Below are 51683 nucleotides of genomic sequence, written 5' to 3' on the forward strand. Positions count from 1 at the left end.
GCCCGCCAGCGCACCTCGGAGTCTTGGTGTTTGAGGGCTTTGAGCAGCGCGGGGACGGCTGTTTTCGGGTTAATTTTGCCCAAAGCCCAAACAGCCCAGACGCGCACCCCGGAGGCTTTGTGGTTGAGGGCTTTGAGCAGTGCGGAGGCTGCTGGTTTTGAGTTGATTTCTCCTAAAGCCCAAGCCGCCCAAGCTTGCACTTGGGAATCTTCGGATTCGAGCGATCGGGCTAATTCAATTACTGCTGCTTCGGAGCCGATTTTCCCGATCGCCCGAATGCCATGAAGGCGCACTGCACTTTCTTTGTGGTTCAATGTTGCCACCAGCATCGGAATTGCCCGATCCGAACTTGTTAGGGCCAGCAGTTTAATTTTGAGCAGCGGCGAAGTTGGGATTTTTTGGATTAATTTTATTGTGGATGTTTGAAATTCTGGCTTTACCGTTCCTGCTAGCTTCGAGCCGAGTTTTAAATTTACTTTTAGGGCTAATTTTACTGCCCGCAAAGCCAGACTTTGCTCTTCTACTTGGGGCAATATTGTCGCCAAGGTGCGCATCCCTTCTTTTTGTTTCAAATATTTTTGATTGAATTGAGCATCGCTGAGATCGGGTAGCTGTTGGATGAGGGTTGCTGCGGCGTTCATTGATTTACCTAATATTTTAGCGAGCGCTTGAGATTGCTATTTTAAATTGTGTGTATAAAAAATAATATAGCGTCTACAAAACGCTACTTCTCAAAAAAGCTTGCACCACTTCTAAAATATGTCTTATGCCACTATTTTTGCAACTGCCCAATTATTAATTATCGGGTTTTTTTGGGCGATCGGCTTGACAATTAGTAGCGCTTGCTGCTTGGCCTCGCTGGGTTGTTAGATAGCCTAACTCTGCTATATCATTTTATAGCTCGTTGGCTTGAAATAGCGATCGGCGCGGTTGACCGCAGCCAACCGGAAACAGCTTGATTCCGGGACAATTCCTCAACGAGCATAGGGCCCTTTTTTCAAAACCTCAGCCAAAGCGTTATCGTTATCTCGCAAACCTTCGTAAAAAAACATCACTTCTCCTTGAATGCCGCGAGAGCGGTTGTAAGCAATTACTTGCAACAACAGCTCGGGAGTTATGCTATATTTGCTGCCTCGATTCGTCAACAAAATCCCGGGCGACACGCACTTTACTTGCTGCCCGCTAAGCTGTCTCTCGATCAGTTTATCTACCAATTGTTTGTAAGCGTTAAAATCGCGGCGATAAAACTGCGGGTGAAGCAAATCGACCAAGTTTTGGTCAACCCAAGCTTTAGAATCTTGCAAATATTCTTCCAGTCCCCACTCATAAGGACTCGGCGACATCGACAGCAACAAATCAGGATTAATAGCTTTTACTTCTCGGTGTAAACGAGCCACAAACTTAGTAATAATATCAGCGCGCCATTGCAGCCAATGTTTGTCTTTACAATTCGACGGCGCTGCTTTACCGCACTCTTCTCGATAGCGTTTAACCGTTTTTTCGTCGTAACCGCCTTCTACGGGAAACGCAATGCGATCGTCTCCTTGAACGCCGTTTACCGGATAATTCTTAGCAACTTCCAGCATCAACCCCAGCACAAAGTTTTGCACTTCCGGGTCAAGAGAATTCATCCAGTCAAAGTTATTTTTCTTAAGTAAATTGCCGCTGGAATCACGGGCGGCCCACTCTGGTTTTTTCGCCAGCAAATGACCGCCCTTGCGATTGTAAGAACTCACAAATCCGTATTCAAAACAAGGAATTACTTTTAAACCAACTCTTTTTGCCTCAACGCATATTTCTGCTAAGGGGTCGCGACCTTGATAGCGCGAGTCAATTTCCACCCCAAAGTTTTCTCGCATAATTTGAGAAGGATAAGCCGTATAACCCTGGCTCCAAATTATAGGAAAAACGGTATTAAATCCCGTATCGGCGAGAAAGTCCATTGCCTCAGCAGTTCGCTCTTTTGATGTGAGAACTTTGCAGTCAGTGGTGGGTATCCAAACGCCGCGAATTCCACCAGGATTGTTAGTCGCAAACGAACTTGGCAGCGTTGCTGGATTTGGTGCAGAAAATCCAGTCGTCGCCAACCGCTGTTGGATCGAAGAAGCAAAACTGCGAATTGCTAATTGGAAAGGTGTAAAAAATGGCATTTATTTATTCTATTTTTGTTGTAAGGTGCGCGGTGCGCACGCTACGTTATTAATTTGTAGCACCCGATATTATTTATAGATAAGGTGCGCGGTACACACCCGATATTATTTATAGATAAGGTGCGCGGTGCACACCCTACCTTTATTCGTAGCACCCGATATTATTATGGATAAGGTGCGCAGTGCGCACCCCAAAATTGTACTATCCAGCTACTCCCGAAAGCTTCTGGCTCAAAGCTTCTTTCAAGAGTTCCGCCTTATCAGTTTCCTCCCAAGGCAAATCTAAATCAGTGCGTCCGAAGTGACCGTAAGCTGCTACATCTTGATAGAAACGGCCGCCTCTTTCAGCAGGCAAATTCTGCAAGTTAAATGCCTGAATGATTCCCGCAGGACGCAGTTCAAAATGTTGCTTCACAACTTCCAAAAGGCGATCGTCATCAACTTTTCCAGTGCCAAAAGTTTCGATCATCATGCTAACAGGCCGCGCAACGCCGATCGCATAACTCAACTGCACTTCGCACTTTTGAGCCAAACCAGCCGCCACGATATTTTTAGCAACGTAGCGACAAGCATAAGCCGCGCTGCGGTCTACCTTGGTGGGGTCTTTCCCAGAAAAAGCGCCGCCGCCGTGACGGGAATAGCCGCCGTAGGTATCCACAATAATTTTGCGGCCCGTCAAACCGGAATCCCCTTGAGGCCCGCCGACCACAAATTTGCCGGTGGGGTTGACAAGGAAGCGAGTTTCTGCATCCGGCTTCACGCTAATATCGGCAAACACGGGTTGGACGACAGCAGCCCAAAGGTCTTGTTTGATCTTGGCTTGAACTTCGGCTGTTTCTGTGAGGTCGCCGATCGTTTCGGTGTGCTGGGTAGAAATTAAAATCGTATCTATGCCAACGGGTTTGCCGTCCTCGTAAATCACCGTAACTTGGCTTTTGCCGTCGGGACGCAGGTAAGATAACTGACCGGTTTTGCGGACTGCTGCCAGTTGACGGCAAATCCGGTGCGCTAAACTGATCGGCAGAGGCATCATTTCCGGCGTTTCGTTGCAAGCAAAGCCGAACATCAAGCCTTGGTCGCCGGCTCCAATGGCGTCTAATTCCTCTTCACTCGATTGTTCCCGGCTTTCGTGGGCTGTATTCACCCCTTGAGCAATATCGGGAGACTGAGAATCAAGAGCTACCAAGACTGAGCAACTATTGGCAGAAAAGCCGTTGTCAGCGTGGATATAGCCAATATCGGCTATTTTTTTCCGGGCTAATTCTATGTAATTTACCTGAGCTTTAGTGGTAATTTCGCCCGTCAGCAGCATCAAGCCGGTGTTGACGACTACTTCGGCTGCGACGCGGCTTTTGGGGTCTTCAGTCAGTAAGGCGTCTAAAATCGTATCTGAAATTTGATCGCAGATTTTATCGGGATGGCCTTCAGTGACGGATTCAGAGGTAAACAGGTAGCGACGTGACAATGATTGTTCCTCCTTTGATGGGGGCGAAGCCTGCGCGACATCGAGAACCGACGAATTATTTTTCAGGTAATGGCCAAGAATCATGGCGTCTGGGCCGCCGTCGAATTTTTGTCGGTCTGCAGAAGTGTTGAAGCAGGGTTTGAGATTGGGTAAAGTCACACTACTATAGCAAAGTCAGTCGTGGGAAGTCGTTAAAAACTTAGATTTTGTAGGATTCTCGATCGAGCTTGGACACACCGCTAGTCTACCCCCCTAAGCTGACAAAGGTAAGATACAGTCAGCGTATCGCCTCGCGGAAGGACTATGGCAGGAATCCAAAAATCACCGAACTTAATCCAAACGGTTGCAGACCTAGAATTTCCCGGCGGCCCCATACCGATTGACTCTCCATTTTATATCGATCGATCGCCCGCCGAAGCCCGAGCTTGCGCAGAAATTAGCAAGCCAGGGAGCCTGATTCGCATTAAAGGTCCCAGAAAAATGGGCAAAAGTTCGCTGATGCTGCGCATAATTCACGCGGCAGCCGAGCGTGAATACCGCACAGTAAATGTAGACTTTCAGCAAGCCGACGCTGCGGTTTTTGGTAGTTTAGATAAGTTTTTGCGCTGGCTTTGTGTCAATGTCGCTCGGCAACTCAAACTCGAACCAAATCTCGATGAATTCTGGGATGAAGATATGGGCAGCAAGGTAAGCTGCACTCTTTATTTTGAGAACTATTTGCTCGAACAAATTGACAGTCCGGTTGTCTTGGTGCTCAACGAAGTAAACCTAGTATTTGAACGCGCCAATATTGCTCAAGAATTTCTGCCACTGCTGCGTTCTTGGTACGAACAATCTCGACACATTCTAAGTTGGCAAAAACTCCGCATCGTCGTCATTCACTCGACAGAAATTTATATTGCTTTGAGTCTTAATCAATCTCCATTTAATATAGGACTGCCGATTAAACTCTCAGAATTCACTCCTGAACAAGTCCAAGATTTGGCGCGCAGATACGGACTGAACTGGAGCGATAGCTATCCGATCGAGCAATTAATGAACATGGTAGGCGGGCATCCTTATTTAGTGCATTTAGCGCTCTATCACCTGGCAATTTTGCTGCAAAATCGCCTGTCGGGCGATCGGGATGAGCCTGGGGAGGAACTGGGGCGAGCCGAGTTGGCAGAACTGTTAACAGCAGCTCCTACTCACAGCGGAATTTATAGCGACTACTTGCAAAATCAGTCGATCGCTATTCAACAGCAGCCGGCACTGGCATCCGCCTTCCAACAGGTTGTCGGTGCTAAAAATAGCGTTCACATCGAACCTTTTATCGCCTATCAGTTAAACAGCATGGGACTTGTCAAATTAGAGGGAAATAACTGTAGCTTATCTTGCAAATTATATCGCCTGTATTTTCAAGAGCAAAATTTGTGCGAGGACTGTTTTTCGACTGTTGGTTGGGAGGAGTTGCAGCAAGAAAATGAAAGGCTGCTAGCTTTGGTGAATGTGGACGAACTTACTCAAATTGGCAACAGACGGCATTTTGACAGTTGCTTGCGAGCGGAATGGAAACAGATGGCTCGCGATGGGTCGCCGATATCTTTGATTATGTGCGACATCGATTTTTTCAAAATATATAATGATACCTACGGACATCAAGCTGGAGATGATTGTTTGCGAGAGGTAGCTCAGACAATTCGCCGAGCGCTCCAGCGTTCTGCTGATGTAGCGGCTCGCTACGGGGGCGAGGAATTTGCTGTGATTTTACCTCAAACTGATGCGGCGAGCGCTCTGCTTGTTGCCGAACACATTAGAGTGAAAGTTAAAGATTTGAATATTTTTTTTAACCCGGATAAATTTGACGGTCTGCCTAATTCTGTGGTAACGATTAGTTTGGGAATTGCCAGCGTTGTTCCGGGGCAGGAAAATGATGCAGCAACGCTGGTACTGGCGGCTGATGAGGCTCTTTATCACTCGAAAAGGCAGGGGCGCGATCGGCTCACTATGAGTAAGCTTTTAAATTTTCGATTTGCTGCTGTTAATTAGCTAATCCCGGGGGAATATAATTCGTTTCTACACATACAAAGTCCGCCCGCGCGGACTCTGAAGAAAACGATAGTTCAGAACTGGATTTGAGGTTAATAGCGGGGAACGCTTCGATCGACCACCATTGAGTAAGCATCGATACCGCCAACGATATTTTTAACGTTGGTAAATCCTCGCTCGGCTAGCCAGTGGCACATTTGAGCCGATCGCACTCCGTGATGGCACAGAACTAGGGTTTCTTTGTCGCGATCGAGTCTAGCGTCAATTTCACCAGACCATTCGGCAAACTCGCTCAACGGAAAAGCTACAAATCCCGGCAGCGCCGCGAGTTCAATTTCGTGAGGTTCCCGCACGTCTACAAGCTGCAATTTCTCAGCATTGGTTTCTGCTAATTGGCGACCTAATTCTTCGACTGTAATTTGAGCAAAAATTTCTGACATTTGATTATAAAAAAGTAGTCATTAGTCATTAGTCAGTTAACAGTTAACAGTCAACAGTCAACAGTCAACAGTTAACAGTCAACAGTTAACAGTCAACAGTGATTAATTGGGCAGCGAAGGCGGTGAAATTAGCTCCAAAGGAGGAGTAGGTGCAGGACGCCCGTCCAAGCTCACTGTGTCCCTCGGGTCGAGACAAGTGGCGATTAACCTGTCAGTGGGAAAGTCGAGCCTGCCGCTCAAACCGACTACGCATTCAGCAAACTGTTGTGGCAATAAACTGCGGCGACACCCATCGAGCACTAACAGGGGAGCCGCAGGTTGAGTTCGAGTTTTGCCGTTAATATTCACTACGCAAGTAGCCAATTCGGCGGGACGCCTCACCCGCCGACAGCTTGAGAGCGCTTCGACACCAGAAATATTGGTTTTGCGGTTGATTTGGAGAGCGCATTTAGATATGTCGCGGGGGCGGAGGGCGTCAGCACAAGCGGAGGCGGCTGCCTCGGCGCCCACTCCGGCTTCGATTAGTTCCAGGGCGCAGACGCGATAGGGATTCCTATTGCGAGGGATTCTAATAGTGATGGCTGATGCTGGCGAGATTGGCAGTGCACTGGCCAACAAACCGAGTGCTGCTAGCTGCGTGCCGAGAGCCAATATCCAGCGCCCGGTAGGGCTTGAGCCTGTCGGTGCTGGCTTTGGGGAAGAAGTGCGGGAAAAATTGCGATTGTGCATGGCAGATCGAATAGTGAGTTTTTTTGGCTGATTGGGGCGATCGAGCGATCGGCTTTTCCTTCAGAATTTACCGCACATGATGGATCGCCCTGCGGTCGATCGTTTTTTTATCGATCTTTGTTGGAATTTTGATCGTTACCAACATATAATATAGAGTCTGCATAAAATTGCATACAGATATTAGAGAGGAAAATAAATGTCTCGATATCGAGGCCCCCGATTGAGAATCGTCCGTCGCCTGAAAGAGTTGCCGGGTCTAACCCGCAAAACCCCCAGACGAGATTATCCGCCTGGACAGCACGGTCAAAACCGCAAAAAGCTCTCTGAGTATGCGGTTCGCTTGCAAGAAAAGCAAAAACTCCGTTTCAATTACGGTGTGACGGAACGCCAACTGCTCCGTTACGTCCGCAAAGCCCGCCGTGTCACGGGCTCCACAGGTCAAGTGTTACTGCAATTTTTGGAAATGCGCTTGGACAATACTGTGTTTCGGATGGGAATGGCTCCAACCATTCCGTCCGCTAGACAATTGGTAAATCACGGTCACATAACTGTCAATGACCGTGAAGTCAATATAGCCAGCTATCAGTGCAAGCCTGGTGATGTGGTTGCGGTGAAAAATAGAGAGCGCTCGCGCACAATGGTAGAAGCTAATCTCAAAGACCCAGGCTTGGCTCACTTGCCGAATCACTTGGAATTTGATAAGCAAAAACTGATTGGCAAAGTTAACGGCGTTATCGAACGCGAGTGGATTGCTCTTCAGATTAACGAACTGTTAGTGGTGGAATACTACTCACGGCAAGCTTAAGTTATTAGTCATCAGTCGTTGGTCATTAGTCATCAGTTGGTTGCTAGCAGAATAATTAATAATTGGGTACGAACCCAGTTATTGATTAATTGCTACTGAATAATGAGGACTAAGGACTGAGGACTAAGAATTAATAATTTTCAACACTCCCACCCCCTAAAAAGGGATGGGATTTTTTGAAGGTTTCGCTTGTTAACTTCTTTGAGTTGCCATTTGCTCAGACGAGACCTGCCTGATGGCATTAAATGATGTCCCAGCCTCAAATTATTCCCTTAAAAAGTTTCTTCTCCTGTTGGTTCTTGGTGGACAAGACCTCGCTTTTGAAGGCGATAGTTCGCTACAACAGGGTAAACAACACCGCGTATCCGATTGATCGCACCTACTGGACGATGAACTGCTAAGCCGTTCCAGGGAGAATATCTCAGGTTTTCGTTGAAATCAGATTGTTTTTCATAATCAATAATTTGATGCTTGACGATGAGACGACCTACTGTCAAGAAGGGTGATTCCTGTTCCTTCCAGACATTGATGCCATCGTCGATCGGCATTTTTAGGCTGGTTTGGAACTGGATGCCAAAATCCCACCAATATTGGGCATCAGGTTTCGCCAGGGCTTTAATTAGGTCATCCCGGTAATAATTGTCTGGTTGATTGGGATCTAAACCCAAGGCTTTAGCGCGATCGACAAAGGGAAATTTAGGAATTCCCGGTCGAGATTGTTGTGGAATTATCTCGTGCGGTGGTTTGCATGAAACCGGAGTAAACCCATACTTAATTACAGCAGGATATTCGACAGGAACTAGACCAGGCTGGGAGGGATCGAAATCGGGATTGAGACCCAAAGCAGAGGGTGAACCGCTCCAATATTTGGCTGTTAGCAAACTCTTCGGAGTCCGGCTACCCGTAAGCGTCGAGACCGCTAGAAAGTGTCTGGGATGTCGCATTAGCCACTTTTTCAATGTCTCTGGTGATTCAACCAGAGCAGAAAAAAAGCCGTAGTAGTCTTTGATGGTTTGGCTCACAAATATCTCTGAATTGTGAACAATGATGTCCTGGGTTTTTGACTCGTGGCTTTGCGCGAGTCGTTCCCCTTCCACCCCCATCACTTTCACTGACATTGAGCGGGAATCTTTTTGGTAATCAGGGTATACTTTGGTAGCCCCGTTAGCAAATCGCAACCAAACAGGATATTCTTTGGGTTTTGCTAGCAAACCTTGCTTAAGGGAAATAGCATTGAGTTGCGAAGAAGTTAACGAAGCGCGTTTGCCCAATTCCCGTTTAATCTCTTCCTCATCGAAGTCAAAAATTTCCAGAGTTCCTTTAACGCACGCATGAGTTTTGGCGTGAGTATCTCGCAGCGCCCGCTCCTTATCCCCGTAAAGATTATCCATCCGAAGCTTGGCCTGCTCAACCAAAATATCGTAGTATTTGCGTTCGTCCTGTTCGGGATATTCGGTAAATAGCTTCTTGCTCATAAATAACCTTTTAAAAGCTGATTGTGGCGATAATGGTTGGCATTTTCCCGTTCTAATTTACCTGAATTTTAACGGGATGTCGAGGGTTCTCAGGTTTAAGTTGTTCGCGGTTCATTGGGTAATCCTCTAAACCCCGAACAACTCACCACTGCGACTGTCGGCTCTTTTTGAACTAGAGTTATACATTTGAAAGAAAGGCGTACAATTTACAATTTGTAACCCCACTCCCCTCGTGTTCTGTCAGCTCATTTAGATGGTTTCCAACCCTCATTATAAAAAGAAACTTTGTACTCTTTACCGCGAGGAACATTACGGTTCAGCACCTGGGAGAGGGTCTTGGTATTCATAATCTCTTCCCAACCTACTGGTGAAAAAGTTTCTGGATTGAAGACATTTTCGGCTAATAGAGGATTGGTGAAAGCTTCAGAAAAGGCATCAATTCCTATCAGTCGTCCGACTAAAGGAGGTAAGGCTGAATTTGGCCGCAAATCTTCTGCGTAGAGTCCCACATACAATTCAATGTTGTCTACGTGACCGTACAATCGTTTCAATTCTTTTTGGACATCTTCATCGCCACTAATTTGATTGAAATCGGTCACCCGTGGATACTTGCACAGTTCGCGGTAATCGTTGTAGCTTCTTAATTTGGCTGCACGACCTGCACGAATGCTCGCTGTCTCAGTTGGAATTAGGAAATCAGGCGTATTGAATAAACCCAATTGCGCTGCTGGTTGGGAACAAGTTTCTTCAAATATAGCTCCCAAACCCTTGTTAATGATCATATCATTGTTCCACATCGACTCGGGCATAGACATTTCCTTCCCCTCATGGATTAGCTTATCGGGCAGCATACTATGCCAACGATAAACTAAAGTAAATTCTACCATCATCCAATTGTTGCGATACCATTTTTCATCAATAAACGCTGGGGGATCGGTGAAGAATTGGAAGTGATAGGGAGTAAGGTGGTTGATATAATCCTCAAGCACAATTTTCAGAAACTCTGCCATCACGATATTTCTGGCGGTTTGGAAAAGACGTTCATCATCCCAAGTTGGATAATTTTTTGCCAAGAGGTCGCATACGCGATTGTGTTCTCTTAAGCTAAGAACGTTGAGCATTACATAGCCAATTTGCACATTGACCCGCTCTAACTCTATCCCCATTGCAAATAATTTTTGTCTCTTTTCAGAGGGTAGTTTATCCGATTTCTTTTCGTCGTATTCACCGACTATTTGATGGGGAATTCCTTTGAATTCTTCCTTAGGCTGTCCGTTCTCATCATAGTAAAAAGGAGGATATTCTTCGCCATTGAGAATTTGGCTCTTTAGCTTGCCTCCTTGATGAGATCTCAGCAGCTTAGTAATATTTGCGTTCAACCCATAGACGTTACACAGATCGATGTGGTGGTTGGAGCTATTTTTGCGGTGATCCAGTCGATCTGTTCGCAGGAAACTGTCGGTAAACCATTGCACGAAATAGGGGAACATAAGAGAGGATTTGGCCGAATATTTCGTCTTCCCTCCTTTTTTGCGGTACAAAACCTCCAAATCCTTAATAGGCGGGAGATTCTTTTCAAAATTCTCTGTGGGGCTTAAATTAACCCCTACGTAGCTTTTATTTGTTAAAGGCTTCCAATCAGTAGGCGGTAGATGAAGTCCCGAATAAGAGCGATCGTTTAATGACTCCCAAGAGGTGTAGGGAGACATGGTACTAAACGCATAGGGGCGAGTTGGAATTTTTAAGACGGCATTGTTAATCAGAGTTTTGTTCACTTTTTTGCTAAGCCCCTCGTTGCTTTGAATGAATTTCCAAAGTGGCTTGAAGTTAGTTAAAAGCAAAGTCTCGATTTTGTTTTTCTGCCCGTCTCTTGAGGTGTCTCTTTTTGAAGGCATAATTGTTTCTCGTTTGGGTTGTTGTAGATTCGATATGGTTTTTCCTTTTGGTTCTTGTAGATTCGATTGATTGCCAAGCCTCAATTCTGCCGGGTTCTTGATCGAGTCTTCTTTATCCTCTGCAATTAGTTTTAAGGGTTTATTAGATAATAAAAGCGGTTCTAGATTCTTGGGGTGGTACGGGATGTCTACACTTTGAAAACGCTCGATCGCGCTTTCATGAAGATCGTCAATGCTCTCCCTCACCTCGCGCAACTTGATTCCTGCCCATTTGAAGAACCCAGGATCGTTTTTAAATGGAACCTTATAATCAGGCTTGATATCCTCAATGGCCTCTGGCTCGAATTCCAGTTTCAATTCATAGTCACTGATTTGATCCAACATCCACTTCAAGACAGCATCTGATAACCCGCGGTATGCTGGCGTTCCACCGCCGATGCAGCCATGCTCGCCTGGAAACCAAACTTGACGAAGCTTCTGGTTCGGGGCATCAGGATTTTTCTTCATCAGGGTAACATCAAAGACTTCGCGAATTTCGTCGATCGCAACGGCGTGCAACGCATTATCAATATCCTTATTTAAAGTGGTGTCGTGGAACTTGTACCTTGTTTTGATCTGTCCCTCAAACTTCTTCAAGGCCGGTACAAGAGGAATACCAAGGGCTCCAACGGTGTCGAAACAACCAAGCAAGGTGATCGGGACGCGATCGCCGTTATCTTTGCCGTAATCTTTGCGGAAACTCTTTGCTTTGTCATCATTTGGTTTAAGGCCTCGGTCACGGTAAAGCTCGTAAGCTTCTGATGCCTTGGTAATATAACGGCGGGATAGGAGACCGGAGCAATAGATCATCCCCGCTAGACTCCTGACTGTGTAAGCACCGCGACTGAACCCGAATAGATAGATTTCGTCACCGCGATCGTAGTTGAGAGAAAGAAAACGATAGGCATCTTGTATATTTTTATCGATTCCCAGCCCAGTGACTCCGCCCACAATCTTGTTACTGTCGACTCCAATTCCCTCGTCATAAAACACGATCTGCGGAACCCCGTCACTAGCTGTTCGTGTCACTGCCTGGGCAAGCTTAAGCACATTAGTTGGGCACTCAGTATCTAGTTTGTTCCAAGTTCCATCACAGCAAACGATCAGACGTTTCATATTTACATTCTCTCTTTGAATCGGAAATTTGATAGCGAGCTGTCATTGGTAATCGGTTACAAGAGAATTGCCAATTCGCGTTTTTCTGTCGCGTCAGGCGCTCCCTGCTAATTTTTGGCTTGAAATTGTTATGTGGCTGGGCAATCTTTAGCTATTTCGATTCTCAGGATATTAGTCCCAAAACACCCTATAGTCTAGTTTGCTGTATTAAAATGTTAATTTTATTTATATTTCTTAAATTAAAATGTTTACAGAGTGAAATAGTAGCTTTGGTTCTGGGAAAAGGCTCGATTCTCTTAAAAAGTAAAAAATTTAGAGTGTGAAATAGTAGCTTTGGTTCGGGGAAAATGCTTGATTCTCCTAACAGGAGTAACGATCTGATGCCATAGCTAACAAACATTTAAACACATTTACGCTCTGCCTGGTCAGTTTTGAGAACAGCTATATCCGATCGAGTTGTCAGTTATCTGCAAGATAATGGTGACGTATTGGCCACACGCATAGCAGGTTTGGACTGTGTTTTGGATGAAAATTTGTTGCAGCGACTCTCAGATTTTCTGCGATGTGCTTGAAGTTTTTAACAATCTGTGGGCTTTTCAAGTTTCTCGATCGATAAATTTGTGCGAAAATTTTCTAGCCCCGGTTTAATTTGAAGCGTCCAAAAGTAGGGACGATCGACCGCAGCGACTGGCTGCGGGGTTCTCGCACCAAAATCAAAGGCAGCAAGCCTACCAATCGCACAGCAGCCGAGAGGGCAAAGAGTGCTCCCAAACTCATGCCGGGAAGTTGGGCTAGAAAGCCGCCGGCTGTAGTTCCCAAAGCCCCAGCTAATCCCGAAACTGCTGCGGCGATCGCAAAATAAGTCGAAGGTTGCTCGATCGACGCTATCTCCATTTGAATATTGTTAGTGCACAAGACGATCGCCCCTAAAGTCGTTCCCGCCAGCAAGTGCAGCAGCGGCAGCCACACCCAAACCGCAAACGGGTAATTGCCCGTACCCAACCACAGCAAAGGCGTTATCGCCACCACCAGCCCCACCGCAATTAGCAGCGGGCGATTTCCCAAGCGATCGGCCAACTTGCCCCAAAACATCAGCAGCAGTAGATTTGCCCCGGAACTCAAGCTGGTGTAAATCGTTACCAAACTCACATCCAAGCTTAATTCTTTCAGCAGGTAGATATTAAAAAAAGGCGCGCTGAGATTAACTGCAAATGTCCAGATGCTGAAGTAAAGAATAAACATTAAGAAATTAGAATCTTTGAACACAGAAGGCACAAAATCTGTTATTTCCTTTTCTTTTTTCTCTGTAAGTCGATCGCTCTCTGCATATTGTTTGTATACCTGCGGATTCACATCAACCATGAAGAATTGACACCCCAAACTAATCATTCCTGCCAAAACACCCACCAATAAAACAACACCGTAGCCCAAAATTGGATCGGCGCCCCAAGCTGACACGGACAATCCCATGAGCGGCACTCCCAGCAAACTAATCAAGCTCGTAGCACTGTTGCGAAAGCCAAAATAGCGTCCCCGCAAACGTTGAGGAACCACGGCGGCGAGCCAACTAAACCAGTTAGCACTGGCAAAAGCTCCTAGCACGCTAGCTGCTAGGACGGTTGCCAGCGTCCACAGCAGCAGTTGGTGGGAGTCTGCGTGCTGGGAGCCCCAAACAATTGCCACCGCCAGCACCAGCCACAGCAGGCGAGACACGCCGAATATCCCTAGGTTGTAGCAGTAGCGACTGGTTGTCCTGTCTGCGATGTAGGCTCCTAATGGTTGCAGGAGATTTACCACCATCGGAATAGCACAGAATATACCTATTTCCACGCTGCTGGCACCGAGTTGCAGCAAGAAGTTGCTCAGCAGCACGCCGGCGGTCGCCGACTCGAAGACACTGGCAAAAACGCCGTCCAGAATTGAGGCTTTGAGAGTCGAGCGAATGTCTTGTTTAGAAATTTTGAGAGCTGTTTTTGGAGGTAGAACGAGCTGAGATATTTGATTATCTAGTATTTCTGGAGTCTGGAAAGATAGAGGTTGATTTAACTCTGCAACTGGTTCAACCATAAGTCATAGAATTTTATATTTTAGATCGCAGATTAAAGAATTAATTGCAAAATCTTGGTTGGGCAAGGGTTTGAGGCTGGCCGGCCATTAAATTATTTTTCATGCGCAGGTGTCAAAAAAATTTAATATTTCTGCTAGGAATTGCTGAGCTAGCCTATTAAGATAAAACCAGCCCCGCCTTCAAGATGTTAGCTTGAAAGCTAGACTGGCACTTCCGGGTAATGGTTATTAATATAGAGGGCAAGCGATCGCTTGGACATCAACCGCTTGGGAGATATAAATTTGCTAATTGTACAAAATTAGGTGTTAGCGCTTAACAAGGAAGCGATCGCAGCTTTTCGCCTGACAAAAATTGCTCGAATTCCACCTCAAACAAGTCCCCCCAAGGGCCAAAGCAAATTTCGCGCGAGATCCTCCACTCGGCTCTCAAACCTTTACGGCTAGCTAAATCTATAGAATGTAAGACGATCGACTTGCCGAGTATAGCTGCTAACTCCAGCCCTCGGGCCAGGGCGGCAATTGCCTCTGGGGCGACAGCATCCACTTGCTGCATATCCACGACAACTCCAAGGGCAGCCGTTTCTAAGGCTTGCTCCAAATTGGTTTGGAAATCTAGGACAGCGATGCCGCCGAGGCAGCCCTTGGGTTGCAAAACAATGGTGTTGGATGCGGTGGTTTCTGGATCTAGTTGAGCGGTTGAATCCGAAACAACTGACGCCGTGAAGGTAGTGGCGGTCTTCATCTTTCCTCCTCCTGCGAACCCCTCACCATACCTGTACTCAGGACGGGGTAGATGCGAGGAAAAAGGGTGCAACGTCTGTGCAAGATAGCTGTAACCATCTTTTTTTTGAACCTGTTTACAGTAATTGTACTTAATTCCTGGAATCAGTTGGTCAGTCCCAGCGCTCGCGATCGAGATTCCTGGTTGTTTAGGGAAATCACCCGTACGTGCCCGTAAGGCTTCGGAGTCGGTTGTTGGCGAGCGCACCTCAAGAAAACTGTGGCTGCGATCGGCAACTGGCAGGACAAAATAATGACTTGACAAAATTTACGCTAACTGATGATAATAGCAAACCCTAGAATCAAACTTAAATGTTTGAGGGGTATCACTGCGAAGGCGTGATGTCGATCGCCGGCAAATTTACGGATTTCTGAATTTGAGCGTGACCAAAACTCAACCTTTATCCGGGTATACACTGCCAGTATTTGCCTGTGCTGCTGCACTTGCAGCTTTGCGGTGCTTGCGTGATGGTATTAAGTCTTTAGATAGTGTATCAGTGAATTTACTGGAACCCCCAATAACCGCAGCAATTCCGATCGAGCAGGCATCTGTGCTCAAAACTGGTACCGCTTTGGGCGTGACTCGCTCCGATCCGGGGGACAATCTCGATCTGACTCGGAATACCCCCGTTTGGGCAATGGTGGAATTGGGGAGAGGGGAAGAAGGGGAACAAATACAGATTGTTGGCGGCGAGGGAATTGGACATCACAAAGCAGGTGGAGGAGCGGCAATCTATGATTACGCGATGCGGCTGCTGCGATCGAATCTGAGCCGAGAACTCGCACCGTCCGAAAAAATTACTGTCACCCTGATTCTGCCGTCAGGGCGCCAACTAGCCACCCGCACTTCTAACGAAGCTTTCGGCGTGGTAGAAGGACTTTCGCTGCTGGGTACCACTGGCATTTCTCAACCCCTGAGCGCCCCGGGACAGTTGGAAGTTTACCGCGAACAACTGCAACAAAAAGCCGAACTGTTTGACACTTTAGTATTCTGCATCGGCGAAAACGGCTTGGATTTGGCGCGACAATTGGGGATCAATCCCGATCGGCTCGTCAAAACCGCTAACTGGCTGGGCCCGCTGCTTGTAGAAGCAGGATGTCAGGGCGTGCAGTCAATTTTGCTGTTTGGCTATCACGGGAAACTGATGAAATTGGCGGCGGGAATTTTTCACACTCACCACCACCTCGCTGACGGGCGCAGGGAAATTCTCACAGCTTACTGTGCTAAAGCTGGAATGCCCGCTGATGCGTGTTCGGAAATTTTTGCCGCAGCGACGGCGGAAGATGCTCTCGGACAATTGCGGGCTTTGGACGCTCAAACTGGCAGCAATTGGGTCGATCGAATTTACGGCGACATCGCCCGACAAATAGACTTGCGCTCATCGGATTGCATTTTTACTCACACTAACTTGCGCATCCCCGTGGGCTCGGTGATGTTCGGGCGCGATCGCAAAATTATTGTTAAAAGTGACATAGGAGATACATTTCTGACCCAAATTTGTTAATGTAGTGTGAATATCCCTGAATTATGTTTAAAACATCGGTCAGGGATAATATTTAACAATTAATAATTCTTAGTCCCTAGACCTTAATTATACTAGGTTGCTTCGGGACGAATTTTTTGACGCAATAGTTCAATTAATTAGGGTAAGGATCGAACTAAATCTATGCTTGCCCTCGACTCTATTAATCGGCTAACATCGCTGACAGCAATCTAGTATAAATAAGATTTATTCCTAGCGACTAATGGTTGCTCGCCTTCCTCAGTCTTGCAATGAGACGGCGACAGATACCTCCGCTACTTTCGGTCCAATTAGCAATTAGCAATTACGCAATAACCGTGACTACTCAAATAGAAACTGAATCAGTCCTAACAAACTCTTTTCTGGAGCAGATAGATCGCCAGACGATCGTGATTCTCGACTTCGGTTCGCAATATTCCGAACTGATTGCTCGCCGCATTCGCGAAACTCAAGTATATTCAGAAGTTATTTCTTACCGCACTACGGCAGAACAGTTAAAAGCTATCAATCCTAAAGGAATTATTCTGTCAGGAGGCCCGAGTTCTGTATACGATGAAAGAGCTCCCCAATGCGACCCAGAAATTTGGAATTTGGGAATACCGGTGTTGGGAGTGTGTTACGGGATGCAGTTGATGGTAAAGCAGCTCGGAGGAACGGTTGAGCGGGCTAAGTTAGCCGAATACGGCAAGGCATCGCTATTTATTGACGATCCTACGGATTTGCTGACAAATGTCGAAGAGGGCAGCACGATGTGGATGAGCCACGGAGACTCCTGTTCTGAGTTGCCGTCGGGTTTTGAGATCCTCGCTCACACGGACAATACTCCGTCTGCTGCTGTTGCTAACCACGAGAAAAATTTGTACGGCGTTCAGTTCCATCCAGAAGTAGTTCACTCGATCGGGGGAATAGCTTTAATTCGCAATTTTGTTTACCACATTTGCGAGTGCGAACCGACTTGGACGACTGCTACTTTTGTGGAGCAATCGATTCGCGAAATTCGCGCGCAAGTGGGGGATAAACGAGTTTTGCTGGCTTTATCCGGCGGTGTAGATTCTTCTACTTTGGCTTTTTTGCTGCACAAGGCGATCGGCGACCAACTTACCTGTATGTTTATCGACCAAGGGTTTATGCGCAAGTATGAACCAGAACGGTTGGTAAAATTATTTAAAGAGCAATTCCACATTGACGTTGAGTATGTTAATGCTCGCGAACGCTTTTTAGCTCAACTTGAAGGGATTACCGATCCGGAGGTAAAACGCAAGCGGATCGGTCACGAATTTATCAACGTATTTGAAGAAGAATCGAAGCGTCTGGGCCCCTTCGACTACCTGGCACAAGGTACTCTTTATCCTGATGTGATTGAGTCGGCTGACACTAATGCAGACCCGAAAAGCGGCGAACGAGTTGCTGTTAAAATTAAAAGCCACCACAACGTGGGGGGTTTGCCGAAAGATTTGCGATTCAAGCTGATCGAACCGCTGCGAAAACTGTTTAAGGATGAAGTGCGAAAAGTCGGCCGGTCGATCGGGCTACCGGAAGAAATCGTGAACCGACAACCTTTCCCGGGCCCGGGATTGGCGATTCGGATTACAGGAGAAGTTACCGCAGAGAGACTAAATATTTTGCGGGATGCTGACTTCATTGTTCGCCAAGAAATTAACCGCCACGGATTGTACGGCGAACTTTGGCAAGCTTTTGCCGTTTTGCTACCGATTCGCAGTGTAGGGGTGATGGGCGATCAGCGCACTTATGCTTACCCGATCGTTCTGCGGTTTATTAAGAGTGAAGACGGGATGACGGCTGATTGGGCGCGGGTTCCTTACGATTTGTTGGAACTGATCTCGAATCGGATTGTGAATGAGGTTAAGGGGGTGAACCGGGTGGTTTACGATATTACTTCTAAGCCGCCGGGAACGATCGAGTGGGAGTAATACCATTGTCGATTATTGATTTTCGATTTGGATAGATGCCGTCTGTAAGTCCTGTGTTAATTACAGGACTTACACAGAAAATTTATAGTCTAAGAGTCAACTGTCAACTGTCAACTGTCAACTGTCAACTGTGTTGAATAGTGTTGCAAAAATGCTTCCAGTTCTGTCCGTCCTTGCTGGGTAATTGAGTTGTAGAAGACTTCTTTTTGTCCATTGGGAGTGTAGAAACGATAGAAGCGTCGATCTCGATCGATTTGTCGCAGGTATACTAAGGGAACGCCAACAGATGCAAGGAGTCGGGCTTTTTTGCGATCGCGCACCTGCACCTCTGGGCGATCGTGGCAATGAGATTGACATTCTATCACCAGTTTGGCTTTGCGACTAGCACAATAACCGCGTTCCATCAAGGCGATATCGACTCTGGAACTAACCCAAAATTTCCAAAGTTCAATGGGAAGACGGGTGAAAGTTTCTGGACGAGAACAGATGATTTCTAGGGGAACTTGGGGACAGTAACGGAAGCGATCGCCTAAAATTATCTCTAGAATATCGATCGCGATCGTTTCTAACTCGTTGATGATTTCTCCGCTTTGGAATTGGGGAAATGAAGACAAAGAATTGTCACAGTCAAAGGCGTATAGCATGAGTTTTATCTCCGATTAGGGTTAGTGGGAATTAAGGGGGTTGTAGATGACTGTCCAAGCGTTTGCACCAATAGCGGTGGCAGTCCAAGCGCCCTTCTGGTAAGGTTTGCCTTCTTTCCGAGCGCGGTAGAGAGTTGTGGTGGATACCTCCAACAGTTGTGCGGCTCTATGGGTTGTGCAGGATTGCTCTATTACAGTTGGTTGGGATGGGAGTTTTACCCTTCTCTTTTTGTTAAGGGAGTCGAGGGGAGTGGGTGGCTCGTCTGGGAAAAGGCTGAGTTGAAAGGCTGTCATAAGCTGAACCTTTGAGTGTTAATGATTCAAGCCTATTGGAGTCAACTGGATTTCTCCAGAGCAAAACGGTTCAGAAAAAAGTGAACTGATCTGAACTGGTCAAGAAACTTGATGCTGACTATGCTAGGGATAGTTTTGATTGAGATTTTGCGCCTGTGCTGTTGTCCCGCCGTGGAATCAAGTCCACGGCTAAGAGCTACTGTCCACTTAAGTGGACTGAAGAGCGCTTTTTTGGGTCAGCATTTAGTCCTCTTGCAGAGGACTTTCGCTATGAGCCAGGGGTTTAAACCCCTGGCGGGCTATGCAACTGATGCAAAATTCTCAATTTCATCCACTTTGTTTGTTAGGAATGAGTCAAACTATGGCATCTCGCAGTGTTCGGATTGATGGCGCAGGTTTGGATAAAGTTCGTCAACGGATGGCTGAATTGGAGAAGCCACTAAATCCAGATAAACGGGGCTGGTCTCAAGAAGACCTTGAAAGGCAAGCGTATGTGAGTAATAGCACAGTGAAACGCTTTTTAAAGGGAAATCCAGTCGATAGAAACTATGCTATTTCAATTCTTAAAGCATTAGGATTTGAACCCATAAAATTTATTGCCGAACATGACTCAAACTTGCAGAATTCCGAGCTAGAGCCACAGCCAAACATTGCCATTGATTGGCAGCGAGTTTGCCAATCAATGTTACACGAGCAGCAAGAGGAGCAACGCTTTAGACGGAGAGCGACAGAAATGGGATTTGAAATCAATGTTTTTGTACCACTAGGATTAATCGAACGCAAACAGCAGCAGCGTCGCAGTGGCAATGTGCCTATGGAACTGTTACATCAATTAGAATCGGAAGTTGTTACCCGAATTTACGAGCATGATGAATTCATGACTGACGTTATTGGACAAAACCCTACTGGAAAAAATCAGCATATTGCTATTGTGGGCGAACCAGGAGCAGGAAAGACAACGCTGTTAGATAAAATCGCCACTCGCATTTATGAAAATAATCAAGACTTGCCGATTTGCATTGCGCTGGCAAGCTTGCAAGGAAAGACACTGAAAGAATACATTATTCAGGAATGGTTGCCAGAAGCAATTTCTCTGGTTTATCCTGATATTGATGTAGAGAAGTTTCATGAAACATCTCTACAAAAACGCTTGCGTCAAGGTGGAATTTGGCTATTACTCGATGGTGTTGATGAAATGGCTTTAGGGGCGAATAGTTGTTTGTCCTTAGAGGAAATTAGAAACCAGCTTACTGATTGGTTGGGTAATGTGCGGGTTGTTTTGACCTGTCGAACCAATGTTTGGGATGCCCGTCTCAACAATCCCCTCACAGGCTTTGATACTTACAAAACTCAGGAGTTTAAACAAGAGCAAGTAGAGGATTTTATTCAGCAGTGGTTTGCTGAAGCAAAAAATATTCAACGGGGACAGGAGTTACAGAAAAAACTGCAAGAACCGCAAAAAGAACGCATCTACCAACTCGTAAAAAATCCGCTTCGCTTATCTCTACTGTGTCAAATATCCAGCAAAAATAAGCAAGTCGAATTACCAGAAACAAAAGCCGAACTATATCAACACTTTGTCCGCTATTTCTATGAGTGGAAACCATCCCAAACGGTTATTGATTGGGCGACTCAACCAGGTTTGCGAGAAGAATTACATCAAGCCCTCGGTCGTTTGTCTATAGCAGGATTGGATAGCGATACTCGATTTCGCTTGCCGCTGAGTTTAATTCAGCAAGAAATGGGCGATAGGCTTTTTAAATTAGCCTGGGATCTCGGTTGGCTGAATTTGGTAGATCTAGAAGCTGCAACAGATGAACCTGTTTACGCATTCTTTCATCCTACATTCCAGGAATATTTTGCCTCCTTGGCGATCGATCATTGGCATTTTTTCCTAACTCACGTTCCTCATAATCCAGATGAAGGTATTTATCGCATTTTTGAACCGCAGTGGAAAGAAGTAATATTGCTTTGGTTGGGACAAGACCGCATACAGCAAAATATCAAAGAAGAATTATTAAAAAATCTACTTAATTTTGATGATAACTGTGAGGAATTTTATAGTTTTCAATCCTATTTTATTGGCGTCGCAGGTCTCTCTGAATTTCGATACTTTTCCTTGGGTGATGAAATGATTGATACAGTAATTGAGTGGAGTTTTAGTGATTCAATCTGTTTAGAAAGTTTCGATCCACTTGAAGCAACCGCTAGAGCAACTTTACAAGAAACCGATATAATAAGAGTAGTCGATCGATTAACTAAAATACTAAAAAATGATAATAACGATGATGTGACTCGCGTGCTTGCTGCTCGAATGATACTCCGAATTAATCCTTATCACATTAAAGTTGTCAATTTTTTAATTAATCAGGCTTATCATTATCGATATTTTGGTGATGTTATGCTCTTTGAAGAAGTTTGTGCAGCATTAACAGAATCTGGCATATTGATTCCAAAAATCATCAAAGCTTTGATCGAATGTATCAGACCAAATCAGTTGATTCTAAACTTTTCTGATTTTCCCTTTCTCTATGATTGTTTACGAATAAGGGGTGCTAAATATTTAGATCAAATTGACCCTGGCAATCCACACGTGTTAATCACTCTCTTAGATGTACTCAGGCATAAGAGCTTGGTTAAAGAGGTAATTTTACAATTTTCAGAATTAGAGATTTTTTCAAATTTTTCTAAAATTATTCCTACTTTAGTTTGTTTATTACAAGCTGATCACAATGAAGAAGTGAAGTTAAAAATTGCACAAACTTTAGTGAAAATAGATCCTAGTAATCGGGAAGGTGTTGAATTTCTAAAACACTCAATTTTGAATGGCACTGATGAAGGTTATCGCTTGTATGCAGCTAGAAGTTTATGGGAAACCCATCCTAAAGACTTAGAAATACGTGAAGTATTTCATTGTTTGTTACGCCAAAACCATCACCTGTTCCAAGGTAGTAAACGTCATCGTTTTTTGATGTTATCTGATTGGACATTTAAAAAAATAAATTTAAATGTTATAAATAAGCGGATTAACTTAATTAAAGTCAATAAGATAGTCGAGCCATTGATTTTTACAATAGAACAGGAAAGTTTAAGTTCAGGTTATAATATAAGAAAATCGCTTCAAGCACGGGTTGAAGCTCTAAAATCAAAGCAAGCTATTTATGAGCTATACGATCTGGATATTTGGAGAGTCAAGATGGCGATTCCTAGTGATTTATTCCCAAGAGTCGTAGCAAATACAAAAGAGCTTTTTAATGATGAATTACTAGCTGAAGAATCAGAACACTACGAAAGTTGCTATGCTATACTGTGGCACTGCGCCCAAAATATGAGTTATCCAGAATTTTATCGCGCTTGGTACAGTTAACCATCCACTACAAATCCAGAAGCATCCGATAACATCATACTTAGCACTGCGACAATGTAAAACGCATTTCTCCTAACCATCCGAACCCGATCGATGCAGTTTTGAAATGGCTGAACAGATCGATTTTGGAGGCTTGAATTTTGATTTTGGCAGAAGGCGATCGCTTTTTCACCAACTCAGGCGCGATCGCACTCACTCCCCCAATCCAACTCGATCGAAACATTTCTTCATCTTTCTCTGAATTAAGAGAATAGTCCGCTAAAACAGAGTAGGAGAATTTCCGCTACGATCGAGAGTAGATAGGCTAGCACCAGATAAAATAAAGTAAAAATTCCATCCGCACTACCCGTTGAGATGGCTGCGAGCTCTCGGTTCAAAAGTGGGGATTTTGCTACCTTGGCATTTGCGGGGGGAAATGGCTACAGAAATTCAAAATACTTGGAATTTATACAAATAGAAAGACAGAAATCGACGACAGCCGATCGATCTATTGTGGAAAACTTGCCCTTTTCTGTGGAAAACCCCCTTTTTCCTGTGGAAAACTGCTACTAAATTAAGTGCGATCGCTCTAATTCCCTTGATAACATTTAAAAAATTGGAGGAATTGCGATCGCAAAAACCCCCTTCCTCCTTCATCCCTCAACCTGCTGTTTGCTCGGGATACAGCCTACATTTTTCCTCCTTCCTGCTTCCTCTTTCCTTCTTCCTTTTCTTCAGAATCGTAGCTAATTTGGTCGGACTCGTAAGCCGGCGGCTCAACGTGAATTAAGATGCGTACAGGGCTGAAACGTTCTTCCAAACGGGCTTCTACTTCTTCTGTAATCCCGTGAGCTGTTTCTACATCGACAGCATCTACAATCATGTGCATATCAATAAATACTTGACGCCCTACAACGCCACGGGAGGCGATCGAGTGACAATTAACAACGCCGGGCACATCCATTGCGATCGCCTGAATAACTTCCGGTGCGATCGCCATTTCATCCACCAACCAAGGCAGATTTTCCCTTAAAACTTTCCAACCGCTGCTAAATACCAAAACAGCCACAGGAAAAGACAAAAACACATCCAGGGATTGCAATTGAGGTATATTCCAAACCTGCCCTTGCCAAACACCAATCAACCCGCCGATGACCATAATTGTCACCCAAACATCGCTCATCGTGTGCTGAGCGTCAGCCACTAAAATCGCGCTACCGAGACGTTTGCCAACTCTGCGCTCGTAAAAAGTGACAAAAATATTAATCCCCAGTACAATCAGCAAAATCCACAGTTCATTTGGGGATATTTTGACAACTTTACCCCCGTTAATCAGCCTTTCGACAGCACCGCTGAGAATTTCAAAACAGGCAATTCCCAGAAAAGCAGCAATTCCCAGAGCTCCGAGAGCATCAAATTTTTGGTGTCCGTAGGGATGATCGCGATCGGGCTGCGGATTGGCATAATGATTAGTTACCAATCCTAAAATATTATTAGCGCTGTCCGTGACGCTGTGCAAAGCATCTGCCAGCAAACTGAGGGAACCAGTCAGCCATCCCACGCCTGCTTTAATTGCCATCACCAGCAAATTTAGCAATAAAGTAATTATTAAAACCTTGCGGACTTCGGAACGGTTATCGGCAACCATAAACTCTCCTCGATCTGCCCTCAAGTTTTCTGGTTTCTAGTTTAAAGCTTATCAAGTCATAACAGGTTAAAACTATTGCGTAATCTAGCTTGCGACTAGATTTATCTTCATTAATTTAGGCTAGCTTCTTGAGACAAATTTTAATTAATAGCAGTTTCGCCGCTCAATTTAGCTGGCAGGTACTTCTTTTAGGTTATTGTATATTTTATCATTAACAATTGTATGTTAAATTTCATTGCCCATGTCTCTTTCTCCGCTGACACTGAATTTAGTCGAAGGTTCTGTATCCTTTAGCTTTTCCCCGCAAGCCGCGCGGGATTTGCAAAACGAAATTGCAGCTTTGATGGAAAGCTTGAAAGCTGTAGCAGCCAAAACTGCTGGCGCTAAAGCTTCTCCCCAAAAACCGATGGAATATCGGTATGCAGGAGATGTATTTTTGGAAGTTTTCTGCAACCCGAATATCTGGCCAACTCCTTTTGCTGCGAAAGTGCTGATTACGGTTAGGGACGATCGCGTGCGCGTGACCACCGAAGCCGAACTCAGCCGCCTGCGCGACGATCTCGCTCAGTATATCGAACAAGTCGGTTGAGATTCTCAACCTCGATCGTTTGTAGTTAATAGGTTGAATCTGAGTTCAGATACCATTCTCAAGAACAGGCTTTCCGGCCTGTTCCACAAACATTAAATTTTCTGTGGGGTGGGCTTCTAGCCCGCCCGTGAAAGGATTACTGACAAAGGATAGGTATCTGCAGGCGACGCCGACCATTCCCACATTGAACCTGCATAATTCTTAGCATTAAATCCCGCATTTGTCAACACACAAGTCAACCATGCAGAGCGAATTCCCCCACTACAATAACTCACAATTTGAGTTGACTGCGAAACTCCTTTTTGCTGCAAAATAGCAACAATCTCGCCACGACTCAGCAGTTTTCCTTGTTTGTCCATCAACTGTTTGTAGTAAAGGTGAACCGCACCACGAATGTGGCCGCCCCGCTGTTCTCCGTAAGGCGTTTTACCTGCATATTCTCGCCGCTCTCTGGCGTCGATAACTACTAAATTATCATTGCCTAAAATAGCTTTCAATTCATCCCGCTGAATTTCCCAATTCGAGCGGCGAGATATTACAAAATCTCCTGTTTTCGGTGGATTGTTTGCAGCTTTTACTCGATTAATTCCCGCTTTGATGAAAGCCCTATATCCTCCATCGACAAAAACTGCTTTTTCGTGCCCCAAAGTCCGCAACATCCAAACAATTCGCCCGTCTTCGCCCCACCCTTTCACGGAATCGGCAACGACTATGACAGGTTTGTCTTGACAAATACCAATTGCTTGCAGTTTTTGAGTTAACACTGTGTTATTTTCGATAATTTTTCCCTGGTGGGGAAAGTGCGATTGAGAAAATTCCTGCCAAGTTACGGGAATAGCTGGTGGGAGACGGCAAAACCACTTTAAAATGGGTGCGCGAGCATCTAGTAAAGTAGCTTCTTGTTCCAGCAATTGCTTAGCTAAAGCTGCATTTACTATCCAGTTATTTGCTAAATTACACAGTAAATTAGACATAATTTATTGAGCAAGTTTTGCTGTACCAGCAGCGCATTCTAAAACCCCTTTGGTATTAGTTGGATTAGGTGGTTTAGTCTTGCCAGGAGCAGCATTTACACACAAGATTGTTTTGGTCTTGTTTCCCACCAAAAAGACTCCCCCCACAAAACTTTTGAGATTAGCTTGCTTCGATACTCCGTAGTTAAATACAGCACCTTTTTTCACCATGCCAATCGAGTAGCTGTAATTGGCTGAGTTAGGTTTAACTTGGAGACCCATATAAACCAATAGATTGGACACAGAACTTGTAAAGCCTGCTTTTTCAGCATAGTAAACTTGCTGAGCTTTATTCATCGAACCCACAAATTTTTTGGCTTGTGATTCCTTAGCTTTAAGCGTTTGTGACACTTGAGCTTCCGAGACAGGACTGAAAACAACTGGCAGAGTTAGAGCTGCGATCGCAACTTTTATCTGCCAGTTGCTGCTGCTATAAATCCTGCTTAATTTCACAGAAACCAGGTGGAATGAGCAGTTGAGAAACATATAATTAAACTAATTGTTTTGCCTGAAACTGTTTCAACGCCCCAGGAGCAACCGTGCCGTGTTCTGTGATTATTCCCGATATTAATTCCGCCGGAGTTACGTCAAAAGCGGGATTGTAAAATTCTACTCCCACAGGACAAATTCGGGTAGTTCCAACTTGATACATTTCAACTGGATCGCGTTGTTCAATGGGGATTTTGCTGCCGTCGGAAAGTTCAAAATCAATTGTTGACAGAGGAGCAGCGACAAAAAACGGGACGTTGTGAGCTTTGGCAACAATTGCTAAACTGTAAGTGCCAATTTTATTGGCAGCGTCGCCATTAGCAGCGATTCTATCTGCACCGACAACTACTGCATGAATCATGCCGAGTTTCATGCAGTGAGCGGCCATATTGTCGGCTATTAATGTCACGGGAATTCCTTCTTGTACGCATTCCCAAGTGGTTAGTTTGGCACCTTGGAGACGGGGCCGAGTTTCGTCTGCAAAAACTCTTCCGAGTCTTCCTTCTCGCCAAGCAGAACGAAATACACCTAAAGCAGTTCCGTAGCCGGCTGTTGCTAATGCACCTGCATTGCAGTGAGTTAGTAAGTTCAATTTTTCGGGTGTAGCTGGCAGAACTTCTAAACCTTTGTCGCCGATATCTTTACAAGTTTGCAAATCTTCTGCTTGAATGGTTTTGGCCATTTCTAACAAAGTTTTTTGCACTTGTTCGACAGAACCGCTAGTTTTCTCGGCTGTTTTTAGCATTCGCGATATTGCCCAAAACAAATTAACCGCAGTGGGACGAGTCGATCGCAATAAGTCCCCAACTTCTTCTAGTTTAGCGAGAAATTCGGTGCGATCGCCCGTTTCGATTTCCCTCGCACCCAAATACATCCCGTAAGCTGCTGCTACCCCGATCGCCGGAGCACCTCGGACTATCATAGTTTTAATCGCCTCAGCCATATCTTCGCAGCGGCTAATTTCAACTACACCGTATTCTTGGGGGAGTCGGTTTTGGTCAATTAGCACAACTCGGTCTTCTTTCCAAGTGACGGGGGAAACGGGGGAGTTTTGAGCGGTCATCGATTTCAATTATGTGAGGGACAAGTTTCTATGATGCCATGTTAGCGGCTATTCCTCTATGTTATGAGAGACATGCTGGATTTGCCAAAATCCCATTCCTGCGGTTTGAGATTTGAGATTGAAGAATTGCTGGATACTTACCACTCTTTCGGTTTGGAATTTGCGTAGAGTGGGATTCTTGTTCACAAAAGTGTACTTAGTAAAAAACATAACATTAAGTTGTGTAAATTATGTTGATGTTTTTTGAAAGATTTCCGGAATCGGGAACAAGCTAGTTGTACCAGCGGTCTGGTTTTTTTAAGTTGAGAATGAAAAAGTGCGAGAAAGCAAATTTCCAGCTCCAACAAATTTACAATAATCACAAAAATAGATGATTGTAAAACTTTGTCTGTGCAACTTTTACTGAGTTGAAGGCGGGTTTTGTGGTAGCCGTATTTGTGGTGGATTGAAGTAGGGCATATCATTGCACGGAAACAACGTTTTGAAAACCTAATTAGGTGCCTGGGGGAACAGTAATTATGAAAAACATACAAATAGTCTTCGTAGATTCAGCAGTTGAAGATTGGCAAAGTCTGGCGGTCGGTGTTAAAGCGGGGATAGATGTAATTTTAGTCGATCGGGCGCGCGACGGCATCGAACAAATTGCCGAAGCATTGCAGAGCCGCAAAGGTATAGAAAGCGTTCACATTATTTCTCACGGGGACTCGGGAAGTTTGCAGCTAGGGCAAACTAGCCTGAATTCCGACAATTTAGAAACATATAGCGGCTGTTTGAAACGGTGGTTTTCGTCATCTGTCAACTCAATTCAAAATCGATTTGAAATTCTGCTATACGGATGTAACGTAGCAGCAGGTAAAAAAGGAGAAGCGTTTGTACAAAAGCTGAGCAAGTTAACAAAAGCTAATATTGCTGCTTCAGCAGATATGACCGGGAGTGCCCAAAAAGGCGGAAACTGGGTACTTGAATACGCTACTGGAGCGATTAAAACAGGATTGGCGATCGAGCCAGAAGTAATGGCAGCCTATGGACACACATTGGCTACTTTTATTGTCAGTAATACCGCTGACGCTGGGCCGGGTTCGCTGCGACAAGCGATTACGGATGCGAATGCCACTGCCGCACCACCACACAATATTAACTTTGCCATTCCCGGTGCAGGCGTGCAGACGATCGCGCCCCTGAGTTCCTTACCACCCATTACCGCGGCCGTAACCATTGACGGTTTCAGCCAACCAGGGGCGACTTCGGGCAACTTACTAATTGAGCTAAGTGGAGCCAGTGCCGGGCCTGGAATCAACGGCATACTAATCATAGGCAGCAACAGCACCGTCCAAGGACTAGCGATCAATCGCTTCACCAACTCCGGGATCTTCATCGCCGGCAACACTTCCACGGGAAATGTAGTGCGGGGCAACTACATAGGTACCAATCCAGCAGGGACTGCTGCCTTGCCCAACGTCAGTGGCGTGGTGGTTGACAATGCACCGGGCAACACGATCGGCGGAAGTACAGCAGACGATCGCAACATCATTTCTGGCAACAGTCTTTTCGGCGTATGGCTCAATAACACCGGTGCAGCAAATAACATCGTGCGAGGCAACTACATCGGTACGAACCCCGCAGGTACTGGTGCATTAGCAAACGGGGGTACTGGCATACAGGTTCAAGGTGCGCCCAACAACACGATTGGCGGGACAAACGCCGGCGATCGCAACTTGATTTCTGGCAATGGCAGCGCTGGCGTATTTATCGATGCTGCCACAGCCACAGGCAACACTGTGCTGGGCAACTTCATCGGCACCGACATCAACGGTACCGCAGACTTGGGCAACGTCGGTTTTGGCGTGATGGTACAGAATGCCTCCAACAACACGATCGGCGGAAATACCGCAGGTGCGCGCAATATCATTTCGGGCAATAATGCTTTCGGTGTAGTCATTCAAAACGCCCCTGCTACCAGCAACGCTGCCACAGGCAACAGAGTCGTGGGCAACTTCATCGGCACCGATGTCAACGGCACCGCAGATTTGGGCAACACCTTGACTGGCGTGCTCGTACAGGATGCTTCCAGCAACACGATCGGCGGGACTGCTGCGGGCGATCGCAACATCATTTCCGGCAATGACGGTTTCGGCGTCCAAATTCTCAACGCCAATGCCACTCTCAACTCTGTACTCGGCAACTACATCGGCACCAACGCCGCCGGCACTGCTGCCTTGCCAAATATTATTGGCGTCGTTGTAGACAATGCACCCAGCAACACGATCGGCGGTAGTGCCGCAGGCGCTGGCAATATCATTTCCGGCAACAGCAGCCCCAGCGCAGGTTTAGGCGTGCAGATTACAGGCGCCTCTGCAACAGGCAACACTTTGCGGGGCAATTTCATCGGCGTCGCAGCCAACGGTACTAGCCCCTTAGGCAATAGCTCGATCGGAGTACAGATTACCGCTGCGGCAACTAATAATGCGATCGGCGGTACAGCAGCAGGTGAAGGAAATATCATCGCCAACAATGGCAATATCGGCGTAGCTGTTGCATCCGGCACCGGCAACAGCATCCAAAACAACTCGATCTTCGCCAATGCCGGCATCGGCATCGACCTCGGCAACAACGGCATCACCGCCAACGATGCGGGCGATGCCGACACCGGTGCAAACAACTTCCTAAACACCCCGGTACTCACTACCGCTACCGCCAGTGCTGGCAGCGTCACCGTCGCGGGAACTTACAACAGCACCTCCAATACCAACTTCACCCTGCAATTTTTTGCTAACACCCCCCCCGGCACCCAAGGTCAAACCTTCATCGCTTCTGTCCCGGTAACTACTGACGCCGCCGGCAACGCTGCTTTCAATCAAACTTTCCCAGCAGCCGTCACCGCAGGCCAATTAATCACCGCCACAGCAACAGACGCCGCCGGCAACACCTCGGAATTTTCGGCACAGCCTGTTCCCGTTGTCGTACCGCTGAGCACCATCACCGGGATTAAATTTAACGACATTGACGGCAACGGTACTCAAACTGCCGGAGAACTTGGCGTCCCCGGAGTTACAGTTTTTCTCGACACAAACGGTGACGGCATCCTCGGTGCCGGCGAAACTTCCGCAACTACCGGCGCCAACGGTGACTTTACTTTCCCCAACTTGGCCGCAGGTACTTACAGCGTCCGGGAAGTTGTACCGGCTAACAGCCAGCTAACAACTCCCAACCCGGTTGCAGTAACGCTGGCAGGAGGTCAAACTACTCCTGCTACAGTTAATTTTGGCAACCAAGCAATACCCACCGTACTGGGCAGCATCACCGGGATTAAATTTAACGACACCGACGGCAACGGTACTCAAGCAGCCGGAGAACTTGGTGTCCCCGGAGTTACAATTTTCCTCGACACCAACAACGACGGCCTTCTAGATACAGGTGAAACTTCGACAACCAGCGATGCCAACGGTGACTTTACTTTTCCCAACTTGGCTGCAGGTACTTACAGCGTCCGGGAAGTTTTGCCGGCAAACAGTCAGCCAACAACTCCCAACCCGGTTTCGGTGACGCTGGCAGCAGGTCAAACTACTCCTACTACAGTTAATTTTGGCAACCAAGCAATACCCGTACCGCTGGGCAGCATCACCGGGATTAAATTTAACGACACCGACGGCAACGGCACTCAAGCTGCCGGAGAACTTGGCGTCCCCGGAGTTACAGTTTTCCTTGACACTGACGGTAACGGCATCCTCGGTGCCGGCGAAACTTCCGCAACTACCGCCGCTGACGGCAGCTTTACTTTCCCCAACTTGCCAGCAGGCACTTACAGCGTCCGGGAAGTTGTACCGGCTGGAAGCCAAACAACTACGGTTAACCCGGTTGCAGTGACGCTGGCTGCTGGTCAAACTACTCCTGCTACAGTTAATTTTGGCAACCAAGCAATACCCACCGTACTGGGCAGCATCACCGGGATTAAATTTAACGACACCGACGGCAACGGTACTCAAGCAGCCGGAGAACTTGGTGTCCCCGGAGTTACAATTTTCCTCGACACCAACAACGACGGCCTTCTAGATACAGGTGAAACTTCGACAACCAGCGATGCCAACGGTGACTTTACTTTTCCCAACTTGGCTGCAGGTACTTACAGCGTCCGGGAAGTTTTGCCGGCAAACAGTCAGCCAACAACTCCCAACCCGGTTTCGGTGACGCTGGCAGCAGGTCAAACTACTCCTACTACAGTTAATTTTGGCAACCAAGCAATACCCGTACCGCTGGGCAGCATCACCGGGATTAAATTTAACGACACCGACGGCAACGGCACTCAAGCTGCCGGAGAACTTGGCGTCCCCGGAGTTACGATTTTCCTCGACACCAACAACGACGGCCTTCTAGATACAGGTGAAACTTCCGTTACCACGGGTACTAATCCTAGTGGCAGTTTCACTTTCCCCAACTTGCCTGCAGGCACTTACAACGTCCGGGAAGTTGTACCGGCTGGAAGCCAAACAACTACGGCTAACCCGGTTGCCGTCACACTGACAGCAGGTCAAACTACTCCTGCTACAGTTAATTTTGGCAACCAAGCAATACCTATTCCAACTCCGACTCCGACTCCGCCTCCGACTCCGACTCCGCCTCCGACTCCGACTCCGACACCGCCTCCCACTCCGACTCCCACTCCCGTGCAACAAGGCAGCATCAGCGGTCTTAAATTCAACGACGGCAACGGCAACGGCACTCAGGAGTCGGAGGAAACCGGTCTTTCGGGATGGCAAATTTTCCTCGACGCTAACGGGAACAACTCTTTAGATTCGGGCGAAACTGCTGTTACCACTGACAGTTCTGGCAATTACAGCTTCAACAACCTCAACCCTGGCACTTACAACGTGCGGGAAGTGCAGCAGACTGGTTGGACGCAAACGACTACTAATCCCGCGCCGATTAATCTCGGTAGTGGCGAAACTCAATCGAACGTTAATTTCGGCAATTTCCAAAATATTAGCATCTCTGGCAGCAAGTTTAATGACCTGAATAACAATGGGGTTTTGGACACTCAAGAACCGCTATTGCCAAACTGGCAAATCTTCCTTGACGCTAACAGCAATAACTCTTTAGATGCTGGAGAAGTTAACACTTCAACTGATAGTTTGGGTAGCTACAGTTTCGCTAATTTAGGCCCGGGAACTTATCAAGTTCGGGAAGTCAATCAACCGGGTTGGACGCAAACTACTGCCAATCCTGCTGATATTATTGCTGTCAGCGGCACTAATGTTAGCAATATTAACTTTGGCAATTCCTTCGCCCAAGTGCAACCGCCACCGCAAGAAGGACAAGATGCTGAGTGCATTTGTGAACAAATTGTTTTGCCCAGCATTGGCAGTGTTCGCGGCCCGAGTTCTGTCACTAATAGCCGCAACGGTACTAACGGCAACGACACTATTCTCGCCACTAATAACGGTGACGAAATAAATGGTTTTGACGGTGATGATTTGTTGGCAGGGTTGCGGGGCAATGATAATGTTTACGGCGGACTTAACAGTGCTTTCCCGGTTGGCCCAGATATAGACAGGGACTTGGTGTTTGGCAATGAGGGTAATGATTACCTAAATGGGGTTGCTGGAGATGATTTAATCTTTGCGGGCAAGAACGACGATGTTGTTTACGGCGGTAAAGATGACGACATTATTTTTGGCGACCAAGAGAGCGATACTTTAATTGGCGACCAGGGTAACGATATTATCTACGGGGGAACTATTAACCCGTTCGACCCGGATTTGACTGGCAATGATTTGGTCTTCGGTTTGGCGGGCGATGACTTCCTCAGCGGGGAGAAAAATCAAGATACGATCGCAGGCGGTGATGGTGATGATACAGTGCGTGCCGGCAAGGGCGATGACTTAGTTTTCGGCCAATTGGGCAGCAATCTTCTATTTGGCGATGAAGGCAGTGATACTCTCTGCGGTGGCGAGGGGGAAGATACAGTGTACGGGGATATTGGTAGTCCTCTTCCCATTGGTTCTGCTGGCGGAAAAGACCAAATATGCGGCGGTTTGGGAAACGATTTGCTGTTTGGCAATGAAGGTCAGGATACCGTTAACGGGGAGACTGGGAACGATACTCTTTACGGCGGTAAGGATGAGGATAGTTTGCTTGGCAGTGCTGGGGACGATTTCTTGTTTGGAGATCAAGGGAATGATACTCTGATTGGAGGTACCGGGAACGATCGATTTATGTTGGGCATTGACCTCGGCAGCGAGACTATTGTTGACTTTCAATACGGTCTCGATTCGATCGGCTTAATGGGTGGTCTGAATTTCTCGCAACTGAGCATTGTTGCGGAAAATAGTTCTACTCTGATCCGAGTTACTGGTTCCGGTCAACTTTTGGCAACTCTCAACAATGTGCCTGCAAGCGTGATTACTGCCACAGATTTTGCTCTCTTGTAGTGCGATCGAGCTAATTAATTAGGAAAGAATATTGTAGGGACGATTGATTAATTGTCCCTACAATTTTAGGATGGTATTTATATTAAGTATCAGCGATCGCAACACCTGGGAGTCGGGAGGGTTTACGAATACTTGCACTGGGAATTAGAGTTTTGGGTAAACTCGTCCCTAAAGGATTCGGATGCTTTCGGAACTATCGGCCTATATTGCGCTTCATGCGATCGAGTTCTTCGTCTGCTTCCCAGCGTTGAAACTTTTCTTCTAAAGGATCTGCCGCATTAAAACTGTTATAATTTGAACTCTGATTCCAACCCTTTGTATCCCAATTCTGCTCTGTTTTAGTGGTAGTGCGAGTTGCAGCTTCTGCTGCTTTTGCTCGGACTTCTTTGCGACGCAATTGAATTTGGCGGTACAGTTCTTTGGCTTTTTCAATCCGTTCTTTGCAGCCTTGCATTTGCCCCCAGCGCTGATTTCCCTGACGCAGCAAAGCAGCTTGCCGTTCTTGGGCAGCTTGAGCTAAATCGAGCCTTTGAGCCGCTTTAGCTTTGTTGATTCGATCGTTCCAGCGCTGAATTTCTTGGGCGGCGGAGAGAATTTCTGATTGCAGCTTTTTCTCTTGTTTCTGGATATCGAGAATCAGTCGCAGAGTGTCTTCTTCTTGTTCCTTCAGTTGTTCTTCTATTGCCTGCAATTCCAGATGTGGATTGCTGCGCAAAAATTCTTCTAATCGGGTTTCTAGAAAGCGGCTGAAATCGTCAAATAAGCCCATTTTTTTAAATAACTTTGAGTTTTGAGTTTTGCATTTTGCATGAATTATTTCGGGCAATCCAAAAGTTTTGCGTTTTGAATTTTGGCTGTGAATTACTCAACTTCTTTAACTCAAAACTCAAAACTCAAAACTCAAAATCATTTAAAATTTCTGCCCGACAAAAACCGATCGCACATCTCCTCCCTTGCGGATAACAGCTTCTTGATTTTTGATTTCTGCCAGGGTCCAACCGCTAGCGCCAATGCTTTCGCCCACATAAATTCTGCGGGCTACACCGTCTACTTCAAACAAAGCTGCCGATCGGTCGCCCAACTCCAAAATCCCTACCAGCGTGTGCGCGGAAGTCGGCGCGCTGCTGACGGCCGGTGCGGATTGCTCGGGCGCGGGCGCGGATTGCTGGGCTGCTGGCGCTGGTGCCGGTTCGGTTTCGCGAGCCAAAATCTTCGGCTGGGGAGACTCCGAGGAGGAAGGGGAAGCGGCGAGGGGACTTCGAGTGCCGGCGGCGGCGATCGCGCGACCGGAGGCTGGAGCCGCCGGCGATGGGGAAACTGCGGCGGTTTGAGGAGCAGCCGGAGCAGCCGGAGCAGCAGCTACCGGAGCAGCCGGAGCCACAGTCACCTGAGCGGGGGGAGGGATGACTACGATTTGGGGTGCAGGTGCTCCCGGCTGCGCGCCGGCTTGTTCTAGGGCCTCAGCGATGCGGTTGACTGCTGTCGAAAGACCTGCGGTTGCCGGCGGCGCGCCGGAAATTTGAATGCTCGGCAGCGTCCCTGGGGTGGCAACTCCGGGAACTCCTGCAAGTTGCGGGTTGGGCTGGGGTGCTTTTTTTTGTTCGATCGCTTCTAGCGAGCGCTGCACGTATTCCACAAACGGGGTGTCTGGTGCTGTTTTGCCACTTGCTACCGGCCTCTCTGGTGCGGGGGCGGCGGGCAAGCGCACCAGTCCCGACCTGCTTGCGAGCCACAAGCCCATGACTAGCAGCAGCGACCCAAATGCTGCTCCGAGCAGGATTCTGTCGAATGATTGTTTGGACTGCTGTTTTTTGGCTGTTTCTAGGGCGACTTGGCGGGCGATCGCTTCTACGTCTTTTTCGGCTCGCTGCGGCTGGGGCGCCAACGGCGACAAAACTATTTGAGGTACCGAGATCGACTTGAGCGCCACGAATTCTGGCGCTACCGGCTCGGCTGGCAGTCCGCCACTGCCGTCGAATGCTCGATCGACTCCTTCAAACAGTTCGTCCATCAACCGATCGGCGTAGGACTCTACTGCCACTGCTTCGGGTGGCACTGTTTCCACCGTCGCCATCACGGCGATCGGATCTGACCCTGATTCCAAAGACATCTGTTTGGCGATTACTTTTTGAGGCATAGTTTTCTGTTTGCTCCCGCTCCTCGACAACCCTGAGATTCTCAACTTCAGACTTCTACAGGATACTTGTGATGTTGACCAATTCTTGGCTCAGAACAGGTCAATTGTATCTCACTCATCACCATATTTTTAGTTTTGGGCGAACTTATCTTTGCCCGATCGACTTTTGTTTTACCTGTTTTGGGCCTTTTCGCCCCTGTTTTCTGCTGCCAGTCTTATTTGCTTACCCTTGCTTTTAGTGCATATTCTACTGCTTTTGTCAACCCCACCCTCCGGGGCTTCGGAGTTTTTGACACACAGCTTTACTTGAGGCGATCACAAAAAAAGCGGGTTTTTTGCCGCTGTTTCCGATCGCCTTGCAGCTTACACAAGGATTTCAGACTTTTAACCGTCTTAAGTTTGTTGGTCAGTTTGCTTGACAGTAATAACAAGCTGCCGACTTTATAACTTTAATAGTACCATAGCTTCATTACAATTAGGTAATAAATTGTCAAACGTTGCAAAATCGTCGGCTAAATAAGAATTATTCCTAATATTTTTTTTACATTTTTTTACCAAATTATTTGTAATATGAAAATAAGAAAAATTCTCAAGCTTAAACATAACTTTAACTTATAATTGGGAGCGGGCGCTCAAATTTTTGCATAAAATAGCAAACTCTAAATTTGCCTGATTCAGCGCAGCAAGAAAATTGTCATTGCTGGAGCTTGGCAGAGGATAAAAGCTGAGGGGAATATCCAGCGAAACTTGTGCAGCATCCCAACGGCGAGTTCCGGCTTTCGCATTAAAAATACAGGTTGGACGATCGATCCGAATTGAGCGATAATAAAGGTACATACATTAGGTGAGGCAACATCTCATGGTTAACGTTATCCGAGGCGATGTAGATAAACCAGAGTCATCTAGAAGGCTAGCTGAGTTCTTCGAGCAAAGAATCGATATCGATGGCAGCTTATATCTAGGATACCCAATAATCGGAACCTCTCAGGGGGGCTATCAGATTGATGCTCTTTTGGTATCCAGAGAGCAGGGTGTTGTTATTTTTCACATTGTGGAAGGAACTGATATCAGCCAAAACATAGAAGAAGAACAAGATGAGAGCATAAATAAAATTCAATCTAAACTACTTCAACATAAATCTCTCACGAATAAAAGAGAATTAATGGTAAAACTTGGTGTGGTAACATATGCACCAGCTTGCCCTTCTAAACCAGAGGGTTTAGACGATGAATATCCGGTCATAATTAGGGATTCAGAACTTACAAACTACTTGAAAAAACAAGAGTGGCTATCGAATGATTATTTTGAAGAACTTAACTCAGTCATACAAGCTATGACTTCCATAAGAAAAAGAAATCAGCGCAGCTATGTTAAGCAAGAAAACTCCAGGGGAGCAAAGCTCTATAAACTAGAAGAATCCATAGCCAACTTAGACAGAAATCAAAGTGCAGCAGTAATTGAAACAGTCGAAGGTGTACAGAGAATAAGAGGTCTGGCTGGTTCGGGTAAAACCATAGTTCTCGCCCTTAAAACTGCATATCTACACGCAAAACATCCCGATTGGGATATTGCCGTAACTTTTAATACCCGTTCGTTGAAAGGTCAGTTTAAGAAGCTTATTAATGCTTTTACTATTGAGCAGATAAGTGAAGAGCCTGACTGGGGAAAAGTCAAAATAATTCATGCTTGGGGAAGTCCTTCAATAGAAGGAATTTATTATGAATTTTGTAAAAGACATAATATTGAATATCGAGATTTAAATGACGCAAAAAAAATGACGACTAACTACGGTCAAGAGTTTGATAAGATTTGTGAAGAAGCTCTTGCTAAAGTTAAAAGTTTTGAGCAGTATTATGATGCTATACTAATTGATGAAGCCCAGGATTTTTCTCAACATTTTCTGCGACTTTGTTATGAAATTTTGAAAGAACCAAAAAGAATAGTTTATGCTTATGATGAGCTTCAAAATCTGAATAAAAAGACAATGGAATCGCCGGAAGTCATCTTTGGCAAAGATGCTAATGGAAAACCACGAGTTAAACTTCTAAACAAACCAGGAGAACCGAAACAAGACATTATTCTAGAAAAATGCTACAGAAATTCTCGTCCAATCCTAACTTCTGCACACGCTTTAGGTTTTGGTATATATAGAGAACAAGGATTAATTCAGATGTTTGAATATGCTGGATTATGGAGAGATATTGGTTATCAAGTAGAGGCAGGAAATCTGGAAGATGGCCAATTTGTTAAGCTTTCTAGAAATAATGATACCAGTCCCACGTTCCTAGAATCTCATTCACCTTTTGAAGACTTAATTATATTAAAAGATTTTGAGAGTAACAAAACACAAATTGAATGGTTAATCGATCAAATAGAGGAAAATCTTAAGAAAGATGAATTAAAGTATGACGATATAATGGTTATCCACTCTAATCCCCTTACAACTAGAAATGCTTTTGGATACCCTAGAAATTTACTATTTAAAAAGGGTATTAACTCTCATCTTGCTGGAGTAACAACTTCACAAGATGATTTTTTTAGGGAAGGAATGATAACTTTTACAAGTATCAATAGAGCCAAAGGAAATGAAGCTGCAATGATATATTTTATCGACGCTCAAGAATGCTTTTCAGGTTCAGATATTGCCAGAAAAAGAAATATCTTATTTACTGCGATGACCAGAAGCAAAGCTTGGCTAAGAGTATTAGGTTATGGTGACGATATGAAAGGTTTGGAAGAGGAATTTAATAAAATTAAGGATAAAGGCTTTGTGCTTGAATTTACTTATCCTACAGAAGAAGAACGCAAGGAAATGAATCTTATTAATAGAGAGATAAACCCAAAAAAACATGGTAGCGTTTCAAGCCTACAAGACCTGCTTCAAGCTATTAAAAAAGGTGAAATTGAAATCCCGAAAGAAGAGTTAGAAAATTTAGTAAATGAACTAAAAGACAAGCTTGGAGAATCTTGAACATACTCAGCAACTAATCTAAAACTCTTGTCCTGCATAAAGTAAAATCTAATTTATGAATAAGTTTAATGACTAGCCCTCAAGAAATTTGCCAAGAAATCGAGGAAATTACTGGAAAATTAATATCAATAGGCTTATCGGTTAAACAAAATTTTCCTTCATGTACACCGACTGGTAAAGGTAGTTATAAAATCGCATATTCCAAAATGCAGGATCTCTCAATAGTATTGAAAAATGTTGATTACAAAGAAATGTATGAGGAATTAGATAGAAATGACAACTATAATGTCAAAATGATTGATGGTGCGTTAATCCAGTTGATGTATACTTATGAAAATTTTAGTTTAATTTCACATAGATTAGCCTTTTTTCCATCACCCTTTTTGGAAGACTTTCAGAACGATCCGGAGATTTATGAAAATGACCAACTATATGCAGACATAATAGCAAAAAATATATTGCCAGTACCAATTAGATTTGATTACGATCCAGACAACCATCAGGAATTAGATCACCCGAAATCCCATCTAACTTTGGGACAATTCAAAAATTGTAGAATACCTGTTTGTTCTCCCATAGCACCCAGTACATTCATATCTTTTATTGTTCGTAGTTTTTACAACACCGCATTTAAAAAATTCACAGCTCAACTTACATTTTCCAGTAAGCTTTTTGATAAAACTATAACTTCCGGAGAAAAAAAGATATTGCACATAGCTATTGAATGACCAAAGAAATTAGCATACTTAACTTTAAGTAAGTGGGTACAAATAAACATCACGTGGGGAGGGCTGGTTTTGCCACAGTAAACTCGATTCTAGTTTAGAAGCTACGCTAAACCAAGCCCTACAAGACCCTACAATATATTATTGTTTTTTCGTGATGTTCTACAGCACAACCCAAATTAACCAACCCGTTCCGCCAATTCCAACCAGCGCTCAGTCGCATGATCGATCTGCTGCGTCAACTGAGCCAAACGATCGGATAACTTCTTCACCTCCGCAAACCCGCTCGGAGCATTGTTAGACAACCTCTTCTCAATCTCTTGTTTCTCAGCTTCCATCTGCGGAATTTGACTTTCTAATTGTTCGTATTCCCGCTTATCATTGAAGGAAACTTTGGTAGATTTTTGAGTTGAACTTTGGGATTTTGAATTGTTAGATTCAGCGATGCGTGTATTTTTTTCTTTTTCTTTTTGTCCTTTGATTTCCTTGGCTTCTTCCGCTTTCTTGTAATCTAAATACACCGAATAATTGCCGGGATACAAACGCAAATTCCCGCCCGGTTCCAAGGCGAAAACCATGTCGATCGTGCGATCGAGAAAATAGCGATCGTGGGACACCACAATCACGCAGCCGTTAAAATCTTCGAGATAATCCTCCAAAACCGCCAAAGTCTGCACGTCTAGGTCGTTTGTCGGTTCGTCCAAAATCAGCACGTTGGGCGCACTCATCAGCACTTTCAACAGAAATAACCGGCGCTTTTCCCCGCCCGAAAGTTTGCTAATTGGTGAATACTGTTGGTTCGGTGGAAACAGAAACTTCTCCAACATTTGAGAAGCGGTAATGATTTCCCCGTCCGCCGTTTGCACCAACTCGGCCACACTTTTCAAGTATTCAATAACTCGCTGGTCTTCATTCGGCGTCAAATCCTCTGAATGCTGGTCAAAATAACCGATATGAATGGTTGTCCCAATTTCGACAGTACCCGAATCCGGCTGAATGCGTCCGGTGATGATATCCATCAGCGTCGATTTTCCGGCACCGTTGCTACCAATAATTCCAATCCGGTCTTCGGGAGTGAAATTGTAGGTAAAATCTTTAATTAAAGTGCGATCGCCGTAAGCTTTATTGATATGCAGTAACTCAATCACCTTCTTACCAATCCGGCGGCCCGCTGTCGCAATCTCGACTTTGCCGTTGGCTGTTTTGAATTCCTCTGCTCGCATATCTTTAATGCGATCGATCCGGGCTTTTTGCTTGGTACTGCGCGCCTTCGGCCCCTTCTTCAGCCATTCCAACTCGCGCCGCAATACTCCCGAGAATTTGCGCTGAGTGCTGGCGGCCGATTCTTCAGCTAAGGCTTTTTTCTCCAAGTAATAAGCGTAATTGCCAGCATAATTGTAAAGGTCGCCGCGATCGATCTCCAGGATGCGATTGGTAACGCGATCGAGAAAATAGCGATCGTGCGTAATCAGCAGCAAAGCACCGCGATAGCCGTTCAAATAGTTCTGCAACCACTCCACAGACAGCGCATCCAAGTGGTTTGTCGGTTCATCCATCAGCAACACATCGGGCTCGGACAACAAGGCTGTTGCTAAGGCAATTCGCTTGCGGTAGCCGCCGGACAAATCGGCAATTTTCGCATCAAAATCCTCAATCCCCAACTTGGTCAAAATCAATTTCGCCTTGGTTTCCAAGTCCCACGCATCCACCTCATCAATGCGTTCAGACACTGCAGACAGACGGGCCATCAACTTGTCTGTATCGCCTTTGCCGTGGGACAGTTGATCGGAAATTTCCTCGTATTCGCGCACTAAAGCCATTTGTTCGCCACTGTCGGCAAATACTTGCTCTAAGACAGTGTGATTTTCGTCTAAATCCGGCTGTTGGGGGAGATAGACAATTGTAGACCCTGGATTGACCCAGCGATCGCCAGAGTCGATCGACTCCATACCGGCAATCATTTTCAGCAGGGTTGATTTCCCGGAACCGTTGGTGCCGATGAGTCCGACTTTATCGCCTTCATCGAGGCTGAAGCTGGCATCTGTCAAGAGTTCCTTGATGCCGAAGTCTTTTTTGATCGATCGCAGAGTAAAAATAGTCATCAGTATAGAAAGTCATTTACCTGACTTAGTTTAACTTAGTTCGATCGAGTCCGGCTGCATGGATATGGTCTATCGTTCCGATGAAACTTCTTCAAGACAAGGGCGAACTCGATTTTATGAGGATATAAACTTTGATAAATGTTAAGAACAAGTAGGGAATACGGAGACTATTCTCAACCTTACTTTTGTGAGATAGTTTTTGTGAGATAGTAAAGTAAGAAAAGCTTGACATACCTCAGCAATATTCAGTAAATTAATCATATCCTTCAAAAAATCGCATCCTTATGGCAATCACCCAGGGACAGTTTGATGCCTTAGTAGGAAAGCTGGAAGACTTCTCGAAAAGGAATCCAGGGAATTACCGCTTGCGAGTTGCCTTATTTGCCACATTAGGATACGCCTATATCTTTCTGGTACTTGGCGGGCTATTGGCACTAATCGGGCTAGTAGTCCTATTTATGGTTTATAGTCAGCGTATCAATGCTTACATTATCAAGTTAGCTATTTTGTTGCTGGTTCCAGCATGGGTGATTGTGCGATCGCTGTGGGTAACTTTCCCACCTCCCCAAGGTTTGAAAGTCAATCGTCGTCAAGTTCCTCACTTATTCGCCCTAGTTGATGAATTAACAACTAAACTTCAAGCTCCCCGATTCCATAACATCGTGTTGAATCAGGATTTCAACGCAGGAGTCGTTCAAATTCCACGGTTGGGTATCTTTGGTTGGCAGCAAAACTATTTACTTTTGGGACTTCCCTTGATGCAGTCGTTGTCTGTGGAACAACTTAAAGCAGTTCTGGCACACGAGTTAGGGCATCTCTCTGGCAACCATTCCCGCTTTGCAGCATGGATTTATCGAATGCGCAAAACCTGGATGCAGATTTATGAACGATTGCATCAAAGCGATCGGGAGGGGGCAGCAGTTTTGTTTAATCGCTTTCTGGACTGGTATTGGCCTGCTTTTAATGCTTACTCTTTTATCCTGGCGCGGATGAATGAGTACGAAGCAGATCGCTGTGCTGCTCAACTCGCTGGAGCAAAAACTGCGGCTGAGGCTCTCATTAACATAGAAGTAAAAGGTCGTTTTCTGGAAAGTTCTTTCTGGACAGATATTCATAAGCAAGTGGAAAATCAGATCGAGCCACCAGACAATGTTTACTCCTCGATGTTGACCGTGTTGCATAGTCCGATCGCTGAAGAGAAGAACAAGCAGTGGCTAGAGCAGGCTCTTGCACAAAAGACAAATAATGCAGACACTCATCCCTGCCTTAGCGATCGACTAAAATCGCTGGGTTATTCGACGGCTAAGGCACAAAATCTATGTAAGCCAGCGACGATACAAATCAGTGCAGCAGAACATCTTCTGGGAACAGCATTACAACAGTTCGCTACCCAGTTCAATCGGGAGTGGAAAGAAGCAGTATCCACACCTTGGCGACAACGCTATGCCTACCTAAAGAAAACTCAGGACGAACTTCAAGCTTTAGAGCAAAAATCACAAATACAGACACTTACCGAACAAGAAGTATGGCAACGAGCCTATTACGCCTTGGAATTGCGAGGTGATGAAGCAGCGCTTCCCTTGTTGCAAGATCTGTTAAAAAATTATCCATATCATGCAGAAGCAAACTACACTATTGGGCAAATTTTGTTACAAAAGGCTGAGAATGCAGGTATTGCTTACATTGAAAAAGCCATAGTGAAAAGGATGGATTGGGTCATAGACGGTTGCGACTTAGTTTACAGTTTCTTACGGAAACAAGGTCAAACAGAAGAAGCAGAGAGATATCGCGATCGAGCCGATCAACATTATCAGCTTCTGCTAAAAGGTCAAGAGGAAAGATCGAAAGTGTTCGATTGCGATATATTTAAACCTCACACTTTAGAAGAATCAGAGGTAAATGAATTGAAGCAGCAGCTAGCTGATTATTCGCAGGTTAAAGAAGCTTATCTGGTAGAGAAAGTTGTCACGTATTTTCCCGAAAAGCGCTTCATTGTTTTAGGAATTGTTCGTAAACGAGGTTGGATTGAAAGTGAAGATGCGGATCGAAAGTTAATTGACCTGCTCGCTACCAATGTGCAGTTTCCTACTCAAGCCTATATCATCTCTTTCAGTGGCAGCGGTACTGGTAAACTCAAGAAAAAGATTTGTCAGATCGATCGCTCTTTACTTTTTAGATGTTAGTGCTATGAGTAAGGAGGCTGAATAAAAACCGTGATCGCCCTACCAATTGACCAAATCAACAAATTCTGCCAACAGTGGCAAATCATCGAACTCTCCCTCTTTGGTTCGATCCTTCGTGACGACTTTCATGCAGACAGCGACATCAATATCCTAGTTGCTTTTGCCCCCACAGCCAACAGGGGTCTACTCGATCGCGCCCAAATGCAGGAAGAACTTGAAGCACTGCTAAGTAGACGAGTCGATCTAATCAGTAAACGGGCGATCGATCGCAGTTCCAACTGGATTCGCCGTAAATAAATTCTCTCTACTGCTCAAACTATTTATGTCCAATAACTGCGATCGCGCTTCCATAATCGATCGCTCTTTTTATTTCAACAACGGCTTCTCCCGTTTTACCCGTTGCGCGATCGGGTATTGATAAGAAGTCGTGCCGATCGACTGCTTAAACAGATCGGCGAAAAGTCCGTTAAGGTTATCTGTTTTCAGCCGAGATTAGGCAAGCAAAATCGTTAGCTTGGTTGGTAAGTGCCAGCGATCGGCGATCGGAGTATAACACATCACTGGAACCGACCTTATGCTAAGTTATTGTTGGAATTAGAAGCGATCGGCAGCGCAAGCAGAAAAAGAGGATGTACAAAAATGGGTAAAGGTAGGTTAGAAGCGTTCAGCGATGGTGTAATCGCCATTCTCATCACCATTATGGTGCTGGAATTGAAAGTGCCCCATGAACCTGATTTAGCTGCGCTGCGTCCGCTAGTTCCAGTTTTTCTGAGCTATGTACTCAGTTTTATTTATCTTGGTATCTACTGGAACAACCACCATCACTTGTTACAGGCGGCTCGGCACGTCAATGGTAATGTGTTGTGGGCTAATTTGCATCTGCTGTTCTGGTTGTCACTCATTCCCTTTGTCACTGCCTGGACAGGCGAGAACCACTTCGCGGCCTGGCCAGTTGCGCTTTATGGCACAGTCCTGTTGTTGGCTGCGATCGCTTACTTCATTCTTACTCGTGTCCTTATTTCTTACCACGGTAAAGATTCCACTCTGGCAATTGCACTTGGGCGAGACTTTAAGGGGAAGGTATCAGTAGTGATTTATGCCGTAGCAATCCTGCTTTCCTTTGTGAACTCGTTGTTTGCTTTCATGCTGTATGTTTTAGTTGCGATCGTGTGGCTTATCCCCGATCGGCGTATTGAGAAAACTCTGAATTCGTGAAGAATGTTCCAGGAGGAAAAGCCATCGCCAGCCAGCTAACACTTTGCTTTACCAATTACCAATTAACAATTAACAAATGACAATTCATCAAAACGGACTTTTTGTTGAACCCGGTCAAGGTAGTTCTTACTACCTTGGTCAAGACCTCTATACCTTCAAGGCAGTTGGTGAAGAGACAGGTCAAGCCTATGCGCTTTGTGAAGTAATTGTTGCACCTCAAGGCGGTTCCCCGCCCCATCGGCACCACCTAGAAGATGAATCATTTTATGTTCAAGACGGAGAAATTGAATTCCAGCTTGACGATCGTACTTTCGTGGCGACGGCTGGAACATTCCTTCATTCACCGAAAGGGCAGCTTCACCGATTTACAAATACGACCGCTACACCGGCTACAATGCTGGTTTGGGTAACTCCTGCTGGCTTTGAGAAATTCATTGCCGAAGTTGGAAAGGCAGTGAATGGTCAGATTACCCTTGGAGCATCCTTGACTCCTGAAGACCTGGACAAAATTCTTACCGCTGCTCCCAAATACGGTATCGAAATCGTACCTCCACCATCCGAGTAGCGAGGGTGCGATTTCTTACCGTAAAAAAACAACAACGCAAAGAAGTAAAGAGATAGCTCATAAGCAGTCCAACTTGACTCTACGAATGCTGCTTGAGCAAGATGCTCAAGCAAACTATTTGGTCAATAAGTAAGGAGGCTGAATGAAAACCGCGATCGCCCTGCCAATTGACCAAATCATCAAATTTTGCCAACATTGGCAAATCATCGAACTCTCTTTCTTTGGTTCTGTCCTTCGGGACGACTTTCATGCAGACAGCGACATCGATATCCTAGTTACCTTAGTTCTGACAGCCAATTGGAGTTTACTCGATCGCGCTCAAATGCAGGAATAACTCAAAGCAATCCTCAGCAGACAAATTGTACTCCCATTCTGCTCATGGTAATACCAACATCATTGCAAACAACCGTTCTGCTACCTAGTCAGCAAAAATCTTTGTCATTAATACATTCCAGGACGCATCAAGACCTTCATAAGCGAATTTTTTACCGAATCTGCTGGCTACAACAAAGTCTTTTGGTCAAAAAACCAGGTTTCTGACCACCCGGGCTTCAGCCCTAAAATCGTTACGATCTCGATCAGCAAATAAGAATCACTTGCATTAATATAGTAGAGCAATGACTGTAGATGGCTGTGGATGCACCATCCTGTCAATTACCAGATGAAAAAATCTATCATTATAAAACAATGAGCATTTCTCGGCGTATTTTTCTTGCCAGCGGTACAGCAATGGCTGTCGTGGCACTGGGGGAACTAAGCAAAACAGCCCCAGTCACAGCCCAAACGGGCACCCTCAACCTTTATTCAGCACGTCACTACGACACTGATAATCAGTTGTACCAAAGCTTCACGAAAAAAACTGGGATCAAAGTTAACCTCGTTGAGGCGGACGCTGACCAACTAATTGAACGGATTAAAAGTGAAGGTGCAAATAGCCCTGCTGATGTTTTCATCACCGTTGATGGTGGGCGTTTGTGGCGGGCGAAACAAGCAGGTATCCTGCAACCTGTTTCTTCAACAGTCCTGACATCCGCAATTCCAGCGAGTTTGCGAGATCCTCAAGGTTTCTGGTTTGGTCTATCGCGCAGGGCACGGGTGATTGTTTATAACAAAAGCAAGGTGAACCCTGCCCAATTGTCAACCTATGAAGCGCTGACAGAACCTCGGTGGAAAGGTAAAGTTTTAGTGCGATCGTCCACTAATATCTATAATCAGTCTCTTGTTGGAGCCATGTTAGCGACTCATGGAGCTCAAAAAACAGAAGCTTGGGCGCGAGGATTGGTGGCTAATTTTGCACGTCCTCCAGAAGGAAATGATACGGCGCAAATCAAGGCTGTTGCTGATGGGGTAGGCGATATTGCCCTGGTTAATACCTATTATGTAGCCCGCTTAATGAAATCGAAAGATCCAGCAGAACAAGTGATCGCGGCGAAAGTAGGTGTATTTTTCCCCAACCAGCGCGATCGCGGTACTCACGTCAATATTTGTGGTGCCGGTGTAGTCAAAACCTCCCGTAACAAAGCAGGCGCGACCAAATTCTTGGAACACCTAGCCAGTCGCGAAGCGCAACAAATTTTTGCTAGGGGTAATTACGAATACCCTGTGATTTCAGGTGTGGCGATCGATCCTGCAGTTGCCAGTTTTGGTACATTCAAATCTGACCCTCTCAACCCTGATGTGTTTGGGAAAAATAACCCCGACGCTTTAAAGATTGCCGATCGCGCAGGATGGAAATAGAGCCTTTTTGAACAAGAAGCTACTCTTTGTGATTCGGCGGTTTCAACCGCCGAATCCAATCAACTTTAATTTTTAATTTTACCATCCGGCATTATTGCCCCTTTCAGGTTTGTCCCTTTCAGGTTTGCCCCTGTCAAATCAGCACTATTTAAGTCAGTTTCACTTAAATCGGCATTACTAAGATTGGCATTATTCAGTTTTGCCCCTCGCAAAAAAGCCCCTTTAAGATTTGCATTACTCAAATCAGCCTGTGTGAGATCGGCGGCAGATAAACCTGCTTTTTCCAGAGAAGCACCTTTTAAATTTGCACCTTTGAGATTGACGCTATCGAGTAAGGCTTCATTAAGTTTGATATTTTCTAGGACTGCACCTTCCAACTTAGCACCATTGAGATTAGCGCTTGTTAAATCAATGTTGCTTAACTTAGCGGCAGTCAGGTCGCATTCTGGACATTGCTTAGTTTTTTGTAATGTTTCGAGGGGGCTTGCAACCTGTTTTTGGCATCCCAAGGTGACAAAAATAGTAAGTAGTAAGAAGGAGATTGTGCCAGTAGTGCGGGTAAACATTGCTAAGTTTTTATTAATCATCTTGATTTTCAAAGGAATAATGTCAACTGTTAACTGTTAACTCTGTTGAAGACTTGCGCGATCGCGCAATTTTCCAGCTTAATAAAATAACCGGTAACATCCCCACTAAAACAATTGCCAATGCTGGGCCGGAAGCTTCAGCTAATCGCTCATCTGAGGCAAGTTGATAAGTTCGCACAGCCAAAGTATCAAAGTTAAAAGGTCTAATAATTATAGTAGCAGGTAACTCTTTCATCACATCAACGAATACTAACATCATAGCAGTTAATAAACCTCCCGTCATCATTGGTGTATGAACTGTAACTAAAGTTTGCATCGGAGTATAACCCAAACTTCTCGCCGCATCATCTAAATTAGGCTTGATTTTGCTCAAACTGGACTCCACAGCATTTAAGGAAACAGCTAGGAAGCGAACTATATAGGCAAATACCAAAGCTGCGATCGTACCGCTTAACAACAAGCCTGTAGAAATCCCCAAGTTTTGACGCATCCAACTATCAAATAAATTGTCAATTTTACCAATGGGAACCATAATCCCCACTGCAATGACAGAACCAGGTACAGCATAGCCCATTGCCGCAACTCTAGTGCCTAACTGCACTCCTAAATTAGGATATAACCGTAAGCCATAAGCCATAATCAAGGCAATAACTACGGCTAAAATTGCTGTCAGTGTTGCCAAAATTAAACTATGACGGGCAAATATCCAAAAGCGTTCATCTAAGGTTACTTGCCAATTCGCTAATGTCAACTTGACTAAAAGACCTGCTGGCAATAAAAAACCGAAGAATAGCGGAATCAAACAAGCCATTACCGCTAAAACTTCCCTGATTCCTTTAAGTTGATAAGTTTGCAGTTGGCGATAGCGACTGCTAGCTTGATAATATTTAGTGCGACTGCGCGACCAGCGTTCTAGCAAGATTAAACCTAAAACAAATAATAATAGCAGGGCAGCTAATTGATTTGCTGCAATTCGTTCTCCCATGCCAAACCAAGTCCGATAAATACCTGTGGTGAATGTATCAACTCCAAAATACTGAACAGTACCATAATCGTTGAGAGTTTCCATCAAAGCCAGTGCTAAACCTGCAACAATTGCGGGTCTTGCCATTGGTAAGGCAACTGTAATAAAACTCCGCCAAGGACTACAGCCCAGTATTCTACTAGCTTCAAGCGTACAAGTCGATTGCTCCAAAAAAGCCACTCTTGTTAATAGGTAGACGTAGGGATATAAAACTAAGATTAGCATTAAGATTGCTCCCGGGAGCGATCGCACGTTAGGAAACCAATAGTCTCCATAACTCCAGCCAAAAATATAACGCAAAGCAGTTTGAACTGGGCCTGAAAATTCTAAAAAGTCTGTATAAATATAAGCTAACACATAAGCTGGGGCCGCTAAGGGTAACAGTAATGCCCATTCAAATAAGCGACTGGCCCGAAAGCGACACATTGTTACTAGCCAGGCACATCCTACGCCGATCGCGACAACACCACAGCCGACACCGATCGTTAACAATAAAGAGTTGAGGATATAACGGGTTAAAACTGTATCGGTTAAATGTTGCCATGTATCTTTAGCTTCAAAAAAGATACTGGATAAGACACTGATCACTGGTATGGCGATCGGCAATGCTAAAGCGATAACCGCAATTGTCCACCCACTAGCGGATAAACCGCGTAAGGTCGATCGCCATTCGATTGTCCTGATTGCTATTTTTTGTAGTGATTGTTGGGAATTTTTCATCGCTAGTAAAATGTCTAGCTAGCCACCTTATCATTAGGTGTAAACATTTGTCAAGTCTTTATGACAATTTATCTCACTAAAGTGGTTTATTGTAGAATAGTAAGTTGTTGATTATTTATAGTAATAATGGCTCGACCTATAATTCTGCATTTAGATAGTGTAACAAAACAGTATTCCCAAGCAGCATCACCTGCGGTGGCATCTGTCACCCTGACATTACATCAAGGAGATATACTGGGGTTGTTGGGGCCATCCGGTTGTGGAAAAACAACGTTGCTGCGGTTAATTGCTGGTTTTGAACACCTACAAGCAGGGGCGATCGCTTTAGCAGGAAAAACTGTAGCGAGTGTTAATATGTCAGTGCCGCCTGAACAGCGAGACATTGGTATGGTGTTTCAGGACTATGCACTTTTCCCCCATTTGACAGTCGCGAAAAATGTAGCTTTTGGCTTAACGCATCAAGGAAAAGAGTCAAAGCATAATATTCAGAAAGGTGTCGCAGAAGCATTAGCGTTGGTGGGATTAGAAGGATTGGAAAACCGTTATCCCCATGAATTATCCGGGGGTCAGCAACAGCGAGTAGCCCTGGCCCGTGCTTTAGCCCCTAGACCTGCAATTATTTTACTAGATGAACCGTTGAGTAATTTAGATGTACAAGTACGGTTAAGATTGCGTCAGGAAGTCCGCGAGATTCTCAAAGCAACGGGAACCTCTGGTGTATTTGTCACCCACGATCGCGAAGAAGCACTTTCTATTTCTGATTGGGTAGCGGTGATGCGTCAAGGTCAAGTAGAACAGTTTGGCACTCCAGAGGAAGTTTATCAAGAACCAGCTTCTCGATTTGTGGCTGAGTTTGTGACGCAAGCTAATTTTGTGTCTGCATCGCTGAAGCAGGATTTTTGGGAAACAGAAGTAGGTTGTTTTGCTGTTAAACGAGATTCATCTTCACAAGTTCCCTGTGATGTTTCTACTCAAGGAGAATTGATGATCCGGCAGGAAGACTTGAGTTTATACTTAGATGAAGATTCGCCTGTTGTGATTTGCGATCGCCAATTTTTAGGCAGAGAAAATCGTTATTGTTTAAAAACACCTTCTGGCGAAAAGTTATATGCACTCACAACCACAGGAAATGTTTTTCCCATTGGTTCTAAAGTTCGGTTATCTTGTGGTGAGAATTCTCCCTTAGCTTTCTTTGTCGGTAAGCCTAAGCCATAGCTAATGGCTAATTGCTAATTGCTAATTGGGAAAAAATCCTCCCCTTCTTCCCATCTCCCAGTCTCCCCCTCTTCCTTCTTCCCTCTTCCTTATACTGTCTGATAGGTTTTCTGTCTATCGCTGTTGTCAGGGAAGGGGGTAGTCACGATATCGTCTGCTTTTATACCCGCTGCAATCAGCGCTTGGCTTAGACCTTCCTCGAAGTTATCTTCTTCAATTACAACTTGATTATCGACTAAACGAGCATGAAACAGAATCGTGTCAATCCAGCGCTGTTTATCCCAGCCTGTAGCCAGAATCAGAAAGTGACCCGAATCGACATCACAGACGGGGTAAAGCTGGATCGCCTGTAAACGGGGTTGGGCGCGAGTTGCTTCTTGCAGGGTTTTTTTGAGGATGTCTGCATAGCTTAGTGAGTTATCCATTGGAGAATCGCCTCTTGATTTGGTTCGTAAACTAAATACTTCGATAACAATACTCCGGACAGTTTTTAAATAGGGATGCTTACGCAATAAAGCACAGAAGCGAAAAAACTGAGTGCTATCTGA

At 45.3% G+C, this 51683-nt stretch carries 38 protein-coding genes (1 of these 38 only partly in view); 17 read left to right on the forward strand and 21 right to left on the reverse strand.

Annotated features, from left to right (window positions below; all coding sequences use genetic code 11):
• The 3 genes from QUA20_RS12950 to metK all read right to left on the reverse strand — a co-directional run.
• Positions 1–641, reverse strand: partial view of a HEAT repeat domain-containing protein gene (locus tag QUA20_RS12950; RefSeq protein ID WP_333189218.1) — the 5' portion only. Its footprint begins 1276 nt before the window's first position; 641 of the gene's 1917 nt are visible here — the first part of the coding sequence; its start codon is at positions 639–641; its stop codon lies off the left edge, out of view.
• Positions 642–974: 333 nt separating this feature from the next.
• A complete protein-coding gene (locus QUA20_RS12955) occupies positions 975–2150 on the reverse strand; it encodes a family 10 glycosylhydrolase (RefSeq protein ID WP_333189219.1) in 1176 nt (391 codons plus the stop codon).
• A gap of 202 nt (positions 2151–2352) precedes the next feature.
• On the reverse strand, positions 2353–3615 hold the full coding sequence (gene metK / locus QUA20_RS12960; RefSeq protein WP_172190749.1) for a methionine adenosyltransferase: 1263 nt from the start codon (positions 3613–3615) through the stop codon (positions 2353–2355).
• Between the two features lie 303 nt (positions 3616–3918).
• On the opposite strand from metK, the gene QUA20_RS12965 reads away from it, so the two are divergent.
• On the forward strand, positions 3919–5643 hold the full coding sequence (locus tag QUA20_RS12965) for an AAA-like domain-containing protein (RefSeq protein ID WP_333189220.1): 1725 nt from the start codon (positions 3919–3921) through the stop codon (positions 5641–5643).
• A 92-nt stretch (positions 5644–5735) separates the two neighbouring features.
• On the opposite strand, the gene QUA20_RS12970 is transcribed toward QUA20_RS12965, so the two are convergent.
• Together QUA20_RS12970 and QUA20_RS12975 are read right to left on the reverse strand one after the other, a co-directional pair.
• On the reverse strand, positions 5736–6083 hold the full coding sequence (locus QUA20_RS12970) for a rhodanese-like domain-containing protein (protein WP_172190739.1): 348 nt from the start codon (positions 6081–6083) through the stop codon (positions 5736–5738).
• A gap of 102 nt (positions 6084–6185) precedes the next feature.
• Complete coding sequence (locus QUA20_RS12975; RefSeq protein WP_333189222.1) at positions 6186–6812, reverse strand: hypothetical protein; 627 nt, start codon at positions 6810–6812, stop codon at positions 6186–6188.
• A 196-nt stretch (positions 6813–7008) separates the two neighbouring features.
• Here QUA20_RS12975 and rpsD point away from each other — a divergent pair, with 196 nt between their 5' ends.
• Positions 7009–7617, forward strand: a complete 609-nt coding sequence (gene rpsD / locus QUA20_RS12980) for a 30S ribosomal protein S4 (RefSeq protein WP_193975783.1) — start codon at positions 7009–7011, stop codon at positions 7615–7617.
• A gap of 272 nt (positions 7618–7889) precedes the next feature.
• Here rpsD and QUA20_RS12985 read toward each other — a convergent pair whose 3' ends face one another.
• The 4 genes from QUA20_RS12985 to QUA20_RS13000 form a co-directional block, all read right to left on the reverse strand.
• Positions 7890–9092: a catalase gene (locus QUA20_RS12985; protein ID WP_333189223.1), complete on the reverse strand. Its 1203-nt coding sequence runs from the start codon at positions 9090–9092 to the stop codon at positions 7890–7892.
• A 245-nt stretch (positions 9093–9337) separates the two neighbouring features.
• Positions 9338–12142, reverse strand: a complete 2805-nt coding sequence (locus tag QUA20_RS12990) for a phospholipase effector Tle1 domain-containing protein (RefSeq protein WP_333189224.1) — start codon at positions 12140–12142, stop codon at positions 9338–9340.
• Between the two features lie 633 nt (positions 12143–12775).
• A complete protein-coding gene (locus QUA20_RS12995; RefSeq protein ID WP_333189225.1) occupies positions 12776–14209 on the reverse strand; it encodes an MFS transporter in 1434 nt (477 codons plus the stop codon).
• A gap of 313 nt (positions 14210–14522) precedes the next feature.
• The gene (locus QUA20_RS13000; protein WP_333189226.1) at positions 14523–14951 is read right to left on the reverse strand and encodes a hypothetical protein; all 429 of its coding nucleotides are present in this window, start codon (positions 14949–14951) and stop codon (positions 14523–14525) included.
• Between the two features lie 421 nt (positions 14952–15372).
• On the opposite strand from QUA20_RS13000, the gene cbiD reads away from it, so the two are divergent.
• Together cbiD and guaA are read left to right on the forward strand one after the other, a co-directional pair.
• Complete coding sequence (gene cbiD / locus QUA20_RS13005) at positions 15373–16494, forward strand: cobalt-precorrin-5B (C(1))-methyltransferase CbiD (protein WP_333189254.1); 1122 nt, start codon at positions 15373–15375, stop codon at positions 16492–16494.
• 335 nt (positions 16495–16829) lie between these two features.
• On the forward strand, positions 16830–18443 hold the full coding sequence (gene guaA, locus QUA20_RS13010) for a glutamine-hydrolyzing GMP synthase (RefSeq protein WP_333189227.1): 1614 nt from the start codon (positions 16830–16832) through the stop codon (positions 18441–18443).
• Between the two features lie 110 nt (positions 18444–18553).
• Here the strand turns inward: guaA and QUA20_RS13015 are convergent, their stop codons facing one another.
• Both QUA20_RS13015 and QUA20_RS13020 read right to left on the reverse strand, forming a co-directional pair.
• Entirely contained in the window at positions 18554–19087 is a 534-nt protein-coding gene (locus QUA20_RS13015; protein WP_333189228.1) for a DUF2726 domain-containing protein, read from the reverse strand.
• A 21-nt stretch (positions 19088–19108) separates the two neighbouring features.
• Positions 19109–19381 carry a hypothetical protein gene (locus QUA20_RS13020; RefSeq protein ID WP_333189229.1) on the reverse strand — a complete coding sequence of 91 codons (273 nt, stop codon included), beginning with the start codon at positions 19379–19381 and terminating at the stop codon, positions 19109–19111.
• Positions 19382–19742: 361 nt separating this feature from the next.
• Between QUA20_RS13020 and QUA20_RS13025 the strand changes: the two genes are divergently transcribed.
• Both QUA20_RS13025 and QUA20_RS13030 read left to right on the forward strand, forming a co-directional pair.
• Positions 19743–22748: an NACHT domain-containing protein gene (locus tag QUA20_RS13025; RefSeq protein ID WP_333189230.1), complete on the forward strand. Its 3006-nt coding sequence runs from the start codon at positions 19743–19745 to the stop codon at positions 22746–22748.
• Between the two features lie 106 nt (positions 22749–22854).
• Positions 22855–22989 carry a hypothetical protein gene (locus tag QUA20_RS13030; protein WP_333189231.1) on the forward strand — a complete coding sequence of 45 codons (135 nt, stop codon included), beginning with the start codon at positions 22855–22857 and terminating at the stop codon, positions 22987–22989.
• Positions 22990–23415: 426 nt separating this feature from the next.
• On the opposite strand, the gene QUA20_RS13035 is transcribed toward QUA20_RS13030, so the two are convergent.
• Complete coding sequence (locus QUA20_RS13035; RefSeq protein WP_333189232.1) at positions 23416–24375, reverse strand: cation diffusion facilitator family transporter; 960 nt, start codon at positions 24373–24375, stop codon at positions 23416–23418.
• Positions 24376–24616: 241 nt separating this feature from the next.
• Between QUA20_RS13035 and QUA20_RS13040 the strand changes: the two genes are divergently transcribed.
• Entirely contained in the window at positions 24617–24964 is a 348-nt protein-coding gene (locus QUA20_RS13040) for a hypothetical protein (RefSeq protein WP_333189233.1), read from the forward strand.
• A 116-nt stretch (positions 24965–25080) separates the two neighbouring features.
• Here the strand turns inward: QUA20_RS13040 and QUA20_RS13045 are convergent, their stop codons facing one another.
• The 3 genes from QUA20_RS13045 to mtnA are packed head-to-tail and all read right to left on the reverse strand — an operon-like array spanning position 25081 to position 27529.
• On the reverse strand, positions 25081–25938 hold the full coding sequence (locus QUA20_RS13045; protein WP_333189234.1) for a rhodanese-like domain-containing protein: 858 nt from the start codon (positions 25936–25938) through the stop codon (positions 25081–25083).
• A 3-nt stretch (positions 25939–25941) separates the two neighbouring features.
• A complete protein-coding gene (locus QUA20_RS13050; RefSeq protein WP_333189235.1) occupies positions 25942–26430 on the reverse strand; it encodes a type IV pilin-like G/H family protein in 489 nt (162 codons plus the stop codon).
• A 37-nt stretch (positions 26431–26467) separates the two neighbouring features.
• Positions 26468–27529 (reverse strand): S-methyl-5-thioribose-1-phosphate isomerase, encoded by a 1062-nt coding sequence (mtnA, locus tag QUA20_RS13055; RefSeq protein ID WP_172190508.1) that lies wholly within the window; start codon positions 27527–27529, stop codon positions 26468–26470.
• A gap of 518 nt (positions 27530–28047) precedes the next feature.
• Here mtnA and QUA20_RS13060 point away from each other — a divergent pair.
• Positions 28048–33954, forward strand: a complete 5907-nt coding sequence (locus QUA20_RS13060; RefSeq protein ID WP_333189236.1) for an SdrD B-like domain-containing protein — start codon at positions 28048–28050, stop codon at positions 33952–33954.
• Between the two features lie 193 nt (positions 33955–34147).
• Here the strand turns inward: QUA20_RS13060 and QUA20_RS13065 are convergent, their stop codons facing one another.
• Both QUA20_RS13065 and QUA20_RS13070 read right to left on the reverse strand, forming a co-directional pair.
• On the reverse strand, positions 34148–34723 hold the full coding sequence (locus tag QUA20_RS13065; RefSeq protein WP_172190506.1) for a TIGR04376 family protein: 576 nt from the start codon (positions 34721–34723) through the stop codon (positions 34148–34150).
• A 141-nt stretch (positions 34724–34864) separates the two neighbouring features.
• Complete coding sequence (locus QUA20_RS13070; protein ID WP_333189237.1) at positions 34865–36091, reverse strand: hypothetical protein; 1227 nt, start codon at positions 36089–36091, stop codon at positions 34865–34867.
• 859 nt (positions 36092–36950) lie between these two features.
• On the opposite strand from QUA20_RS13070, the gene QUA20_RS13075 reads away from it, so the two are divergent.
• On the forward strand, positions 36951–39062 hold the full coding sequence (locus QUA20_RS13075) for an ATP-binding domain-containing protein (protein WP_333189238.1): 2112 nt from the start codon (positions 36951–36953) through the stop codon (positions 39060–39062).
• Positions 39063–39130: 68 nt separating this feature from the next.
• Entirely contained in the window at positions 39131–39790 is a 660-nt protein-coding gene (locus tag QUA20_RS13080) for a DUF2290 domain-containing protein (protein ID WP_333189239.1), read from the forward strand.
• A gap of 176 nt (positions 39791–39966) precedes the next feature.
• Here the strand turns inward: QUA20_RS13080 and QUA20_RS13085 are convergent, their stop codons facing one another.
• Positions 39967–41889 carry an ABC-F family ATP-binding cassette domain-containing protein gene (locus tag QUA20_RS13085; RefSeq protein WP_333189240.1) on the reverse strand — a complete coding sequence of 641 codons (1923 nt, stop codon included), beginning with the start codon at positions 41887–41889 and terminating at the stop codon, positions 39967–39969.
• Positions 41890–42173: 284 nt separating this feature from the next.
• Between QUA20_RS13085 and QUA20_RS13090 the strand changes: the two genes are divergently transcribed.
• The 6 genes from QUA20_RS13090 (at position 42174) to QUA20_RS13115 (ending at position 47589) form a co-directional block, all read left to right on the forward strand.
• Complete coding sequence (locus QUA20_RS13090; protein WP_333189241.1) at positions 42174–44072, forward strand: M48 family metalloprotease; 1899 nt, start codon at positions 42174–42176, stop codon at positions 44070–44072.
• A gap of 30 nt (positions 44073–44102) precedes the next feature.
• A complete protein-coding gene (locus QUA20_RS13095) occupies positions 44103–44369 on the forward strand; it encodes a nucleotidyltransferase domain-containing protein (RefSeq protein WP_333189242.1) in 267 nt (88 codons plus the stop codon).
• A 291-nt stretch (positions 44370–44660) separates the two neighbouring features.
• Positions 44661–45287: a TMEM175 family protein gene (locus QUA20_RS13100; protein WP_333189243.1), complete on the forward strand. Its 627-nt coding sequence runs from the start codon at positions 44661–44663 to the stop codon at positions 45285–45287.
• A gap of 76 nt (positions 45288–45363) precedes the next feature.
• Entirely contained in the window at positions 45364–45852 is a 489-nt protein-coding gene (locus tag QUA20_RS13105) for a cupin domain-containing protein (RefSeq protein ID WP_333189244.1), read from the forward strand.
• Between the two features lie 142 nt (positions 45853–45994).
• Positions 45995–46186 (forward strand): nucleotidyltransferase domain-containing protein, encoded by a 192-nt coding sequence (locus QUA20_RS13110; protein ID WP_333189245.1) that lies wholly within the window; start codon positions 45995–45997, stop codon positions 46184–46186.
• Between the two features lie 353 nt (positions 46187–46539).
• Positions 46540–47589, forward strand: coding sequence for a Fe(3+) ABC transporter substrate-binding protein (locus QUA20_RS13115; protein ID WP_333189246.1), 1050 nt, complete (start codon positions 46540–46542; stop codon positions 47587–47589).
• A gap of 65 nt (positions 47590–47654) precedes the next feature.
• Here the strand turns inward: QUA20_RS13115 and QUA20_RS13120 are convergent, their stop codons facing one another.
• The gene (locus QUA20_RS13120; RefSeq protein WP_333189247.1) at positions 47655–48176 is read right to left on the reverse strand and encodes a pentapeptide repeat-containing protein; all 522 of its coding nucleotides are present in this window, start codon (positions 48174–48176) and stop codon (positions 47655–47657) included.
• Positions 48177–48198: 22 nt separating this feature from the next.
• On the reverse strand, positions 48199–49920 hold the full coding sequence (locus tag QUA20_RS13125; RefSeq protein ID WP_333189248.1) for an iron ABC transporter permease: 1722 nt from the start codon (positions 49918–49920) through the stop codon (positions 48199–48201).
• A gap of 126 nt (positions 49921–50046) precedes the next feature.
• Between QUA20_RS13125 and QUA20_RS13130 the strand changes: the two genes are divergently transcribed.
• On the forward strand, positions 50047–51135 hold the full coding sequence (locus tag QUA20_RS13130; protein ID WP_333189249.1) for an ABC transporter ATP-binding protein: 1089 nt from the start codon (positions 50047–50049) through the stop codon (positions 51133–51135).
• A gap of 89 nt (positions 51136–51224) precedes the next feature.
• Here the strand turns inward: QUA20_RS13130 and QUA20_RS13135 are convergent.
• Positions 51225–51683 (reverse strand): element excision factor XisI family protein (locus tag QUA20_RS13135; protein WP_333189250.1); only part of this gene is annotated, 459 nt, incomplete at its 5' end.

Origin of the sequence: Microcoleus sp. Pol7_A1, assembly GCF_036701085.1 — a bacterium.
GTDB lineage: Bacteria > Cyanobacteriota > Cyanobacteriia > Cyanobacteriales > Microcoleaceae > Microcoleus > Microcoleus asticus.

What these genes read in the sequence shown, in the direction of transcription:
- QUA20_RS13080 (WP_333189239.1), top strand. Translation starts at nt 39,131, where the DNA reads ATGACTAGCCCTCAAGAAATTTGCCAAGAAATCGAGGAAATTACTGGA.
- QUA20_RS13120 (WP_333189247.1), bottom strand. Translation starts at nt 48,176, where the DNA reads ATGATTAATAAAAACTTAGCAATGTTTACCCGCACTACTGGCACAATC.
- QUA20_RS13030 (WP_333189231.1), top strand. Translation starts at nt 22,855, where the DNA reads ATGGCTGAACAGATCGATTTTGGAGGCTTGAATTTTGATTTTGGCAGA.
- QUA20_RS13040 (WP_333189233.1), top strand. Translation starts at nt 24,617, where the DNA reads ATGTCTCTTTCTCCGCTGACACTGAATTTAGTCGAAGGTTCTGTATCC.
- QUA20_RS13125 (WP_333189248.1), bottom strand. Translation starts at nt 49,920, where the DNA reads ATGAAAAATTCCCAACAATCACTACAAAAAATAGCAATCAGGACAATC.
- QUA20_RS13025 (WP_333189230.1), top strand. Translation starts at nt 19,743, where the DNA reads ATGGCATCTCGCAGTGTTCGGATTGATGGCGCAGGTTTGGATAAAGTT.
- QUA20_RS13115 (WP_333189246.1), top strand. Translation starts at nt 46,540, where the DNA reads ATGAGCATTTCTCGGCGTATTTTTCTTGCCAGCGGTACAGCAATGGCT.
- QUA20_RS13105 (WP_333189244.1), top strand. Translation starts at nt 45,364, where the DNA reads ATGACAATTCATCAAAACGGACTTTTTGTTGAACCCGGTCAAGGTAGT.
- QUA20_RS13035 (WP_333189232.1), bottom strand. Translation starts at nt 24,375, where the DNA reads ATGGTTGCCGATAACCGTTCCGAAGTCCGCAAGGTTTTAATAATTACT.
- QUA20_RS12985 (WP_333189223.1), bottom strand. Translation starts at nt 9,092, where the DNA reads ATGAGCAAGAAGCTATTTACCGAATATCCCGAACAGGACGAACGCAAA.
- QUA20_RS12995 (WP_333189225.1), bottom strand. Translation starts at nt 14,209, where the DNA reads ATGGTTGAACCAGTTGCAGAGTTAAATCAACCTCTATCTTTCCAGACT.
- QUA20_RS12970 (WP_172190739.1), bottom strand. Translation starts at nt 6,083, where the DNA reads ATGTCAGAAATTTTTGCTCAAATTACAGTCGAAGAATTAGGTCGCCAA.
- QUA20_RS13000 (WP_333189226.1), bottom strand. Translation starts at nt 14,951, where the DNA reads ATGAAGACCGCCACTACCTTCACGGCGTCAGTTGTTTCGGATTCAACC.
- QUA20_RS12965 (WP_333189220.1), top strand. Translation starts at nt 3,919, where the DNA reads ATGGCAGGAATCCAAAAATCACCGAACTTAATCCAAACGGTTGCAGAC.
- mtnA (WP_172190508.1), bottom strand. Translation starts at nt 27,529, where the DNA reads ATGACCGCTCAAAACTCCCCCGTTTCCCCCGTCACTTGGAAAGAAGAC.
- QUA20_RS13060 (WP_333189236.1), top strand. Translation starts at nt 28,048, where the DNA reads ATGAAAAACATACAAATAGTCTTCGTAGATTCAGCAGTTGAAGATTGG.
- QUA20_RS13065 (WP_172190506.1), bottom strand. Translation starts at nt 34,723, where the DNA reads ATGGGCTTATTTGACGATTTCAGCCGCTTTCTAGAAACCCGATTAGAA.
- QUA20_RS13045 (WP_333189234.1), bottom strand. Translation starts at nt 25,938, where the DNA reads ATGTCTAATTTACTGTGTAATTTAGCAAATAACTGGATAGTAAATGCA.
- QUA20_RS13090 (WP_333189241.1), top strand. Translation starts at nt 42,174, where the DNA reads ATGGCAATCACCCAGGGACAGTTTGATGCCTTAGTAGGAAAGCTGGAA.
- QUA20_RS13130 (WP_333189249.1), top strand. Translation starts at nt 50,047, where the DNA reads ATGGCTCGACCTATAATTCTGCATTTAGATAGTGTAACAAAACAGTAT.
- QUA20_RS13020 (WP_333189229.1), bottom strand. Translation starts at nt 19,381, where the DNA reads ATGACAGCCTTTCAACTCAGCCTTTTCCCAGACGAGCCACCCACTCCC.
- QUA20_RS12955 (WP_333189219.1), bottom strand. Translation starts at nt 2,150, where the DNA reads ATGCCATTTTTTACACCTTTCCAATTAGCAATTCGCAGTTTTGCTTCT.
- QUA20_RS13110 (WP_333189245.1), top strand. Translation starts at nt 45,995, where the DNA reads ATGAAAACCGCGATCGCCCTGCCAATTGACCAAATCATCAAATTTTGC.
- QUA20_RS13015 (WP_333189228.1), bottom strand. Translation starts at nt 19,087, where the DNA reads ATGCTATACGCCTTTGACTGTGACAATTCTTTGTCTTCATTTCCCCAA.
- QUA20_RS12975 (WP_333189222.1), bottom strand. Translation starts at nt 6,812, where the DNA reads ATGCACAATCGCAATTTTTCCCGCACTTCTTCCCCAAAGCCAGCACCG.
- QUA20_RS13070 (WP_333189237.1), bottom strand. Translation starts at nt 36,091, where the DNA reads ATGCCTCAAAAAGTAATCGCCAAACAGATGTCTTTGGAATCAGGGTCA.
- QUA20_RS13075 (WP_333189238.1), top strand. Translation starts at nt 36,951, where the DNA reads ATGGTTAACGTTATCCGAGGCGATGTAGATAAACCAGAGTCATCTAGA.
- QUA20_RS13085 (WP_333189240.1), bottom strand. Translation starts at nt 41,889, where the DNA reads ATGACTATTTTTACTCTGCGATCGATCAAAAAAGACTTCGGCATCAAG.
- rpsD (WP_193975783.1), top strand. Translation starts at nt 7,009, where the DNA reads ATGTCTCGATATCGAGGCCCCCGATTGAGAATCGTCCGTCGCCTGAAA.
- QUA20_RS12990 (WP_333189224.1), bottom strand. Translation starts at nt 12,142, where the DNA reads ATGAAACGTCTGATCGTTTGCTGTGATGGAACTTGGAACAAACTAGAT.